Source organism: Parundibacterium terreum, from assembly GCF_014636315.1.
GTDB classification, from domain to species: domain Bacteria; phylum Pseudomonadota; class Gammaproteobacteria; order Burkholderiales; family Burkholderiaceae_D; genus Undibacterium; species Undibacterium terreum.
Map to the genome: position 1 here is coordinate 1 of NZ_BMED01000005.1, position 57671 is coordinate 57671.

The 57671-nt window shown below is 54.1% G+C and carries 48 protein-coding genes, 1 tRNA gene and 1 pseudogene (1 of these 50 running past the window's edge); 31 read left to right on the forward strand and 19 right to left on the reverse strand.

Annotated features, from left to right (window positions below; genetic code table 11):
• From IEW12_RS20835 to greA, 5 genes are all read left to right on the forward strand, one after another.
• Positions 1–608: DegT/DnrJ/EryC1/StrS family aminotransferase (locus IEW12_RS20835; protein ID WP_188568059.1), on the forward strand; the 608-nt coding region annotated here is incomplete at its 5' end.
• Positions 609–758: 150 nt separating this feature from the next.
• Positions 759–1166 carry a GlcG/HbpS family heme-binding protein gene (locus tag IEW12_RS20840; protein ID WP_188568060.1) on the forward strand — a complete coding sequence of 136 codons (408 nt, stop codon included), beginning with the start codon at positions 759–761 and terminating at the stop codon, positions 1164–1166.
• Positions 1167–1567: 401 nt separating this feature from the next.
• Positions 1568–2752, forward strand: a complete 1185-nt coding sequence (gene carA / locus IEW12_RS20845) for a glutamine-hydrolyzing carbamoyl-phosphate synthase small subunit (protein WP_229751294.1) — start codon at positions 1568–1570, stop codon at positions 2750–2752.
• A complete protein-coding gene (gene carB, locus IEW12_RS20850; RefSeq protein ID WP_188568061.1) occupies positions 2745–5963 on the forward strand; it encodes a carbamoyl-phosphate synthase large subunit in 3219 nt (1072 codons plus the stop codon). The genes carA and carB overlap by 8 nt, the downstream gene beginning before the upstream one ends.
• 161 nt (positions 5964–6124) lie before the next feature.
• The gene (gene greA, locus IEW12_RS20855) at positions 6125–6601 is read left to right on the forward strand and encodes a transcription elongation factor GreA (protein WP_188568062.1); all 477 of its coding nucleotides are present in this window, start codon (positions 6125–6127) and stop codon (positions 6599–6601) included.
• A 314-nt stretch (positions 6602–6915) separates the two neighbouring features.
• On the opposite strand, the gene IEW12_RS20860 is transcribed toward greA, so the two are convergent.
• Positions 6916–7395, reverse strand: coding sequence for a YhbY family RNA-binding protein (locus IEW12_RS20860; protein ID WP_188568063.1), 480 nt, complete (start codon positions 7393–7395; stop codon positions 6916–6918).
• Between the two features lie 32 nt (positions 7396–7427).
• Between IEW12_RS20860 and IEW12_RS20865 the strand changes: the two genes are divergently transcribed.
• The 6 genes from IEW12_RS20865 (at position 7428) to IEW12_RS20890 (ending at position 14750) form a co-directional block, all read left to right on the forward strand.
• A complete protein-coding gene (locus IEW12_RS20865; protein ID WP_188568064.1) occupies positions 7428–8072 on the forward strand; it encodes an RlmE family RNA methyltransferase in 645 nt (214 codons plus the stop codon).
• A gap of 120 nt (positions 8073–8192) precedes the next feature.
• On the forward strand, positions 8193–10085 hold the full coding sequence (ftsH, locus tag IEW12_RS20870; RefSeq protein ID WP_188568065.1) for an ATP-dependent zinc metalloprotease FtsH: 1893 nt from the start codon (positions 8193–8195) through the stop codon (positions 10083–10085).
• A 104-nt stretch (positions 10086–10189) separates the two neighbouring features.
• Positions 10190–11032 (forward strand): dihydropteroate synthase, encoded by an 843-nt coding sequence (folP, locus tag IEW12_RS20875; protein ID WP_188568066.1) that lies wholly within the window; start codon positions 10190–10192, stop codon positions 11030–11032.
• 64 nt (positions 11033–11096) lie between these two features.
• Positions 11097–12440 (forward strand): phosphoglucosamine mutase, encoded by a 1344-nt coding sequence (gene glmM / locus IEW12_RS20880; RefSeq protein WP_188568067.1) that lies wholly within the window; start codon positions 11097–11099, stop codon positions 12438–12440.
• A gap of 151 nt (positions 12441–12591) precedes the next feature.
• Positions 12592–12668, forward strand: a tRNA-Arg gene (locus IEW12_RS20885).
• Between the two features lie 225 nt (positions 12669–12893).
• Positions 12894–14750 carry a putative bifunctional diguanylate cyclase/phosphodiesterase gene (locus tag IEW12_RS20890; RefSeq protein ID WP_188568068.1) on the forward strand — a complete coding sequence of 619 codons (1857 nt, stop codon included), beginning with the start codon at positions 12894–12896 and terminating at the stop codon, positions 14748–14750.
• Positions 14751–14929: 179 nt separating this feature from the next.
• Here IEW12_RS20890 and egtD read toward each other — a convergent pair whose 3' ends face one another.
• From egtD to IEW12_RS20905, 4 genes and pseudogenes are all read right to left on the reverse strand, one after another.
• Entirely contained in the window at positions 14930–15862 is a 933-nt protein-coding gene (gene egtD, locus IEW12_RS28925; protein ID WP_229751295.1) for an L-histidine N(alpha)-methyltransferase, read from the reverse strand.
• Between the two features lie 24 nt (positions 15863–15886).
• Positions 15887–17107 (reverse strand): annotated as a pseudogene (egtB, locus tag IEW12_RS28930) (ergothioneine biosynthesis protein EgtB); the annotation flags it as partial.
• A 345-nt stretch (positions 17108–17452) separates the two neighbouring features.
• Positions 17453–18685 (reverse strand): MFS transporter, encoded by a 1233-nt coding sequence (locus IEW12_RS20900; protein WP_188568070.1) that lies wholly within the window; start codon positions 18683–18685, stop codon positions 17453–17455.
• Between the two features lie 257 nt (positions 18686–18942).
• Positions 18943–19533 (reverse strand): TetR/AcrR family transcriptional regulator, encoded by a 591-nt coding sequence (locus tag IEW12_RS20905; protein WP_188568071.1) that lies wholly within the window; start codon positions 19531–19533, stop codon positions 18943–18945.
• 386 nt (positions 19534–19919) lie between these two features.
• Here IEW12_RS20905 and IEW12_RS20910 point away from each other — a divergent pair, with 386 nt between their 5' ends.
• A complete protein-coding gene (locus tag IEW12_RS20910) occupies positions 19920–20303 on the forward strand; it encodes a DUF427 domain-containing protein (RefSeq protein ID WP_188568072.1) in 384 nt (127 codons plus the stop codon).
• A 174-nt stretch (positions 20304–20477) separates the two neighbouring features.
• On the opposite strand, the gene IEW12_RS20915 is transcribed toward IEW12_RS20910, so the two are convergent.
• Positions 20478–21050 (reverse strand): TetR/AcrR family transcriptional regulator, encoded by a 573-nt coding sequence (locus tag IEW12_RS20915; RefSeq protein WP_188568073.1) that lies wholly within the window; start codon positions 21048–21050, stop codon positions 20478–20480.
• A gap of 232 nt (positions 21051–21282) precedes the next feature.
• Here IEW12_RS20915 and IEW12_RS20920 point away from each other — a divergent pair, with 232 nt between their 5' ends.
• Complete coding sequence (locus tag IEW12_RS20920) at positions 21283–22743, forward strand: MATE family efflux transporter (RefSeq protein ID WP_188568074.1); 1461 nt, start codon at positions 21283–21285, stop codon at positions 22741–22743.
• A 189-nt stretch (positions 22744–22932) separates the two neighbouring features.
• On the opposite strand, the gene IEW12_RS20925 is transcribed toward IEW12_RS20920, so the two are convergent.
• The 4 genes from IEW12_RS20925 to IEW12_RS20940 all read right to left on the reverse strand — a co-directional run bounded on the left by IEW12_RS20925 (position 22933) and on the right by IEW12_RS20940 (position 27819).
• The gene (locus IEW12_RS20925) at positions 22933–24492 is read right to left on the reverse strand and encodes a DHA2 family efflux MFS transporter permease subunit (RefSeq protein ID WP_188568075.1); all 1560 of its coding nucleotides are present in this window, start codon (positions 24490–24492) and stop codon (positions 22933–22935) included.
• A gap of 80 nt (positions 24493–24572) precedes the next feature.
• Positions 24573–25763, reverse strand: coding sequence for an HlyD family secretion protein (locus IEW12_RS20930; RefSeq protein ID WP_188568076.1), 1191 nt, complete (start codon positions 25761–25763; stop codon positions 24573–24575).
• A 43-nt stretch (positions 25764–25806) separates the two neighbouring features.
• A complete protein-coding gene (locus IEW12_RS20935) occupies positions 25807–27339 on the reverse strand; it encodes an efflux transporter outer membrane subunit (RefSeq protein WP_188568077.1) in 1533 nt (510 codons plus the stop codon).
• A gap of 42 nt (positions 27340–27381) precedes the next feature.
• Entirely contained in the window at positions 27382–27819 is a 438-nt protein-coding gene (locus IEW12_RS20940; protein WP_188568078.1) for a MarR family winged helix-turn-helix transcriptional regulator, read from the reverse strand.
• Between the two features lie 287 nt (positions 27820–28106).
• On the opposite strand from IEW12_RS20940, the gene IEW12_RS20945 reads away from it, so the two are divergent.
• Entirely contained in the window at positions 28107–28556 is a 450-nt protein-coding gene (locus IEW12_RS20945) for a MarR family winged helix-turn-helix transcriptional regulator (RefSeq protein WP_188568079.1), read from the forward strand.
• Between the two features lie 108 nt (positions 28557–28664).
• On the opposite strand, the gene IEW12_RS20950 is transcribed toward IEW12_RS20945, so the two are convergent.
• The 3 genes from IEW12_RS20950 to IEW12_RS20960 are packed head-to-tail and all read right to left on the reverse strand — an operon-like array spanning position 28665 to position 30065.
• Positions 28665–29126 carry a hemerythrin domain-containing protein gene (locus IEW12_RS20950; protein ID WP_229751262.1) on the reverse strand — a complete coding sequence of 154 codons (462 nt, stop codon included), beginning with the start codon at positions 29124–29126 and terminating at the stop codon, positions 28665–28667.
• A gap of 53 nt (positions 29127–29179) precedes the next feature.
• Positions 29180–29617 carry a cupin domain-containing protein gene (locus IEW12_RS20955; RefSeq protein ID WP_229751263.1) on the reverse strand — a complete coding sequence of 146 codons (438 nt, stop codon included), beginning with the start codon at positions 29615–29617 and terminating at the stop codon, positions 29180–29182.
• 7 nt (positions 29618–29624) lie between these two features.
• A complete protein-coding gene (locus IEW12_RS20960) occupies positions 29625–30065 on the reverse strand; it encodes a carboxymuconolactone decarboxylase family protein (RefSeq protein ID WP_188568080.1) in 441 nt (146 codons plus the stop codon).
• 254 nt (positions 30066–30319) lie between these two features.
• On the opposite strand from IEW12_RS20960, the gene pdxR reads away from it, so the two are divergent.
• The 4 genes from pdxR to IEW12_RS20980 all read left to right on the forward strand — a co-directional run bounded on the left by pdxR (position 30320) and on the right by IEW12_RS20980 (position 35712).
• Positions 30320–31756 (forward strand): MocR-like pyridoxine biosynthesis transcription factor PdxR, encoded by a 1437-nt coding sequence (gene pdxR / locus IEW12_RS20965; RefSeq protein WP_188568081.1) that lies wholly within the window; start codon positions 30320–30322, stop codon positions 31754–31756.
• 301 nt (positions 31757–32057) lie between these two features.
• Positions 32058–33035 carry a right-handed parallel beta-helix repeat-containing protein gene (locus IEW12_RS20970; protein WP_188568082.1) on the forward strand — a complete coding sequence of 326 codons (978 nt, stop codon included), beginning with the start codon at positions 32058–32060 and terminating at the stop codon, positions 33033–33035.
• 405 nt (positions 33036–33440) lie between these two features.
• Positions 33441–33947, forward strand: coding sequence for a chemotaxis protein CheW (locus tag IEW12_RS20975; protein ID WP_188568083.1), 507 nt, complete (start codon positions 33441–33443; stop codon positions 33945–33947).
• A gap of 25 nt (positions 33948–33972) precedes the next feature.
• Positions 33973–35712, forward strand: coding sequence for a methyl-accepting chemotaxis protein (locus IEW12_RS20980; protein ID WP_188568084.1), 1740 nt, complete (start codon positions 33973–33975; stop codon positions 35710–35712).
• Between the two features lie 378 nt (positions 35713–36090).
• On the opposite strand, the gene mctP is transcribed toward IEW12_RS20980, so the two are convergent.
• From mctP to wrbA, 5 genes are all read right to left on the reverse strand, one after another.
• Positions 36091–37566, reverse strand: coding sequence for a monocarboxylate uptake permease MctP (gene mctP, locus IEW12_RS20985; RefSeq protein WP_188568085.1), 1476 nt, complete (start codon positions 37564–37566; stop codon positions 36091–36093).
• Positions 37566–37745: a DUF3311 domain-containing protein gene (locus IEW12_RS20990; protein ID WP_188568447.1), complete on the reverse strand. Its 180-nt coding sequence runs from the start codon at positions 37743–37745 to the stop codon at positions 37566–37568. The genes mctP and IEW12_RS20990 overlap by 1 nt, the downstream gene beginning before the upstream one ends.
• A 448-nt stretch (positions 37746–38193) precedes the next feature.
• On the reverse strand, positions 38194–39600 hold the full coding sequence (locus tag IEW12_RS20995) for an FAD-binding oxidoreductase (protein WP_188568086.1): 1407 nt from the start codon (positions 39598–39600) through the stop codon (positions 38194–38196).
• A gap of 59 nt (positions 39601–39659) precedes the next feature.
• A complete protein-coding gene (locus IEW12_RS21000) occupies positions 39660–40055 on the reverse strand; it encodes a DUF2069 domain-containing protein (protein WP_229751264.1) in 396 nt (131 codons plus the stop codon).
• Positions 40056–40063: 8 nt separating this feature from the next.
• Positions 40064–40675, reverse strand: coding sequence for an NAD(P)H:quinone oxidoreductase (wrbA, locus tag IEW12_RS21005; RefSeq protein ID WP_188568088.1), 612 nt, complete (start codon positions 40673–40675; stop codon positions 40064–40066).
• Positions 40676–40810: 135 nt separating this feature from the next.
• Between wrbA and IEW12_RS21010 the strand changes: the two genes are divergently transcribed.
• Entirely contained in the window at positions 40811–42088 is a 1278-nt protein-coding gene (locus IEW12_RS21010) for a YihY family inner membrane protein (RefSeq protein ID WP_188568089.1), read from the forward strand.
• Positions 42089–42212: 124 nt separating this feature from the next.
• On the opposite strand, the gene IEW12_RS21015 is transcribed toward IEW12_RS21010, so the two are convergent.
• Positions 42213–42680 (reverse strand): DUF4124 domain-containing protein, encoded by a 468-nt coding sequence (locus tag IEW12_RS21015; protein WP_188568090.1) that lies wholly within the window; start codon positions 42678–42680, stop codon positions 42213–42215.
• Positions 42681–43048: 368 nt separating this feature from the next.
• Here IEW12_RS21015 and aceA point away from each other — a divergent pair, with 368 nt between their 5' ends.
• The 12 genes from aceA to htpX all read left to right on the forward strand — a co-directional run.
• Positions 43049–44347: an isocitrate lyase gene (aceA, locus tag IEW12_RS21020; RefSeq protein ID WP_188568091.1), complete on the forward strand. Its 1299-nt coding sequence runs from the start codon at positions 43049–43051 to the stop codon at positions 44345–44347.
• Between the two features lie 212 nt (positions 44348–44559).
• On the forward strand, positions 44560–45225 hold the full coding sequence (locus IEW12_RS21025; protein ID WP_188568092.1) for a phosphoribosylanthranilate isomerase: 666 nt from the start codon (positions 44560–44562) through the stop codon (positions 45223–45225).
• Positions 45226–45282: 57 nt separating this feature from the next.
• On the forward strand, positions 45283–46554 hold the full coding sequence (gene trpB / locus IEW12_RS21030) for a tryptophan synthase subunit beta (RefSeq protein WP_188568093.1): 1272 nt from the start codon (positions 45283–45285) through the stop codon (positions 46552–46554).
• Positions 46555–46650: 96 nt separating this feature from the next.
• A complete protein-coding gene (gene trpA, locus IEW12_RS21035) occupies positions 46651–47448 on the forward strand; it encodes a tryptophan synthase subunit alpha (protein WP_188568094.1) in 798 nt (265 codons plus the stop codon).
• Between the two features lie 101 nt (positions 47449–47549).
• Complete coding sequence (gene accD, locus IEW12_RS21040; protein ID WP_188568095.1) at positions 47550–48422, forward strand: acetyl-CoA carboxylase, carboxyltransferase subunit beta; 873 nt, start codon at positions 47550–47552, stop codon at positions 48420–48422.
• 57 nt (positions 48423–48479) lie between these two features.
• Positions 48480–49769 (forward strand): bifunctional tetrahydrofolate synthase/dihydrofolate synthase, encoded by a 1290-nt coding sequence (folC, locus tag IEW12_RS21045; RefSeq protein WP_188568096.1) that lies wholly within the window; start codon positions 48480–48482, stop codon positions 49767–49769.
• Between the two features lie 56 nt (positions 49770–49825).
• Positions 49826–50881 (forward strand): SPOR domain-containing protein, encoded by a 1056-nt coding sequence (locus IEW12_RS21050; RefSeq protein ID WP_188568097.1) that lies wholly within the window; start codon positions 49826–49828, stop codon positions 50879–50881.
• An 80-nt stretch (positions 50882–50961) separates the two neighbouring features.
• Positions 50962–51450, forward strand: a complete 489-nt coding sequence (locus IEW12_RS21055; protein WP_188568098.1) for a CvpA family protein — start codon at positions 50962–50964, stop codon at positions 51448–51450.
• Positions 51451–51534: 84 nt separating this feature from the next.
• Positions 51535–53055, forward strand: coding sequence for an amidophosphoribosyltransferase (gene purF, locus IEW12_RS21060; protein ID WP_188568099.1), 1521 nt, complete (start codon positions 51535–51537; stop codon positions 53053–53055).
• Positions 53056–53450: 395 nt separating this feature from the next.
• The gene (locus IEW12_RS21065) at positions 53451–55727 is read left to right on the forward strand and encodes a TonB-dependent receptor plug domain-containing protein (protein ID WP_188568100.1); all 2277 of its coding nucleotides are present in this window, start codon (positions 53451–53453) and stop codon (positions 55725–55727) included.
• Between the two features lie 251 nt (positions 55728–55978).
• On the forward strand, positions 55979–56824 hold the full coding sequence (locus IEW12_RS21070) for a 3',5'-nucleoside bisphosphate phosphatase (RefSeq protein ID WP_188568101.1): 846 nt from the start codon (positions 55979–55981) through the stop codon (positions 56822–56824).
• A 157-nt stretch (positions 56825–56981) separates the two neighbouring features.
• Positions 56982–57671, forward strand: the 5' portion of a protein-coding gene (gene htpX / locus IEW12_RS21075; protein ID WP_188568102.1) for a protease HtpX. Its footprint extends 189 nt past the window's final position; the window shows 690 of its 879 coding nt (coding positions 1–690); the start codon lies at positions 56982–56984; its stop codon lies beyond the right edge, outside the window.

The window sequence follows — 57671 nt, forward strand, 5'->3', positions numbered from 1 at the left end:
GCCAGCGTATCGGCGGCCATGGCGATGCCGTGGCCTGGAGCTTCTACCCCGGCAAGAACCTCGGTGCCTTGGGCGACGCCGGTGCCGTCACCACCAATGATCCCGTCATTGCCGACCGCCTGCGGGTGCTGCGCAATTACGGTTCCCGGGTCAAATACGTGAATGAAGTACAAGGCTATAACAGCCGGCTGGACCCGATCCAGGCTGCCGCGCTATGCGTCAAGCTGAAACACCTGGATGCCTGGCAGGCAAGACGCGACAAGGTCGCTGCGCTGTACAACAAAGAACTAGCCGCCAACCCACGGCTGGTGGTGCCCATGGTGCCAGCAGGTATAGGCTCGGCCTGGCACCTGTATGTGGTGCGCAGCCAGGACCGGGAAGGCTTACAGGCAGCCTTGACCAGGGCCGGCATCGGCAGCCTGATCCATTACCCGATTCCACCGCACAAGCAGCAAGCCTATGCGCAAGCCGGCTCTGGTTCTGGCTATGTCGCAGGGCAATTCCCGCTGGCAGAAGTGATGGCCGATGAGGTGCTGAGCCTGCCGATGGGGCCGCATTTGCGCGAGGAACAGCAATGGCGGGTGATTGAGGCTATTGCGGCCTGGTGATGTGCATATACGGGGCCGTCGATAGTATCTGCTATTGATGGCCTTGATCCTTATTGACGTCCAAGCCCTCCCTTAATTGTCAAAACACTTGTGATATTTAAAATATCGCGCTTCACGTACAATTCACCCATATTTCATAACGAGGTCAAAATGCAAACAAAGCCTGTCTTAACCCTGGAAGATGTCAAGAAAATCGCAGCCGGTGCTGAAGCTGAAGCAAAAGCCAATGGCTGGGCAGTGGTCATTGCCGTGGTCGATGACGGCGGCCACCTGATGTGGTTGCAGCGCCTGGATGGCGTAGCACCGATTTCTGCGCACATCGCTCCAGCCAAGGCGACAACTGCTGCTCTGGGCCGCCGCGAATCCAAGATCTACGAAGACATCATCAATAATGGCCGTTATTCTTTCTTGAGCGCACCTTACCTGGAAGGCATGCTGGAGGGCGGTGTGCCTATCGTGGTGGATGGCCACTGCGTGGGCGCGGTTGGCGTTTCAGGCGTGAAATCTGCGGAAGATGCGCAGATTGCCAAGGCCGGTATTGCCGCGCTGAGCCTGTAATCTCCTGCAGCTTCTTAGTCACTAGTTGCTGTTAATAATAGTTGCTGTTAATCCGGGGCCGGTTTTACATTCGTTTGCGTGCTGCATGCGAAACATGGCTCCGGGTGTGAAAGAAGTAAAAATTAAGCGGGTGCAAGGCCCGCTTAATTGTTGCGGTATGGTTTCGGTATAAACCATAAAATTGCCATTTATCGGGCCTGAAAATTTGCCTGATGGGTCGTTTTGCGCTACAATCTGAAGGTTTAACTAATTTACCTCCCGCCGTAGCGCATACACTATCCACATTGCCCCATAAAATCGTTTCTTTCCGCGCGGAGCCTGTTTGTTAAGACGCCGTGCGCCTAGCACAACGATCATCTTGGTGCGACGCAGCGGCGGTAACAATACAGGAGTTACCCTTGCTGCCATTTCCGCAGTCTTTGCCCCATTCACTCCGTCTAGGGCAAGACACCCCAGCCATCCTCGCTCTCGCTGACGGGACAATATTTTCCGGTTTTTCCATTGGTGCTGCTGGACATACTATAGGCGAGGTTGTTTTCAATACCTCCATGACCGGCTATCAGGAAATCCTGACCGATCCCAGCTATAGTTCCCAGATCGTTACACTGACGTATCCCCATATAGGCAATACCGGCGTCAATTCAGAAGACGTTGAGTCCGACAAAATCCATGCAGCCGGTTTGATCATCAAAGACCTGCCTATGCTGGTATCGAATTTCCGTTCCGAACAATCCCTGTCTGAATATCTGACTTCGCAAAACATCGTTGCGATAGCAGGTATCGATACGCGCAAGCTGACACGCATCCTGCGTGAAAAAGGCGCGCAGGGCGGTGCCATCCTGGTCGGCGATGACGCCGATAAGGCATTGGCGCTGGCGAAGTCTTTTCCCGGCTTGTCCGGCATGGATCTGGCCAAGGTGGTATCCGTTGCCAAGTCTTATGAGTGGACTGAAACTGAGTGGGTGCTGGGCCAGGGCTACGGCCAACTGAGCGATCCAAAATTCCATGTTGTGGCTTTCGACTATGGCGTCAAGCGCAATATCCTGCGCATGCTGACCCAGCGCGGCTGCAAGGTGACTGTATTGCCTGCGCAGGCGACTGCAGCGGACGCACTGGCACTGAATCCGGACGGCGTGTTCCTGTCCAATGGTCCTGGCGATCCTGAGCCTTGCGACTATGCGATTGCGGCGACGAAAGAACTGATAGAAAAAGGCATACCTACATTTGGTATCTGCCTGGGTCACCAGATCATGGCGCTGGCTTCCGGCGCGAAGACATTGAAGATGAAGTTCGGCCACCACGGCGCCAACCATCCTGTGCAGGACCTGGATACTCGCCAGGTGCTGATCACTTCGCAGAATCACGGTTTTGCGGTAGATGCGGCAACCTTGCCGGACAACTGCCGTGTGACCCACGTTTCTTTGTTTGACGGTTCCCTGCAAGGCTTTGCCCGTACGGACAAGCCGGCGTTCTGCTTCCAGGGACACCCCGAAGCATCGCCTGGTCCGCACGATATCGGTTACCTGTTTGACCGTTTCACAGGTTTGATGAATCAGGCAAAGATGGAGAAGAATAAAAATGCCTAAGCGTATTGATATAAAAAGTATTTTGATTATTGGTGCAGGTCCTATCATTATCGGACAGGCATGTGAATTCGATTATTCCGGCGCCCAGGCTTGCAAGGCCCTGCGCGAAGAAGGCTACAAAGTCATCCTGGTCAACAGCAATCCGGCCACGATCATGACGGACCCTGAAATGGCGGATGTGACTTACATCGAGCCTATTACATGGCAAGTTGTCGAGCGCATCATCGCCAAGGAAAAACCGGACGCGATCCTGCCGACCATGGGTGGCCAGACCGCGCTGAACTGCGCGCTGGATCTGCACCGCAATGGCGTGCTGGATAAATACAAGGTGGAACTGATCGGCGCTTCTCCGGAAGCGATCGACAAGGCGGAAGACCGCTCCAAGTTCAAGGATGCTATGACCAAGATCGGCCTGGGTTCTGCACGTTCCGGCGTGTCGCATACCCTGGAAGAATCCTGGGCGGTGCAAAAGGAATTGGGCTTCCCGGTCATTATCCGTCCTTCGTTCACCATGGGTGGCACGGGCGGCGGTATCGCGTACAACGAGGAAGAATTCGAAACCATCTGCAAACGCGGCCTGGAGGCATCGCCAACCAGCGAATTGTTGATCGAAGAATCCTTGCTGGGCTGGAAAGAGTATGAGATGGAAGTGGTGCGCGACAAGGCGGACAACTGCATCATCGTGTGCTCGATCGAAAACCTGGATCCTATGGGCGTGCATACCGGCGACTCCATCACTGTCGCACCGGCACAGACGCTGACCGACAAGGAATATCAGATCATGCGCAATGCCTCGCTGGCAGTGCTGCGTGAAATCGGCGTGGATACCGGTGGCTCCAACGTGCAGTTCTCGGTCAATCCTGCGGATGGCCGCATGATCGTGATTGAAATGAATCCGCGTGTATCCCGTTCTTCGGCTCTGGCTTCCAAGGCGACAGGTTTTCCTATCGCCAAGATCGCAGCCAAGCTGGCAGTCGGCTTCACGCTGGACGAATTGCGCAACGAAATCACCGGCGGCGCAACACCTGCGTCGTTTGAGCCTTCCATCGACTACGTCGTGACGAAGATTCCTCGTTTCGCGTTTGAAAAATTCCCTCAGGCCGACAAGCACCTGACGACGCAGATGAAATCGGTCGGCGAAGTGATGGCGATAGGCCGTACCTTCCAGGAGTCCTTCCAGAAAGCCCTGCGCGGCCTGGAAGTCGGCGTGGACGGCATGAACCAGAAAACCACCGACCGTGAAACGATAGAAGCAGAACTGGGCGAGCCTGGTCCTGACCGTATCTGGTATGTGGGCGACGCTTTCGGCCAGGGCTTCTCGCTGGAAGAAGTGCATCAACTGACCAAGATCGATCCATGGTTCCTGGTGCAGATCAAGGATATCGTCGATATCGAATTGTGGCTGGATCATCAGAACCTGGATGCGCTGGACAAGAACCTGTTGCTGAAGCTGAAGCAAAAAGGTTTTTCCGATCGCCGTCTGGCTTATCTGCTGAAGACAACAGACAAGGCCGTGCGCGAACGTCGTCATATGCTGAACGTGCGTCCGGTCTACAAGCGGGTTGATACCTGCGCCGGTGAATTCGCGACCAACACCGCCTACATGTATTCCACTTACGAGGAAGAGTGCGAATCCGCGCCTACCGACAAGAAGAAGATCATGGTTCTCGGTGGTGGTCCTAACCGTATCGGCCAGGGTATCGAGTTTGACTACTGCTGCGTTCACGCTGCTTTCGCAATGCGCGAAGACGGCTATGAAACCATCATGGTCAACTGCAATCCTGAAACCGTATCCACCGACTATGACACATCGGACCGTCTGTACTTTGAGCCGCTGACGCTGGAAGACGTGCTGGAAATCGTCGCGCTGGAAAAACCGGTGGGCGTGATCGTGCAATACGGCGGCCAGACTCCGCTGAAGCTGGCGCTGGATCTGGAAGCCAATGGCGTGCCTATCATCGGTACATCGCCGGACATGATCGATGCTGCGGAAGACCGCGAACGCTTCCAGAAACTGCTGCAGGATCTGGGGCTGCGTCAGCCGCCTAACCGTACCGCGCGTACCGAACAGCAGGCACTGGAACTGGCACAGGAAATCGGCTATCCGCTGGTGGTGCGTCCATCCTACGTATTGGGCGGCCGCGCGATGGAAATCGTGCATGAGCAGCGTGATTTGGAGCGCTACATGCGTGAAGCGGTCAAGGTGTCGCATGATTCGCCGGTATTGCTGGACCGCTTCCTGAATGATGCGATCGAAGTGGACGTGGATTGCCTGTCCGATGGGCAGCGCACTTTCATCGGCGGCGTGATGGAACATATTGAACAGGCAGGCGTGCACTCCGGCGATTCTGCATGCTCGTTGCCGCCTTACTCCCTGTCGAAAGAGACGATTGATGAGCTGAAGCGCCAGACTTCACTGATGGCCAAGGGCTTAAACGTGGTCGGCTTGATGAACGTGCAGTTTGCGATTCAGCAGCAGGATGGCAAAGATGTCGTCTTCGTGCTGGAGGTGAATCCGCGCGCATCCCGTACCGTGCCTTATGTGTCCAAGGCGACCGGCCTGCAACTGGCCAAGATTGCAGCGCGCTGCATGGCTGGCCAATCGCTGGATTCGCAAGGCATCAAGGATGAAGTGGTTCCTGCTTACTACAGCGTCAAGGAAGCAGTATTCCCGTTCGTCAAGTTCCCTGGCGTGGATACCATCCTGGGACCTGAGATGAAATCCACCGGTGAAGTGATGGGCGTGGGCAAAACCTTTGGTGAAGCTTTCGTGAAATCGCAACTGGGTGCCAGTGTGAAATTGCCGCAATCGGGCAAGGTCTTCCTGAGCATCAAAGGTAGCGACAAGCCGCGTGCAGTCAAAGTGGCGAAAGACCTGGTCGATCTGGGCTTCTCCGTAGTGGCAACTCGCGGTACCGCTGCGGCGATTGCTGCCGAGGGCATTCCTGTTTCCGTCGTCAATAAAGTGGTTGAAGGCCGTCCGCATATTGTCGATATGATCAAGAACCATGAAATTGCCCTGGTGATCAATACCGTGGAAGAGAAGCGCAATGCCATCGTTGATTCCCGTGCAATCCGTGTTTCTTCACTGGCTGCTAGGGTGACTACCTACACGACGATTGCCGGCGCGGAAGCGGCAGTCGAAGGTATGCGTCACCTGGACGAGTTACACGTCTATGATTTACAAGGACTGCATAAAACCTTAAACTAACTGTTATAGTATGGCTTGAGTTGCAGTAAAGAACGGTCTGCATGATCTCTTGCCGTGGCTCAAGACCATTACAGTTTTAATTCATACAGAGGTCACTGACAGCATCAGCCTTGCTGGTGTCAAAGTGGCCTCTGTATTTTTACTTTATAAGTGTTAATAATATGAGTACAGTACCTCTCACCAAATTCGGCGCAGAATTGCTTAAACAGGAATTGCATCAACTGAAGACCAAGGAACGTCCATCGGTCATCAATGCGATTTCGGAAGCGCGCGCGCAGGGCGATTTGTCTGAAAATGCAGAGTACGATGCCGCCAAGGAGCGCCAGAGCTTTATCGAAGGCCGTATCGCGGAACTGGAAGGCAAGCTGAGCGCTGCGCAGATTATCGATCCGACCGAACTGGATGCAGAAGGCCGCGTTGTCTTCGGTTCTACCGTACACCTGGAAGACCTGGAAAATGCGCAGAAGGTAACCTATCAGATCGTCGGTGAAGACGAAGCTGATATCAAGGAAAAGAAAGTGTCCATCACTTCACCCATCGCGCGCGCGCTGATCGGTAAGTATGCTGGCGACGTGGTTGGCGTGCAGGCACCATCAGGCGTGCGCGAGTATGAAGTACTGGATGTACTGTATATCTGAACTGAGCTAAACCGAGCTAAGCAGAATCTGGCGGCGACCGGCTTGCTGGTTGCCTCAATGGCCGCTTGAGCGGCCACGCTTTCCATATAGTGCGCGGCGAGCTGACAAATTAAATTAATTGCCAGGCAATTGCGCGCATAATCCTGAGATGTCCTGAGATCAGGTAAAGGTGGATGTTGGCAGGCACATGCTCTGCCAGAAACATCCGGGCACTAACCAGTAGTCAGTTAATGCAAAATTGGCAAAGTCGGCCAGGTCGGCCAATTGACACCTATCTAATGCTTATAAGTGGCTTATAGTGGCCGACACAATGCTCAGGCATTTCCCAGTGCAGATTTTTTGGTGCTGGTTTGACGTGGCTTGGCACGTTTGATATTTCCACCCTGAGTGACGCGCTCATTACCCTTGACCATGACTTTGGACACGGTAGGTTTTTTGGTGCCGCTTGGGCTAGGCTTGACGATAGTGACTTCACGCAGACCGCCTGCTTTACCTTTTTTCAATACCTTGGTGGTGCCGGCTTCCTGTTTAGGACGATACAGTACCAGCAGTTTGCCGATATGCTGGATTGGTGCGGCATCCAGGGTGCTGCAGATATTGTCGTACATGGCGATACGCGCTTCGCGGTCGTCGCCGAATACACGTACCTTGATCAGTCCGTGAGAATTAAGGCCGGCGTCTATCTCTTTCATGACGGCAGGGGATAAGCCGGCTTCGCCTATCAATACAATTGGCTTCAGGGCGTGAGCTGCGGAACGCAATTCGCTACGTTCAGCGGGCGTTAGTTTTATCATGTAAATTCCTTTAAAAGCAGTATTTTACGCGAATGGCAAAGAATAAATTCAATCAAAATTGGGTTCACGATCATATTAATGATCCTTATGTGAAACTCGCACAAAAAGAAGGCTATCGCGCCAGGGCTGTTTACAAGCTCAAGGAGATTGATGAAAGTGAAAAACTGATCAAGCCTGGCCAGATTATTGTTGACTTGGGTGCAACTCCTGGTAGCTGGTCCCAATATGTCAGGAACAAGCTGGCAGGCAAGGATGGCGGCGGTATCCTGGGCGAAATCTTCGCGCTGGACCTGCTACCGATGGATCCTATCGCGGATGTGCAGTTCATCCAGGGGGATTTTCGGGAGGATGAAGTGCTGAATCAACTGGAAGCGCAGTTAAAAGGGCGCAAAGTTGATCTTGTGTTATCGGATATGGCCCCCAATCTGTCAGGTATCCCCACTGCAGATGCGGCGAGGGTGGAATATATTATTGAACTGGCCGTTGCTTTTGCCAATGCCCATCTGAAACCTTCGGGCGCTTTGCTGGTGAAATGTTTTCACGGACCCAGTTATAACAATATTGTTGATATGTTCAAAAGTGAGTTCAAAACGGTAGCGAACAAGAAACCAAAAGCCAGCAAAGACAAGTCTTCCGAGATATTTTTGCTAGGAAAAGGGCTTAAAAACCCGTCATAGGGCGATCTTCCCTTGATAAACCGGCTTTCCCCCCTATATGGCGTCTAGCAAGGCCAACTTATTGGGGGTAGAATTAATGTTTGAGTGTGTGATGGCGTATGGTGCGTCCAAGGAGTTCTCGTGAATAACATGTTTTCAAAAGCTGCCATCTGGGTTGTGATTGCCTTGGTGCTTTTTACTGTCTTTAAGCAATTCGACGGCAAAGGTATCGCTTCCGGCGCACAATCAATGCCTTATTCAGAGTTCCTGGATGAAGTAAGGGCCAAACACATCAAGGATGCAACGATCGATGAAGCCAGCCGCTCCATCGTCGCTACTACCGTCGACGGCAAGAAGATCAAGTCTCAGGTAACGGTGTTGGATCGCGGCCTGGTCGGCGATCTGGTCAATAACGGCATCAAATTTGATGTCAAACAGCCTGAAGAACAATCCTTCCTGTCCCAGGTATTCATTTCCTGGTTCCCTATGTTGTTGCTGATCGGCGTCTGGGTATTTTTCATGCGCCAGATGCAGGGCGGCGGCAAGGGCGGTGCGTTTTCCTTCGGCAAGTCCAAGGCGCGCATGCTGGATGATGCCAATAACACTGTCACTTTTGCCGACGTTGCAGGTTGCGACGAAGCGAAAGAAGAAGTGACCGAGATCGTTGATTTTCTGCGCGATCCTACCAAATTCCAGAAGCTCGGCGGCCGTATTCCCCGCGGCGTGCTGATGGTTGGTCCTCCAGGTACCGGTAAAACTTTGCTGGCCCGTGCGATTGCAGGCGAAGCCAAGGTGCCTTTCTTCACGATCTCCGGTTCCGATTTCGTTGAAATGTTTGTCGGTGTGGGTGCATCCCGCGTCCGCGATATGTTTGAAAACGCCAAGAAACACTCTCCTTGCATTATCTTCATCGATGAGATCGATGCGGTTGGTCGTCATCGCGGCGCCGGCATGGGCGGCGGTAATGATGAGCGCGAACAGACATTGAACCAGATGCTGGTCGAGATGGATGGTTTCGAAGCCAATTCCGGCGTGATCGTGATTGCTGCAACCAACCGTGCTGACGTTTTGGACAAAGCCTTGCTGCGTCCAGGCCGTTTCGACCGCCAGGTGACTGTAGGCTTGCCGGATATCCGCGGCCGTGAGCAGATCCTGAATGTGCATATGCGCAAGGTGCCTATCGCTCCTGACGTCCGGGCAGACATCCTGGCACGCGGTACTCCTGGTTTCTCCGGTGCCGACCTGGCTAATCTGGTCAATGAATCTGCGCTGTTTGCTGCACGCCGTAACAAGCGTCTGGTAGAGATGCAGGATTTTGAAGATGCTAAAGACAAGATCTACATGGGACCAGAGCGTAAATCGATGGTCATGCGTGAAGATGAGCGCAGGAACACCGCTTACCATGAGTCTGGCCATGCAGTCGTTGCAAAATTGTTGCCGAAGGCAGACCCGGTTCATAAAGTGACCATCATGCCGCGCGGTTTTGCACTGGGCCTGACCTGGCAGTTGCCTGAGCATGATCAGATCAGCGGTTACAAGGACAAGATGCTGGAAGAAATTTCCATCCTGTTCGGCGGTCGTATCGCAGAAGAGATTTTCGTCGGCCAGATGTCTACCGGCGCATCGAATGACTTTTCCCGCGCGACCAAACTGGCTCGCTCGATGGTGACGCGTTTCGGTATGTCCGACACGATGGGTGTGATGGTCTATGAAGACAGCCAGCAGGAAGGCTACTTCGGCATGGCTTCCAAGACTATCTCTGAAGCGACTCAGCAAAAGGTTGATGCTGAAATCCGCATCATCCTGGATCAGCAATATGCAATCTCCCGCAAATTGCTGGAAGAGAACCGCGACAAGGTAGAAGCCATGACCAAGGCGCTGATGGACTGGGAAACGATTGATGCAGACCAGATTGACGACATCATGAACGGCCTGGAACCACGTCCGCCAAAATTGGGCCAGACCATACGCAAGCACCCAAGTGACAGCGCGTCCGGTGGTGTATCGCCGAACGCACCAGCGCCAGCGGTGTAAGGTCCAGAAGCAGGTTTGATCCTGTAAATAAATTTATCCTGATGAGGGTGAGGAGTGATCCTCGCCCTTATTTTTTTGCCTTTCTGCTCTTACAACGTTTTACGATGAATACATATTTTCAATGCGGCCGGTTCCGTTTCGCAATGCAGGGCAAGCAATATCGTCCGCTTGTGATGGGTATCCTGAATGTCACGCCGGATTCCTTTTCCGACGGTGGCCAGCACGCCGCGCTGGATAGTGCGATCACGCATGCGGAGCAGATGATAGAAGAAGGTGTCGACATCATCGACATTGGCGGCGAATCCACCCGCCCAGGGGCACAGGTATTGCCGCTTGAAGAAGAGCTGCGGCGCGTGATGCCGGTGATCTATGCCCTGCGCGATTGCGGCAAACCGCTGTCTATTGATACCTACAAGCCGGAGGTAATGAAGGAGGCTATCCTGGCCGGCGTGGATCTGGTCAACGACATTAACGGCTTCCGGGATGAGCGCGCGGTGCAACTGGTATCACAGAGCGATGTTGCTTTGTGCGTCATGCACATGCAAAATACGCCATCCGACATGCAATTGAAACCGGAATACCGGGACGTGAATGAAGAGGTCATGGTGTTTCTGCAGGAGCGGGTAGACGCGCTGGTCAAGGCTGGCGTGGAGCGCGACCGGATCAGCATAGATCCCGGTTTTGGCTTCGGCAAAAGCTTGCAGCATAATGTGGACATGCTGAAACACATAGGTAATTTTCAGCAGCAGTTGCAATTGCCTGTGCTGGCCGGCCTGTCGCGCAAGAGCATGATAGGCGCGATTACCGGCAAGCCGGTGGAGCGCCGGATGGCAGGCAGCGTAGGCGCTGCTCTGGCAGCGGTAGCGCAAGGCGCGAAGATAGTCAGGGTGCATGACGTCGCTGAAACGGTCGATGCATTGAAGGTATGGCAGGCAATGTCCAGTTAAAAAGCCGAACGTGGAGCGGCGCTGGAAAATCAGTAAGAAAAATAACGAAGACGGGAAAATAATAATGACGAGAAAATATTTTGGCACCGATGGCATACGCGGCAAAGTAGGAGCCGCTCCTATCACTCCTGATTTCGTAATGCGCCTTGGTTACGCTGCCGGCAAAGTGCTGGCGCAAACCGATTCCGCCGGCGGCAACAAGCCTGCCGTGCTGATCGGCAAGGACACCCGTATTTCCGGCTACATGCTGGAAGCCGCCCTGGAAGCCGGCTTTGCCGCTGCCGGTGTAGATGTGATGCTGGCAGGACCTTTGCCGACGCCGGCGATCGCCTACCTGACCAGGGCCTTGCGCCTTTCTGCCGGCGTGGTCATTTCCGCTTCCCATAATCCTTATTACGATAATGGCATCAAGTTCTTTTCTGCTTTAGGCAACAAGCTGCCGGATGACGTGGAGCTGGCGATAGAAGCCGAGCTGGAAAAAGAAATGCATTGCGTCTCATCGGAGCATCTCGGCAAGGCCAGGCGCCTGGAAGATGCACGCGGCCGCTATATTGAATTTTGCAAGAGCACTTACCCGAATGAGCTGGACCTGCGCGGCCTGAAGATCGTCGTGGATAGCGCCCATGGCGCTGCCTACCAGATCGCACCGCATGTGTTCCATGAGCTGGGCGCGGAAGTGATCAGCATTGGTAACCAGCCGAACGGCTTGAATATCAATGACGGTTTTGGCGCTACGTCGCCGGATGCACTGTCATTGGCGGTGCGCGCCAATCATGCTGATATCGGTATTGCACTGGATGGCGATGCCGACCGTTTGCTGATGGTCGATGCCAATGGCCGCATCTACAACGGCGACGAATTGCTGTACCTGATGGTGATGGATCGCATGGCGATAGGTCCGGTGCAGGGCGTCGTGGGCACGCTGATGACCAATATGGCGGTGGAGCTGGCGCTGAAGAAGATGGGCGTAGGTTTTTCCCGCGCCAAGGTCGGCGACCGCTATGTACTGGAGCAAATGCAGGAAAAAGGCTGGCTGCTGGGCGGTGAAGGTTCAGGCCATCTGCTGTGCCTGGACAAGCATACGACCGGTGACGGCATCGTATCCGCCTTGCAGGTTCTGTCTGCGCTGCGCAGGAACGGCAAGACGCTGGAACAATGCTTTGACGGCCTGAACCTGTTCCCGCAGGTATTGATCAATGTGCGGGTCACTCCCGGTTTTGATTGGCAAAAGAATGCTGCTGCAGTGCAGGAAAAAGAAGCCGTGGAAAAAGAACTGGGTGACAAGGGCAGGGTATTGATCCGTGCCTCAGGCACCGAGCCCTTGATACGCGTGATGGTAGAGGCTGAAGATGCGGACCTGGCTAACAAAATGGCGCGTCGCCTGGCAGACCATATTACACCGGGCTAAGCGCTGAAAGACGAGGCGGTAATCGGCTGAATTTGCCTTGCGGCATGGATTCAAGGTTGAATCCATGGCCGATAAGAGGTACTATTCAGCCTTCTGTTTTTCTGCGCCGTCTCATAGTACGCATGCGGTCGGCGCCGGACACTTTTACGACCTGTCCATAGCTCAGTTGGATAGAGCACGAGCCTTCTAAGCTCGGGGTCGCAGGTTCGATTCCTGCTGGGCAGGCCAATGAATTCGTGCATAAAAGCCCAGTTAAAAAAACTGGGCTTTTTGCATTTTAATTAAGACCGCAGCATATTTTTCCGCAACAAGCGTAAAAACTGTTAGTCTCCGGCAAGTCTGCAATGCAGCCATCATGCGTTCAACTCGGAGTAAATGCGCTGGTTCTCTTGCTGAGGACGAGACGCAAATGAAGCAATGCACAAAGCTAAGGATGTAAATAATGCATCTACTTTGAGTAAGAAATTAATCGAAGTAGATCTGAAAATATCGACAGTGGCATTGCTACTGGCGAGCCTGTTTCTGTGCATTTACCAATATTTTGTCTTGCGTTCCGATCTGGACGAGCAGGTGCAGGCGCAAGCGGTTTCTGTTGCATCGCAGATGTCCACTCACTTGGCGGCTTCGAACGCCGAGCTGGGTAAAAGCCTGTCCAACCGGCTTCAGCCCTTTGATTTTATTGAGAGCGCTGAGATATTCACGCCGCAAGGCAAGCTTCTCGCCTCCTATGGCAAAACCAAAGCCCTCCCGGCAGGTTTCAAGGATGCTTCAAATCCTCGCTGGCATTTCAATGCCCTGGCTGCTGTACAACGCATAAATGGCGGTGGTGCGCAGGCGGGTTTGCTGGTCTTGCATGCAACACTGGACCAGCTACTGATTCGCCTTGCTGTGTATATGTGCGTCGCAGTGCTGGCGATTGCTGCTGCCTTGATGGTTGCGCGCCTGATTGTGGTTGGCTTGAAGGAGGAGCTCCTGCAGATGGAAACGCATCTGCAATTTCTTGCCCATACCGATGCGGTAACGGGATTGCCGAATCGCCATGCTTTCTCTTCCCGTCTTGATTCGGTCATCTCTGTCGTCTCCGAGCACGGCGGCAGCGCTGACTTGCTGCTGCTGGACCTGGATAATTTCAAGATAGTGAATGACACGCTGGGGCATCAGAGCGGAGACACCTTGCTCGGCCTGGTGGCTGAGCGCCTTAGCTCAATACTGCGGGAAGGAGATATCGTGTGCCGGATAGGTGGCGATGAGTTTGCCATCATATTAGAAACCAGGGCCAGCAAATCCGCAGGAGAGCGCATCGCTGAAAAAATTGTCGGCTCCTTCAAGGAACCGTTTATTGTCGATCAGCAGGAAATCTATATTACCGGCAGCATAGGCATTAGCAGTTTTCCAGGCGGCGGCATAGACCAGTCCACGCTTACCCGTAATGCCGACACGGCAATGTACAAGGCGAAGTCAAAAGGGAAAAACTCCTTTGAACAGTTTCATCCCGAGATGGACGTATCGGTGAAGAAGAGGGCCGCAATTGAGTTGAGCCTGCGCAAGGCATTGGAGCGCAATGAATTGGCCTTGTACTACCAGCCCAAAGTCAGCCTGAAAGATCAGAAAGTCATGGGCTTTGAGGCGCTGCTGCGCTGGAATCATCCTGAGATGGGATTGGTGTCGCCGGTGGATTTTATTCCGATCGCTGAAGAGAGCGGGCTGATCGTGCCGATAGGCAGCTGGGTCATAGAAACGGCTTGCAGGCAGATCCGCGCCTGGAGTGACGCCGGTTTCAACGAATTAAAGGTCGCCGTCAACCTGTCGGCGCGCCAGACCAAGAGCATTGCGCTGATTGACGACGTACTGAATGCGTTGAGGAAATCCGGTTTGCATCCCTGGCAGCTGGAACTTGAAATCACCGAGTCGATGCTGATGGATAATATTCATGACAATATGGACTTGCTTGAGAACTTGCAGGCAGCAGGCATCTTCTTGTCGATTGATGATTTTGGCACAGGCTATTCATCGATGGCCTACCTGAAGAGGCTGCCTATCGATCAGTTGAAAATCGACCGCGCATTTATCAAGGATATTCCCGGCGACGGCGATGATGAGGCGATCGTTTCGGCGATTGTCGATATGGCGCACAGGCTGGGCATTGCGGTGGTTGCTGAGGGGGCAGAAACCTGCGAGCAGATTGCGTTTCTGGAAGCGGCAGGCTGCGATGCCGTGCAGGGTTTCTACGTGTCCCATCCGCTTACTGCTGACGATGTGCCGCAGTTTCTTGAACGGCACAACAAAGCCTTGATAGCAGCGGCATCGTAACAGCTTCGATACGTATTGCTCAAATTGGCATCATCGAAAAGAGCATCCATTCTCTCATCAAATACGCCGGCCCCATTACCTCCCCATTAACGCCCCGCTAGCACATAACGCGTGGCCTTTGACCAGTATCCTTTCCCGCTTGGATGGCTTTTGATGATTTCAGCATCATGGCGGCAGGTTCAGCGCGTTTGCTCGGGCACCAGGCTGAATACGGCAAATTGCGGGACCTCGCTGATCCACTGTTTCCTGACAGACCATCCCGCCTGCGCCGCTAGCCGCGCAAACGACTCGGGGGTGAACTTGTGCGAATTCTCCGTATGAAAAGTCTCGCCGGCCATGAAAGCGAAAGTATGCCCGGCTGCGTTGACCAACTGATCCGCCTTGCTGACCAAATGCATTTCCATGCGCTGATGCTCGTTGTTCCAGATCGCCTTGTGATCAAACATATCCAGGTCGAAGTTCCCGCCCAGTTCGCGGTTGATGCGCACCAGCATATTCTTGTTGAAGCGAGCGGTGACTCCCGCTGCGTCATCATAGGCGGCGACCAGTGTTGCTTCATCCTTGACTACATCGGCGCCCACCAGCAGGCTGGCCTTGTCGCCCATCAGTTGTCGTGCAGCGCGCAGGAATTGCACGGCTTGTTCCGGTGTGAAGTTGCCTATGGTTGAACCCGGAAAGAATCCGACCTTGGCTTGTGTCTGGGTCGCGGCCGGTAGAGCCAAGGTAGCTGTGAAGTCGCCGAGCAAGGGAAGTACCTGCAGAGCTGGATATAGCTGCGCGAGTTTTGCAGCAGCTTTTTCCAGCGCGTCCTTGCTGATGTCGATTGGGACATAGGAGGCAATATGAGGTGCCGCATCGAGGATCAGCCTGGTCTTGTCGCTGGCACCGCTGCCGAATTCCACCAGCACTGCTCCCGCTGGCAAGTCCGCGGCAATCTCTGCCGCAATATGTTGCAGCAATGCAGTTTCAGTGCGGGTTGGATAGTATTCCGGCGTCAGGCAAATTTCCTCAAAAAGTTCGGAGCCCGTCGCGTCATAGAAATATTTGGGTGACAGATTTTTCTTTTTTGCGGAGAGACCTGCTACCACGTCGCCAGCGAATTCCGCATCCATTTCTATTGTTGCATTATGCGCGCGCGCATCGCGTGCCAGCCTTAGGCCAGCACGCATCCACCGTTGTCCCGGGCGGTAGAAATTACGGTAAGTCAACCGGGAGTGACCTGCCGGTGTGATATCGGCACCGCCGCGTAGTACCATCTGGTTCACCATGAATTTGCCGTTGTACTCACCGACGGCGCTGGCAGCAGGGCGGAAACCGGGGTAGGCGCCGTAGGCGCTTTGTGTCCATTGCCAGGCTGCGTCATCCACTTGTTCCAGGATGCCTGCGCTGGCTGCATATTCCCATTCCGCCTCGCTGGGCAGGCGTGCACCCGCCCAGGCAGCGAAGGCGGCGGCTTCGTAATAGCTGATATGGCTGACCGGGGCATCCGGCTGTATCGCTTGCAGACCCTTTAAGCTCATTTGACGCCATTCACCGGAGCTGCTGTCTTGTTCCCAATATAGCGGGGCTTGCCACGCCTCAGCCTGCACCAGGCTCCAGCCATCGGACAGCCATAGCTCATGCCGTGAGTAGCCGCCGTCTGCGATGAACTCCAGCCATTCAGCGTTTGTCACCAGGTGATCGCTGATTTCAAATGCATGCAGCCACACGGTGTGGCGTGGGCCTTCATTGTCGAATGCGAAGTCTTTTGCTGCTGTTCCGATGTCGACAGTACCGCCGTTGATGGCGATGAAGCGGCCACGGCGTCCTGGCTTGATATCAGGCCATGTGCGGTCATAGACAGGTTTCACCGGCGACAGGCTGAACAAATGCAGCAGGTCCATCAGCAGAAGCTCCTGATGCTGCTCTTCATGGGCAATCCCCAGTTCCACCAGATCTGCAATGTTTGCAGGCAATGCCGACTGCAGTAGCGCCACCATACGCTCGTCCACATGGTGCCGGTAAGCGATGATGGATTTCACTGCCGGACGGGTCATCATCCCTCGCTGCGCTCGTGGCTGCCGTTGTCCCAAAGCTTCATAGTAAGAGTTGAACAGATACGCAAACTCGGGATCATAAGGGCGATAGTTTTCAACATGCGGCAGCAATAGGAAGGTTTCAAAGAACCAGGCTGTATGGGCGAGATGCCATTTGGCAGGACTGGCGTCCGGCATGGACTGCACCACCATGTCCTCGGGGCTCAGTGGCGCCACCAGCGATTCGGTGCGGCTGCGCACGCGCCGGTAGCGCTCAAGCAGGGTGGGGTATTTAGCTGTTTCAGGCAGGAGGTCAGCGCTCAGGGCAGCGTTTGTATTCATGATGGAGGCGTGTATTGGCTAATTGTTATTTGGTGTAGCGGCTGACCGTGCTAAGTTTGATAGATTGAAAAAATACGGACGTACATATTGTTGTTGAATACGATTTTCGTGTCAAGGAACTTTGTCGTCAATATTGAAGCTTTGCTTACACTTTGTTTGAAACTAAATGCAAACAAGAGAAGCAGTGCCAGCTTGCTTGCGGAGATAGATGCGGGTAGGACGAGGGGGTGCGACTCAAAGACGCTGCGCTGCAAGCGTGAATGAATTTTTGCCTGAAGGCTGAAGAAGGAGGGAGTTAATATGCCGTGCTCCGGCGAGCACGGCATATTGGAGAAGCTAGTTCGCTTAAGCTGCCATTGCGAGCTTGTTGGCGGATGAGATGCGTTTGCTGATTGCAATCGTCAGCAGCAGGGCTGCAACTTCGCTGACGGCGCCGACGAAGCCAAGATCTGAGACTGAGCTATAAGTCAGCGTGATCGAACCCAGTCCAGCTCCCAGCGAAAATCCCAGATACATGAAAGATGCATTGAGGGACAGCACGATAGGCGCAGCCTTGACACCGGCGACGCTCACCAGGCTGGCTTGCTGGCCTGGGTAAAAAGCCCAGTGCGCGACACCCCAGGCAAGCACGGCAATGACGATGGGTACAAGTGCCAAAGATTTGGGTAGAAAATGCGCGCTGAGCGAAAGTGCAATAAACGCAGCCACCAATACCGATAAGGCGGGAATGATAACGGCACGAGGGCCAAACTTATCGACGGAGCGGCCGCTGATGCTGAGGCCGATGATTGCAGCTGCACCCCAGCTGAACAGGATGAAGCCGATCTGCGCGCCTTGCAAATGGGTAGCATGGGAAACAAACAATGCCAGGTAGGTATAGATGGTATAGCCGCCCATCGCCCACAGAGTCGTTACCAGCAAGGTCAGCAATACGATGGGTTGGCTGGCTGTCCTGATGCGTTCCCTGATCGTTGCAGTTGCCAGGCCGTTTCCTATGCTGCTGGGCAAACCGGCCAGCAAGCCTGCTGTCGCAATCATCGACAGGGCTGCGACACCGGCAAAGGTCATGCGCCAGCCTAGCCTGTCGCCAATCAGCGCACCCAGCGGAACACCGAAGGCAACTGCAACCGACAAGCCACCGTTCACGATTGCGATGGCGGTACCGCGGCGCTCAGGCGCAACGACAGCACTGGCCAGCGCGTTGGCCCCCGGCACATACAGGCCGGCAGCAAAAGCCAGCAAGATACGTGCTGCCATCAGGGACCAGTAGCCTTGTGCGGCCCAGGCGACAAAATTGGCTATTGCAAATGCACTCATTGCCAGGATCAGCAATCTGCGGCGATTGAAATTGCCTGTCAATGCCGTCAATATGGGGGAGCTTAGCGCATAGGCAAAGGCGAATACGGTGACCAGCTGGCCGGCGGTGGCGATGCTGACCGACAGATCGGCTGCCATGCCTGGCAGCAGTCCGGCGATCATGAAGCTTTCAGTTCCGACAGCAAAAGTGCCTAGTGCCAGCCAATACAATGGCGCATTGCTGGAAATAGCGGGGTTGGCAGTGGATGGGTTTGCGTTCATTTGATGCTCCAGATGAGTTGCGAGCGTTGCCGGAAACTTGTGGATGCGCAGGCTTTGTATATTGCCTATGTGCAGGAAGAACGCTCAGTAATTGCAATATACGGCGACTTCCGTTCTGGATAAATGCGCTGGATTTCCGAACATAACGGATGAAAATGTCCGCTATTGCTCTCGCTATTAGCAATTTACCGATGGGGGAGGGGATACATTACGGCGCCAAGCTTAGCTGGCAAATAGGCTTGGTTTGGCGACTGGCCTCAGGCGGGGTGTTTGAGTATGGTAGAAAACAGCACGTGCTTGAAACGATTCAAAGGCTCCACATCGCGGTAGCCCTTGGCGATCAGGTTTGCTCCCTGCAGTGAGGAAACAATAAAGCCGGCGATTTCATTGCAGTCAAAATCTGCCGGTAGTTCACCTGCTTTTACGGCCGCAGTCAGGCAGTAAGCGAGGGAGTGTTGAACCTCGGTAAAAATCTCTACCAGCCGGGTACGAATAGGCTCGCTGTGGTCGCTGGCCTCGGCGGTAAAATTGCCATACAGGCAGCCATTGCGCATTTCATCCTGCTGTAGATGCTCGCGATTCTTGTCCATGTAGTCGCTGAGACGTTTCAAGGGTGGGAGTTCATCGTTGAGCAGGGTGGCTGCCATGACTTCGCGGCTGTTGGAGAAGTAGAGCTCGATAATTTCCAGGCCAAAAGATTCTTTGGAGCCGAAATGATTCGTAAATGACCCCTGAGGCACGCCGGCCGCCTGGACAATATCACGCACGCTGGCACCGCCGAAACCGTGCTGATGCACGACACGGAGTCCTTCGGTCAGTATCTTTTCTCTGTGTGAGGGTTTGGCCATGGAGGCATAATATGATCATCCATATTGGCGTGTCAAGGTAGGAGCCCTCTACCCGAGAAGCGCCAAGGCCATGCATGAACATTAATAATATGGCATTCTTTGGCGCAAGTTCGCAGGCAAGGTGATTCGCTTGACTTGAAAATTGTGTCCGAATAATATGTACGTGCGTATTATTGACCGGGGCATGAAAACTATGCGTTGGATGATGTTTTCAAATACGTGCCATCCTGAACAAGATTCAGCGTCTTAGAGTTGACGCGTAGTGAGTGCGTAGCGCAAACACCGACAGGAATGTTTTTATCCTGATTTTTACAAAATTACCTGCTGCTGCAGGCCTTACAAATGGCTTTCAGCCTATTCCAGACTTCTGAGAAGAGTGCCAGATCATGCAAACCAAAACCGTCAAAATCCCGGGGCCTGAACATCCGATCACGATCACAAAAAATCCGGCGCGGATTACAGTTTCCATAGGCGGACATGTTATTGCCGATACGCGCGAGGCGCTGACGCTACAAGAAGCGTCTTATCCGGCGGTGCAATACATCCCGCGCAAAGACGTCGATATGTCTTTGCTGGAGCGCAGCAGTCACGCGACGTATTGTCCCTATAAAGGCGATTGCGCTTATTACAGTATCCCTGCAGGTGGTGAGCGTGCTGCAAATGCAGTATGGACTTATGAGGCGCCGTATGATGCGGTGGCTGTGATCAAGGATCACGTCGCTTTTTACCCTGACCGTGTGGATGCAATCACGGAACAGGCAGCAGGCTGACGTGAGACCTGCGCTGTAAGAAAAAGGCATTGACCTGAGGTGAATGCCTTTTTTCTTGCTGAAGTGCTGTTGATGTCGCTGATGATGCGCCTGATCTAAGCAGCATCGCACTGCCGAATTTTGGCAAGCAGGCTAGCGTGATTTGCCCGGCTTGGCTTGCTCGCCTGCCGGTTTTTACAGGTAGGGTGCCAGGGCAAATTTCATGAATATATCGAGAGGCGTGCGCGATTTGTCGATCTTTGCCCGCATCACTGCGCCCTCCCAGGAATTCAGCAGGAAGCTGGCGAGCTCCGCTGCACTCAGCTCGTCAGGCATCTCGCCTGCAGCCTGGGCTTCTGCGACTACCGATTCCAGTTCACTACTCCATTGCGCAAACGCAGCGGCTGTATGTTCGCGTATCAGTTCGCTCTGGTCGGACAACTCCATTCCAAAATTGCCGAGCAGGCATCCACGCGCAAATTGGCTTTTGCCATATCTCTGATTGAGTGCGGTGAAATATTCTTGCAGCCTGCGGCCGGGCGCAACGGACTGGTCGGCGAGAAGTACGGCTAATTTGCTGTTTTCGCGATAACGGTCAACGATCTCGGCACCGAGTGCTTCCTTGCTGTCGAAATGGTTGTAAAACGAACCCTTGGGGACGCCGGCAGCGCTGGTGATATCTTGCACCGAGCAGGCATTGAAGCCCATTCCATGGAAGGAATTCATTCCTGCTTCAAAAATGAGGTCGCGGACATTTTGCTTTTTCATCGGCAGATCATAGGGCTGGGTTTTTCATCGGTCAAGAGGGGTGACTTTGTTCGCATCACAGTAATATCGGGTGCAATGACAGGCGAACGAGGGCGCTGATTTTTGTCGGCATGCCTGGTGAATTGCACACATCGGTGATTTGCTATTGACCTGACGGGATAGTTTAACCGATACTAAGATGACCAGTCATCTTAATTTTAGATGCTTTTTTGTTTATTGCAAGGTAGGTAATATGAATGCCAGTTCTGAAGCCTTACGTGTTTCGTCAATTCCCGCCGAGGCTGGCTTTGCGGCCAAACCTGTTATTGAAACCCCTTCCGCCGAATCCATTGCAGATCAGCGCAAGAACGCTGCACGCGCCGCATTGCTGAATGGACCTATATTCCCTACCTTGTTGAAGCTGGCCATTCCGACCATGTCGGTGCTGATTGCGCAAACAGCAGTCAATGTAGCCGAAGCTGCTTACGTGGGACACCTGGGTTCGGCGCCGCTGGCCGGTGTGGCCCTGGTTTTTCCGGTCTTCATGCTGATGACGACGATGTCCAATGGAGGCATAGGCAGCGGTGTAGGGTCTGCCATTTCACGCGCCATCGGCGCCGGACGCAAGCAAGACGCGGACGTACTGGTATTTCATGCGCTGGTGCTTGCTGTCCTGTTCGGCTTGGCGTTTACCGCTGGTGCCTTGCTGCTGGGACCTTCGCTATACCATGCAATGGGCGGCGAGGGCGAGGCACTAGAGGCCGCAGTACATTATTCTGCGTGGCTGTTTTCTGGCGCCATCCCGGCCTGGATTGTCAACCTGATCGCGTCAGCTTTGCGCGGCTCGGGCAATGTCAGGGTGCCGGCGATCGTCACGCTGGCTGGTGCCGTCATATTGATCCCGGCATCACCGGCGCTGATCTTCGGTTTTGGTCCGATTCCCCGGCTGGGCATAGCAGGCGCGGGCATTGCTTTCACCGCCTACTATACGGTGGCGTGCCTGGTGCTATTGCATTACATGAGGTCCGGGAAAAGCGGCTTGCTGCTTAAGGCAGGCCCCTTGAAATCTGTCTATTTCAAAGACATCCTCAAGGTGGGCATACCTTCCGCAGTGGGGACTGTGCTGACCAATTTTACGGTTATCGCGGTGACTGCAGCGGTCGGCCTGTTCGGCATCCATGCGATTGCCGGTTATGGCACAGCCGCCAGGCTCGACTACATCATGATTCCTTTGCTGTTTGGACTGGCGACAGCAGTGTTGACGATGGTTGGCGTGAACATGGGTGCGGGCGATGTGATGCGGGCCAAGAAGGTGGCCTGGATAGGCGGCTTTACCGGGGCGGCAATGGTAGAAGCGATAGGCTTGCTGGTAGCCGTGTTTCCCGGCATCTGGCTGCACATGTTTACCACTGATCCACTGGTGCTTCCGGCGGCAGAAACTTATCTGCATATCGTCGCTCCGTTTTATGGTGTGTTCGGATTGGGGCTAGTATTGGGTTTTGCTGCACAAGGCGCGGGGCAGGGTATTTGGCCTTTGCTGGGCGCTGTCGCCCGCATGCTGGTCGCGGCCGGCATAGGCTGGATTGCGGTCGCCAAATTCGGTGCAGGCATGCCGGTACTGGCAGCGATAGTAGCGACATCGTTTATTGCTACTGCCTCTGTTTGTGTTGCTGCGATGTTTTATAAGCCGCTGTGGAAGCCGACCAGAAAATAGCTGCCTTTCAATAGATGCCCTTGTATCGCTTGAGGCAGTCGCTAAACAAAACAGCCCGGCTACGAACCGGGCTGTTTTGTTTCCATTCATGGCTTGGATACTAGCCTTCGTCTCCTCCTATTTGCGATCCTGTTGATGTATGCAAATTTCATTTTATCGACCGGCATCGCGAGGCAGGTGTGTCAAGCTCTAGTGCGCCGCTGCTGCTGCGTCGGCTGAGCCGCCCCGTGCCGGCTTGGTGATCCAGATCAAAGGGATGATGACGATAAAGATGATGCCGGAGATCCAGAAAATATCATTCAGCCCCAGCATTGCCGCCTGTGTATTCAGCGTGGATTCAAACTTGGCGTAGGCCTGTTGCAAGGGAAGGCCTACGGCCGATTGCAAATTGCCTATGCTATCCAAAAAAGTCGAATTATAGATGCTGGCTTGCTCTGTCAGGCGCGAGTGGTGCAATATCGTCCGATTGTTCCACATAGTGCTCACGATGGCGGTGCTGGCGGCGCCGCAAAATATGCGGATGAAATTGGATAAGCCGGCCGCCGCTGGAATTTTGTCAGGCGACAAGCCGGATAACACGATGGCCGTCAGCGGCACGAAGAACAAGGCCATGGGTATGCCTTGCAGCAAGGTGGGCAATACCAGGGTCCAAGTGTCTACGCCAGTGGTGTACACCGAACGCATGAAGAACACGCCCGCAAATCCGATAAAAGCCATGGTTGCCAATACGCGGGTATCCGATTTTGGCATCAACTTGCCCATCACCGGCGCCAGCAATACGGCGAAGATGCCCAGCGGCGCAGTCGCCAGGCCGGCATCTACCGAGCGGTAGCCGAGATATTGCTGCATCCATTGCGGAAGCAGCACCAGATTGGCAAAAAACACGCCGTAGGCCACCGAGATGGCGATGGTGCCGCCCATGAAATTGCGTCCTTTAAACAGGCGAAGATCAACGATGGGGTGTTCTTCGGTCAGTTCCCAGATCACAAAGAAGATGAAACTGAACAGGGCAAATACTGCCAGGCCAATAATGACCGGAGACTGGAACCAGTCCAGATCCTTGCCCTTGTCCAGCATGATCTGCAGCGATGCGACCCAGGCAATCAGGGAAGCCAGTCCGACCTTGTCGATAGGGATGATTCTGGTTGCGGTATCCCGCGTTTTGAAGATGGACCAGGTGACCGCGGCGGCAAAAATGCCGACCGGGATATTGATGTAAAAAATCCACGACCAGGAATAGCTGTCCGTCATCCATCCACCCAAGGCAGGGCCTGCAATTGGGCCGACAGTAGCCGTCATCGCCCACAGTGCCAGCGCCAGGCTGCTCTTTGCCTTGGGATAGGAACTCAATAAAATGGCTTGCGACAAGGGAATCAATGGGCCGGCGACCGCGCCTTGCAAAATGCGTGCGGCCAGCAGGACGGGCAGTGTAGGCGCAACGCCGCACAGCCATGAAGAGAAGGTAAATAACAGGATGGCAATGACAAACAGGCGTATCTGCCCGAGACGCTGAGTCAGCCAGCCGGTGAGCGGGATCGATATTGCGTTAGCTGCTGCGAACAGGGTAATCACCCAGGTGCCTTCATCGACGGACACCCCGAGATTACCTGAGATAGTGGGAATCGCCACGTTGGCGATGGAAGAGTCCAGCACGTTCATGAAGGTGGCGAGCGCGACGGCAATCGTTGCCATCACCAGCTTGCCACCTGTCAACGGCGGTAACTCGGCAGGTTTGTTTTTCGTATCCATGGCATTCTCAAAGGTGAATTAGGATGTGGATTGGATGGCCATTGCTATGTCAGCTCCCGGCCACCTTGCGGATTGAGCTATCAGTCGCTGATCTGGCTTTTGGCGATGATGCGATCGATCTCGGCGTCGGCTTCCTTGGCGTACTGGTCAAATACGTGGGTCTGGAATGATGCTTCCGGTGCCGCACCAAGCTGGGAGCCGCTTTGATCGTGAATATCCACTTCCACTTGCATCGACAGGCCGATACGCAGCGGATGCGCGCGCAATTCTGCAGGGTCCAGCTGGACACGAACCGGCAGGCGCTGTACGACCTTGATCCAGTTGCCGGTAGCGTTTTGAGCCGGCAATACCGAGAATGCGCTGCCGGTACCGGCGGAGAAGCCGATGACCTTGCCGTGATAGCTGGCGCTGGAACCATACAGGTCCGCCGTCAGTTTGACCGGCTGGCCTATGCGTACTGCTTTCAAGTCGCTTTCCTTGAAATTGGCATCTACCCAGACGCCATCCAGAGGCACGATCGCCATCAGTGGCGTGCCGGCCGCTACACGCTGGCCCAACTGCACAGAACGCTTGGCGACATAGCCAGTGACAGGCGCGGGCAAAGTATTGCGGGCATAGGCCAGATAGGATTCCCTGACCTTGGCTGCGGCCGTCAGGACATTCGGATGTTCTGCTATCGTGGTTTTACCTGTTTGCGCACGGTTGGATGCCAGTTGTTCCTCGGCGGTTTGCAGAGCGGCTTTCTGTGCCTTGACCGCATCGCGGGCATGGGCGATATCTTCTGTAGAGATGGCGCCGGTTTGTTCCACAGAAAGGCGGCGGCGCAGATCGTCTTCTGCACGAGACAGATCTACCTGGCGTTGCGCGATTTGGGCTTTCAATACCCGGTTGTTGACATAGAGCGTGCTGACTTGTTGCACCGTCTGGGCCAGTGCCGCTTCTGACCTGGCCAGTTCGATTTTTGTATCGGCCGGGTCGAGTTTAACGATGCTACTGCCTTCCTTTACAACTTGCGTGTCGTCGGCGTTAATAGCGATGACGGTACCGGGGATCTGTGCGTTAAGCTGCACCAGATTGCCGGTCACATAGGCGTCGTCTGTACCTTCGAAATAACGCGCATATGTGAAGTAGTAGGCTCCGTATGCGGCTGCAGCCAGCAAGGTGCCGCCGCCGAGCAGGGCCAGCATGGCCTTGCGCTTTCCGTTTGTCTGCCCGCTTGCTTGTGCGGGAACTTGCTTATTTGCGCCGTCTTTGCTTTGATTGTCGTTCATGATTTTTACCTGTATTTGAGTAATGATGCTTATGCGATGATGTTTATTTGGTGGCGGCAATTGCCGGGGTATTTGTAGTGATCTGATGCTTCGCTGCCTGGCTGGCGTTAGCATTGTTGGAAACTGAATCCGAGGTATCGACAAAACCGCCGCCGAGAGCTGCGGCCAATGCGATTTGCTGGTCGCGGCGATTCATACGCAGATTGGTGACGTTTTCTTCGCTGGTCAGGGCACTGATTTTCGACTGGACGACGGTCAGTTGCGTCCCCAGGCCCGCTTTAAACTGTATGCCTGCCAATTGATAGCTTCTGTTTGCGGCGTCGCTGGCGGCTTGCGCATCCAGCAATTGTGCATCGGTCGAACGTACATTCGCCAATTGCACGGCGACTTCAGACAGGGCCGAGACCAGGGTCTGGTTATAACTGGCAACAGCATAGTCAAAGTCTGCATAACGCCCTTTCAACTGGGCGCGCAATGCGCCACCGTCAAAAATAGGCAGGTGGACCGCAGGAGCCAGGGATGCGGTGCGGCTGCCCGCGTTCAGAAAACGTCCAAAGCCGAATGCGTCCAGGCCTATTGCTGCAGTCAGGTTGATATCCGGATAGAAGTCTGCCTTGGCGACTTTGATATCCTGGGTTGTGGCGTCGACATTCCAGCGTGCAACGACGATATCCGGGCGCCTGGCCACCAGGTCGGCTGGGAGATTGTCCGGCAGCGCAACCGCATCGCCCGTGCCCATGGCGGGGCGCGATATTTTCAGGCCACGGTCAGGGCCGGCGCCAAGCAGGGCCGCCAATTGATATTGGACATCCAGGATCTGGCCGTCCAGGGCTTTCACAGTGGACTGGCTGCCGGCAAGATTTTTCTTTGTTCCTTGCTGCTCCACTTCAGTATCCAGCCCGGAAGCAACCCGCTTATCCGTGAGTTGGCGCAACTGCTGCCTTTGTTCTACCTCAGCCTGCGCCAGATCCCTCAGCGCATACAGGCGTGCCAGCGAGTTGTAGCTGCGCGCAATGGCCGTACTCAGCGTCAGTTTGACTTTTTCCTGCTCCGCTTCGCTGGCACGCAGTTTCGATAGCGACGATTGCAGCGCGCTGCTGTTCTTGCCCCACACGTCCAGTTCATAGGAGGCACTGACCACTGCCTTGTTTTCTGTCTGCCAGGAGCCGGCATAGGGAGGCGGCACCAGCGCATTGGACGAATATTGCTGCCGGCTCATTGTGTAGTCGGCATTCACTTTGGGCTGGGTATTGGAACGCGCGGTCTCGGTAAATGCGGATGCCGCGGCGACCCTGGCGCGTGCCTGGGCGAGCGTTGGGCTTTGTTGCAAGGCCTCTGCAATCAATGCGGTAAGCTGGGTGTCGCCAAACTGGCTGGCCCAATCTGCTGCGGGCCAGTGTCCATGCTCGGAAGGAAGGCTCTTGGCATCCTGTCCGCTTTGAACAGCGGCAATATGCTGGTTGCTGCCCAGATCGGAAAAGCTGGCGCAGCCTGGCAATATCGCTGCAACAGCCAGCGACAACAGAATCTTGGTTCCTCGCAAATTATTGCGCTTATTGAGTATCTGATTATTCATAATCTGACTTGTCAGTTAATTGATTAAAAAAAAGCACGAAAATCATGCCCCTAAAAACTTTGCCAGCAGGCGGCGGAACTCAAGAAATTCCTCAGTGCTGAAACCTTCCAATCGTTTGTTTAATACCTCGGGTGCCCGCATACGGATTTCAGCCGCAACATGGTGCCCCTTGTCGGTTAATTCCAGATTGACCATGCGCCTGTCTTCAACACTGCGGACCCGGGCCAGGATGCCCAGTTTTTCCAGTTTGTCCAACATGCGCGTCATCAGTCCGGTGTCGATATCCAGCAACTTGCTTAACTCAAACGGATTGCTGGCGATATTACTAGACATGGATAGAATGACGCCCATCTGCTGTCCTGTAATATCAAGATCCTTTAGTACCGTATCCATCTCACCCAGTACCAGGTTTCTCGCACGGTAGAGTGCAAAGCCAACACTGTTTGCCGGATCGAAATTTTCTTTTGTATAGTATTTCATGAGAACCTCCATGGATTCAATATAATTGATATGTCAGATACTGTCAAGTCAAAATTTGACTGATGGCCTGCGACGCTGGCTAGTAGCGATAGCTTGGGATGCAGTCGAGCCGGAGGGCGTGCATTGCGTGCTTCACTTGCCACTGGGCCAGGTCTCGCTTCCCCCTTTTCCTGCACAGCTCGCAGCCAGCTTCCTGGCGGTATTTTGCTGACTAGGCAGATATTGTATCAGTCAGATATTTCGCTTAAAATTATCAGCATGTGCTTAAAGGCACCAGGAGAGATTTAATGGAATCAGTTTATAGTCTTCGCAATATTGTTTTTTTGACCAAGCGCCTCAGAAGGCATTTGTGGAGCAGGGTGGAAAAGCAGGCTGTGAGTGGCGGCGTGACTGCCTTACAATGGAGCGTGCTGTCAGGCATAGCCTCTGGCGAAGGGCAGGGCGTCAGCGATTTGTCGCAGGCTTTCGACCATGATCCGGGAGCATTGAGCCGCTCAGTGAATCAGATGGTGGAGAAGGGTTTGCTGAGCTATACGCAGGGACAGGACGACAGGCGCCGCGTCTACCTGCAATTGACGGCAGAGGGCCACCAGTTGTTTGAGACTTTGAAAGAAGGTGTTTATCGTGCCACCGCCGATATCCGGGCGGCACTTAGCGATGCGGAATTTTGCCAATTGGAAGCTTTATTGACCAAGGCAAACTCTGCAATCGCACGCGCGGAAGCGCCTGCAAGTTAAATTGGCCTGGTAAGGCCGCACACCGGTACAAGGTCGTCGTCAATACCTTGCTGCCGAGTGCGCCGGAAGCGGCCTTTCAAATGCCGCGCTCCGGATATTCTGGCACTCTTAAAGTGTGGCCAGTGCGGGATAGAGTTCTTCATTCTCCCTTTGCGTTCTCTCAAACAGTGCTTTGAAAATACGATTGGCCTGCTCCCTGAATTGCTCCGGCGCAGAGGCGATCTTGTCGGAGGTATTCCAAGCGCCGGCGAACGCCATGTAGTCGGCAGAAATTTCGCCCATCTCTGATTGAAACCTTGCACCTGTGGCTGCCATAGCCGGATCTTTGGAGGCGGCAAAGGCAGGATAGACGACTTTGTCCTCTACCGCCAGGTGAAGCTTGATGGTTGAACTGATCGTGATAATTTGTTTTGCGATTGCTGCGGCATTGCTGGCAATGCCGAGTTTAACCAGCATCCTTAGCGCATGGATATGCGCGAGAATATCGCTGTGGTCATGCCTGAATTTTTTGGTGTCCATTATGCTTGATGATAAGGTGGCGATCATCGTGCGGTGCACCAGATCGGCCATGGGTTTGCGGAAAGAGCGAACCGGCGTAAATACCATCCGGTTCGCTGGAAGACTTACTTGTTCAGCGGCTGCTTCAGTGGTTCACCGTCGCCGACCAGTAGCCAGACCAGCAGTTTTGCCGGTTTGGTCGCGCTGGCGTTACGGGAGACAATGTGTCCCACCTTGGGTGTTTCATACCAGTATTCACCAGCCTTGTAGGTGACGGGCGCCTGACCTTCCAACTGGGACGTTACTTCGCCTTCCAGCACGTAGGCAAACACTGAGCCAGGATGCACATGCGGCTCTGAGGCTTGGCCCGGTGCATAGCTCACGGTCGCCATGATGACGTTTTTTCCTGAAACGTCAGGCAATGCCTGCTTGGTCAGTGGAGTGACCGTTTCCTTGCCGGTTCCGCCTGCACCTGCACTGGTGTCGTGTGCATGGGCTTGCGTGAACGGTGCCAGCAGGGCGGCGCTTGCGAGCATGCTCGCCAATAGGGATTTTAGTATCATAGCTGCCTCACTTGGTAGGTGATTTACGGAAGCCGATCGCCAGGCGATTCCAGCTATTGATGGTAGCGATCGCCACGGTCAGGTTGACTTGTTCAGCTTCGCTAAACTGCGAGCGCAAGGCTTCGTAGTCAGCGTCAGGGGCGTGATCCTGGGAGATCAGGGTGACCGCTTCAGTCCAGGCCAAGGCAGCGCGTTCGCGTTCTGTGAAGAATGGTGCTTCGCGCCAGACTGCTACTGCATATACCTTTCGTTCGCTTTCGCCTGCCTTGCGCAGGTCGGTGCTATGCAAGTCTACGCAAAATGCGCAGCCATTGATTTGTGATGCGCGCAGCTTGATCAGGTCAAGCAGCGATGCTTCCAGGCCCAGCTTGTTGACAGCACCTTCCAGCGCGATCATTGCTTTCAGTGCATCGGGGGAGGCTTTGTAGAAATCGGTACGTTGTGTCATGGCATTCTCCTAAATGGATAGATAAATTAAAATGTTGCTTCAGTTGTCACTTGCAATACGCGCTATGCTTGCGTTTCTTTTGCAGCGGCTTGTCGCGCATCGGTGAAGAAATGATATAAGGAGAGCTGCTTTGCTTGGGAGACCAATCCGGACAAAAACGCTGAGACCAAGGTAGCCACCGCTGAGCACCGGGCGCCCCGCTGGCAGCGCAATGCAACGCAGACTTCATCACAAAATGTTTACAAGGGACAAGCATGGAAATGCATATCGTCATCAAAGGCGATAAAGATCTGGCGGGCCAGCTTTATCAGCAAATGAAGGATGCTATCCATTCGGGCCGGCTGGCTGCCGGCAGCCAGATACCACCATCCCGCCTGCTGGCCGAGCAGCTAGGCATATCGCGCAAGACCGTATCTACCGTATATGCAAAATTGACGGATGAACGTTTGCTCACGGGGCAGGTTGGCGTGGGCACCTTTGTCAGTAGCCAGGTAGCGCCGCGGTCTATAAGCAAGGGCGCCGGAGAGCTGGCCGGAGCAGCTGTCGTCAAGCGCTGGAACGAGATGTCGACGCCGTTACGCCATCCTGCACCGGCTGGGAGATCCCGTTATGAATATATAGGTGGCGGTTCCACCAAGAGCCAGTTTCCCATGGATGACTGGCGCCGGTGCGTGCTGTTTGCGCTGAGACAGGATACGGAATCGCGTGGCCTGTACCAGCAGCCGGAAGGCTCGCCCATGCTGCGTGAGGCAATCGCACACCATATAGGATTCGCGCGGGGCGTCAAATGTGTCGCCTCGGATATTGTCGTGACCAATGGCGCGCAACAGGCACTGGACCTGATCGCCAGGGTGCTGGTTGAGCCGGGTTGCATCGTTGCGATTGAGGAGCCCGGCTACCCGCCTGCGCGCTTGCTGTTTGCAAGCCAGGGGGCGCAGATTGTCGCTGTGCCGGTGGACCGCGAAGGCATCGTCGTTGAGCTGATACCGGAAGGTACGCGCCTGATCTACGTCACGCCGTCCCATCAGTTTCCACTCGGGATGTCGATGAGCATGCAGCGCCGTCAGGCATTGCTTGACAGGGCCAGGCAGATCGGCGCCATCATCATCGAAGACGACTACGATAGCGAGTTCAGGTATGAAGGGCGGCCAACGGATTCTTTGCAAGGCATGGACCAGGATAATATCGTCGCCTATGTCGGCACCTTTTCCAAGGTGCTGTTGCCGGAGTTGCGGCTGGGCTACGTCGTCGCCCCGGCAGAAATATTGAACGCACTCGCGGTAGCAAAGCATCTGACAGACTGGCATACAGCCAGCATGACACAATATGCGATTGCAAAATTCATCAATGACGGTTATCTGGCGCGGCATATCCGGCAATGCCACGCGATGTATTCAAGGCGACGCGAAAAGCTGCTGGCCCGTTTCAGCACGGACCTGGCTGAATGGTTTGAAGTGATACCGACGGTAGCGGGTTTTCATTTGACCGTGCTATGCAAAAAGAAAGTGGATGTGGCGCAGTTGATCAAGCTGGCCAGGCGGGTTGACGTCGGCCTGTATCCGCTGGACGGTTTTTATCATTCCAGCGAGCCTCAGCCCGGCCTGATACTCGGATTCGGCAGCATAGAGACGCTGGACATTGATTTCTCGTTGGATCTGGTGAGGGATATCCTGCAGCAGATGGATGCCTGAGTGCATTTGTGTGGCTCCCTCAAGTATTTCCCTTTATAGGCCGCACCTCATGCAAAGTTTTTTCCGTCTACAGGCGCCACGTTGTGGTTTGCTGTTTGCTGCGATGCTTCTCTTCAATACGCATCTTGCACTTGCCGCGCATACCTTAAGGGTAGGGCGTTTCGCGGCGATATCCAGCATATCGCAAGCCGCCAAACTGGCACAGGATGGCGACATCATAGAAATCGAGGCCGGCGAATATGCCGGTGATGTTGCGGTGTGGACGCAAAAGCAGTTGTCGATACGTGCGGTAGGTGGTCGCGTGAAATTGATCGCAGCAGGCCGCAGCGCAGAAGGCAAAGCCATTTGGGTTGTGCGTGGTGGCGACATCACCATTCAGGGAATCGATTTCCAGGGCACGCGGGTGCCGGACCGTAACGGAGCCGGAATCAGGCTGGAGGCGGGGAACTTGATTGTGCGTGACTGCAGCTTTACCGACAATGAGAATGGAATACTGACTGCCGGCGGCGAAGCGACGCTGGAAGTGGAAAACAGCGAGTTTGGCCACAATGGTGCGGGCGATGGGCGAAGCCATAATATCTACGTGGGCCCACTGCGAAAATTCAAGGTCAGCGGCAGTTATTTTCATCATGCCAGAAGCGGCCATTTACTAAAAAGCCGCGCTCGCGAAAATCTGATTTTTTATAATCGTCTGAGCGATGAAGCCGGCGGACATGCAAGCTATGAGTTGGAGTTTCCGAATGGCGGCATCTCTTACGTCATCGGCAATCTGATCGAGCAGTCTGCAAGCACGGAAAATACCGCAATGATCTCGGTAGGCGCAGAAGGATATAGCTGGCCGGAAAATGAGCTTTACCTTTCCAGCAATACGATCGTGGATGACTTGCCATCTGCAGGCACTTTTTTATTTGCCAAGCCAGGCGATATTAAACTCGTGGCCGTCAATAATCTGCTGGTTGGCAATGGCCTGGTTAAGGCCGGCAAGACCGTGACTGCCGGGATGGCTTATGCATGGAAAATTCCGGGCGTTTCAGGGGATTTTGAAAATAACTATCTGGTCGACAGAACGCAATTTGTTTTCCCGGCCGGATTCGACTATCGTTTAAAAACCACTGCACCATTTGCATCCGGCGCGAAATTTATTGTGCCGGCGATGGCGAACCGGCAAGACCTGAGTCCTCAATTTGAGTATTTATTTCCTGTGGGAAAAATAATTTTAACCGTCAAACCGGAGTTGCCGGGAGCGTTCCAAACGGGCAGGAAAGAGCAGATGAGATGAGCGCAGAAATAGGCGATGCGATGCGTATTAAAATGCTGGCAGATTTTACAGGTTTCATTGACGAAGTTCGGTAAATTTGGATATATCCGTATTTTGTTGTGGTAAAAGTGCCATGCACAATGCTCAATTGCAATTCTCTCTAGCCCTAAAGCCAATAGAGATAATAAAATCAGGCGGGAAATTCAAAATTGGCTGCTGAGGTGATACCATAAGGAAACTTTTTGAACTATAAAAACAGTTTCTATAAGAATCCAAGGCAAGAAGTTGTGGCGTACTGATACTGGTAGTATCTCTATTGCTCTCTGTATTGTTGACGCTGAATCGTTACGGGTCATAAGTCTTGCTCAGACCTGTATCATCTGCCGCAATTTCCAAGTTAATTATTGATGGGAAAGGAAGGACTGTATGTCCACATCCACACAAACCGAAACAACCGAAAACAAAATCGCCGATATGACAGGAAATGAATTCCTGGCGTTCACATTGGGCAAAGAAGAATACGGCATCGACATTTTGAAGGTGCAGGAAATCCGCGGTTACGAAGCGGTAACGCGCATCGCCAATGCGCCGGATTTCTTGAAGGGCGTGATCAATCTGCGCGGCATTATCGTGCCGGTAGTGGACATGCGCATCAAGTTCAATCTCGGTGAGCCTACTTACGATCAATTTACCGTAGTCATCATTTTGAACATCGGTGGCCGCATCGTCGGCATGGTAGTGGATAGCGTATCCGATGTGACTACGCTGTTGCCGGATCAGGTCAGGGCAGCACCGGAAATGGGTACGACCTTCAGCACGGATTTCCTGATCGGCCTGGGCACGCTGGAAGAGCGCATGCTGATCCTGGTTGATATCGACAAACTGATGTCCAGCCCAGAGATGGGATTAGTGGATCAGGCAGCAGCCGCCTGATTTTTTATTTTTTTACAGGAAGCCTATGAACCAGTTGTCTAATATCAAAATTGGTACCCGTCTTGCACTTGGATTTGGCTTGGTACTTTTGTTTGCTACCGGCTTACTGGTTTTAGGCTTGTTGAGGATGAGTCAGTTGCAAGGCTCAACCGACTACATCTTCAACAATAAAGTGGCTGCGTTGAATGCGGCTACAGACATGCGCGAGCAGGGCCGTGCACTGGCACTGGTATTGCGCAAGATGACAGCACCAACCGATGTGGCGGAAGCAGAGCGCGAGACCAAGCGCCTGGTGACCACGATGGATACCTACTCCAAATCGGAAACGCTGGCCAAGAGTTTGATTGAGGGTGACAACGGCAAGAAAACGCTTGCCAATGCCTTGTCGCAAAAAGATGCCGTGATGTCTATCGTTGGCAAGATCAAGAGTTTTGTCGGCGAAGGCAATTACTTTGATGCCGCTTCTTTGCTGCAGACAGAATTCAATGCGCCTCATGAAAAATGGATGGTTGCACTGACCGAGCTGGCACAGCAGCAGCATGAAGCGATGAAACAGACTTTTGACGAATCGCAGAGCAATTACAAAAGTGCGATGACGGGCATGGTCATTATCGGTCTCGTGATTCTGGTGCTGGGCAGCGCTGCAGCATGGATTATCACCCGCACTATTTCTCAGCCTATCAAGAGCGCCGGCCAGGCAGCGGACTATATTGCCAGTGGCGACTTGTCGCATGACATAGAAATCAATAGCTCGGATGAAGTGGGCGCCTTGCTGCAATCTCTGAAGCTGATGCAGACCAACCTGGTAAATACGGTGACCCAGATCAAGCAGGGCACGGAAACCATCACGGTCGCATCGCAAGAAATCGCCTCCGGCAATGCTGACCTGTCGTCGCGTACCGAATCGCAAGCCAGTTCGCTGGAAGAAACCGCCAGCTCGATGGAAGAGCTGACCAGCACCGTGAAACAGAATGCTGACAATGCACGCCAGGCGAATCAACTGGTGGTGTCCGCCAGCAGCGTCGCTGTCAAAGGCGGAGCAGTTGTAAGCCAAGTCGTCGACACCATGGGCTCCATCAAGGAAAGCTCGCGCAAGATTGTTGATATCATCGGCGTCATCGACGGTATCGCCTTCCAGACCAATATCCTGGCGCTGAATGCAGCGGTAGAAGCGGCGCGTGCCGGCGAGCAGGGCCGTGGTTTTGCTGTAGTTGCTTCCGAAGTACGCAACCTGGCGCAACGCAGTGCCGGTGCCGCCAAAGAAATCAAGATGCTGATCGGTGATTCGGTAGACAAGGTAGACCAGGGCAGCAAGCTGGTGGATGAAGCCGGCAAGACGATGGACGAGATTGTCACCAGCGTGCAGCATGTCGCCGACATCATGAGCGAGATCACGGCGGCCAGCCAGGAACAGAGTTCCGGCATCGAGCAGGTCAATCTGGCGATCACGCAGATGGATGAGATGACGCAGCAAAATGCGGCGCTGGTAGAGCAGGCTGCCGCAGCGGCAGAAAGCATGGAAGAGCAGGCCGTTGCGTTGGCGCAGACTGTAAGTGTCTTCAAGATAGCTGGTCACCAACAGACTGCAGGACTGGGCTTTGCCAGGGCTGCTCAGCCAGAGCGGACTGAGCGCGCAGAACCAAAAATTATTCCCCTGGCGGCGCGCAAGGCCGCACCTGCAAAATTGGCAGCCGCTCCCCAGCGCACAACTGCTGCACCAAGTGCTGCGGCCAATGCAAAGCAGGATGAATGGGAAGAGTTTTGATCGCCTGATAAATCAGGATATGAACGTAGGAATGGCCTCGGAAAACCGGGGCCATTTTTTTGAGCGAATAGATTTGCCTCTGCCAGCATCGCATGTACTGTGATGCCGGCTGTGAACGGCGCAAGTATGGCGCATTTGCTTTTTGTTGCGAGGGATGGCGCTGCCTTTTTTTGCTATGGAATCCTGGCAGAAAATTCCCCGTATGGCATGGCCAAATGCCAGGCCACTACCTCAATCGAGGATGGCGTGGCGCCGTGATGCCGGAAATATTCAATGAGCAAATCAAGGGATGAAAAAAAGCCCCGAAAAAATCCGGGGCTTTCTTGGTTTTGCAGGGGCAGGCTAAATTCAATCTTTACGCCTGAATCCCTCGGTGCCTTAATTTTGCTTCTTGCCCAGCACCAGTTGGAACACCACGGCGACAAAGATATTCATTGCCAGGGCCAGCAAGCCTGTGTACACGGTATAGCTGTCTCCACCTATCACCATTGTATGGACTGGTTTGATGCCATCGGCAAATGCCATCCAGCTACCGCCGACGATACCGGCGGCCCAGCCTGCCAATAACGCGCCAGAGCCGAACCAGCCGAAGAACAGGCCAAAGACCACGGCAGGGAAGGTTTGTAATATCCACACACCGCCCAGCAATTGCAGGTCCAGTGCAAACTTGGTCGGCAGGAACAGGATGAACACCAGCGCGCCGACTTTCACGACCAGGGAAACGATCTTGGCCACTTTGGCTTCACCAGCAGGGCTGACTTGAGGATTGACATAGGCCTTCCAGAAGTTGCGGGTGAACAGGTTGGCAGCACCGATCGACATGACGGCAGCCGGCACCAGCGCACCAATCGCGATTGCAGCAAACGCAAAGCCGCTGAACCATGACGGGAACAAGGCATTGAACAATGCCGGAACCACGTCGTTATTGGTGGCGACAGTGATCTTTGCAGCATAGGCCATGAAGCCCAGCAAGGCGATCAAGCCCAGCAGCACGGTATAGGCCGGCAGGAAAATCGCATTCTTGCGGATAGTGTCTGCGCTCTTTGCGGCAAAGATACCGGTCAGCGTATGCGGGTACATGAATGCGGCCAGAGCGGAACCCAGTGCGAGTGAAGCAAACGGCAGCATCTGTTGCGGTTTCAGCGTCAGACCGGTAGCACCGCCCTTGGCGGCAAATGCCTCGCTGGCGGAAGAGAACACGGCGCCATAGCCACCCAGTTTCATCGGCACCAGGACAACAGCAACGATCACCACGATATAGATCATCAGGTCTTTAACAAAGGCAATCAGTGCCGGCGCACGCAGGCCTGCAGAGTAAGTGTACAAGGCCAGGATGACGAAGGCTGCCGCCAGCGGTAATTCACCGGTCAGGCCGAGTGCCTTGATCACGACTTCCATGCCGATCAACTGCAGGGCGATGTAAGGCATGGTGGCCAATACGCCGGTCAGCGAGATCGCCAATTCCAGTGGACGGGATTTATAGCGGCCGAATACCACGTCGCCAGCGGTAACATGACCGGCCTTGGCGGCTGCATGCCACAGCTTAGGCATGATGACGAATACAATCGGATAGACCAGGATGGTATATGGCAGCGCGAAGAAACCGTAAGCGCCTACTGCATAGACCAGTGCAGGCACGGCGATGACTGTATAGGCGGTATAAAAGTCGCCGCCGACCAGGAACCAGGTAATCCATGTGCCGAAATTGCGGCCACCCAGGCCCCACTCGTCAAGATGCGCGCCCTTGTTGGATTTGCCGCTTTGCCAGCGCGATGCACCAAAACCCATGACCGTAACCAGCACGAAGAAAAAGATGAAGACGCCTAAGGCTGTCCAGTTGATTTGGCCATCCATTATTCGACTCCCTTCTTGAGTCCGTCACGATAGACGATCCAGATGATCAAGGCCGTGAGGGGTACCCACGCAAATTGATACCAGTAAAAGAAAGGGAAACCGAAGAGGGTTGGGAGTTCCTGGTTATAGAATGGAATCCACAACAGCCCTATGAAGGGCAGAGCTAGTAATAGCCACATGACAAAATCACCTAAATATTTAGAACTCATTTCATCAATAGGAGGGAGTGCGAACGAGTCCATTTGGGATGCAGTGCGAGGCGTGTCGCGACGCAAAGACTGGCCGTCTTTGCTAGCGGCGCAACGCTGCAATGCGCCCAAATGGGCCGTTCCCGAAGGGTTTGCCTTAAAAGTGGCGCTGGCTGCGTTGCACTCGTTGTCAATAGCCCCGCTATTGACGCCTCGCACGCCTTGCCAGCGCCGCTTTTAAGACAAACGCATCTCCCTCCTATTGATGAAATGAGTTCAGATTAAAATGAGACTAAAGTGTCTCTGCCCGAATTATAAGGGCAATGAATTTTTCATGTATTTTGTGCAACGCAGCAAATGCTGTTTGTCGGAGGGGAGATGCTAGCGGGTCGGATGAAGCCGCCAGAGGGATTTTGCTCTGAAGCAGATAGGCGATTATCTAGAGCAGCTTTCCGGGGTTCATCAGGTTTTGCGGATCCAGCGCAGTTTTGATGGCGCGCATCAAATTCATCTCGATGTCGGATTTGTAGCGCAGGATTTCTTCCTTCTTTAAGGCGCCCAGGCCATGCTCGGCGGAGATGGAGCCGCCGAAGCGATTTACGCTGTCATGCACGATCAGGTTGACTTCGGCCTGACGCTGGATAAACAGCGTATCCGGCATGTTTTCCGGCGGCGAGACGTTGTAATGCAGATTGCCGTCACCCAGATGGCCGAAGGTCACCATGCGGCAGGCAGGGAAGTGCTGCTGCAGCAGTGCATCCGTCTGTGAGATAAAGCGGCCGATATCGGAAATGGGGATGGAGATATCGTGTTTGATGTTTTTACCTTCGGCCGCCTGTGCCATCGATATATGTTCGCGCAAATTCCACAGTGCACGCGACTGCGCCAGCGAGGTGGCGACAACCGCATCTTCTATCAAGTCCTTGTCCAGCGCTTCCGCAACCAGGTTTTCCAGTAATTGACCTGCGTGCTGTTCCGACTCGCTATCGGATAACTCCAGCAACACGTAGTGGGCGTGCCTGCGCGCATACGGCTGTTGCATCTGCGGGAAATGCTTGCCCACCAGGTGCAGAGAAAAGTCCGACATCAGCTCAAATGCGGTCAAGCTTGCTCCGCAGTGCGCTTGCGCCATCGCCAGTAGCTGCAGGGCGTCGTCGGGAGTTTTTAATGCCACCAGAGCGGTCAGCCGGGCTTTGGGCTGTGGAAATAATTTGATGACCGCGGCAGTGATGATTCCTAGCGTGCCTTCGGCGCCTATGAACAGATCGCGCAAGTCATAACCGGTATTGTCCTTCCTCAGGCCGCGCAAACCTTCCCACACCTCTCCGCCGGCAGTCACTACTTCCAGGCCCAGGCAAAGCTCGCGTGTATTGCCATAGCGTAGTACGGCGGTGCCCCCGGCATTGGTAGACAGGTTGCCGCCTATGGTGCAACTGCCCTCGGAGGCCAGGGACAAGGGAAGCAGCCTGTGCGACTGCTCTGCGGCAGACTGGATGTCGGCCAGGATGCAGCCCGCTTCAACGGTCATCGTATTATTGATGGCATCAATCCGGCGGATCTTGTTCAGGCGTTTTAAAGATAGCACCACAGCCTTGCCGCTGTCGTCGGGCACGCTGCCCAGCACCAGGCCGGTATTGCCACCCTGCGGAACAATGGCGACCCTGAATTGATTGCATAGCGTTACCACGCCAGCCACTTCTGCGGTAGACGCAGGCCTCAGCACGGCGAGCGCCTTGCCCTGGAACCTTTGCCGCCAGTCGACCACAAAGGCCAGTGTGTCGGCGTCCTGCGTCAGTACATGGTCGCTGCCTATCAGCTTGCGGCACGAATCCAGAAATTCTTGCATGGTCTTATTTACTCTGATTTGTCGGCAGAAATTATCGCTGCAGGGCTATCGGCCATCGGCTACTGGCTATTGGTTTGCTGAGCCTGCTTCGCTGCGAGCTTGGCAGCTTTCTTCAATGGACGCAGGTAAAACAGGGTGCCGATAAAAAACAGCACCGAGAATGCGACTTCGCCCCAGCCTAGCATGGCGGACAACCATAGCCTGTCGCTGCTGGCGCGGATGATGCCCTCGGCGAAGTACAGCAATATCATCATGGACGACCATTGCATAGTAAAGTTATCGCGTTTCAGCACGCCGCGTAGTATCCACAGCAAAGGCAGTACCTTCAGTACCATCCACGATCCGCCCGGGCGCAGAGGGGCCAGCGTAGTTTCCCACAATATATCCAGTATGATCAGTGCAATGAGGCTGATGCAGGCAAGCAGGTGGTATTTGTTTTGCGTCGTTATAGTCATTATTGGATTCATTCACTGCGTTGCAATTTGACGGCAGTTTCTGCCAGCCGTTTTCCCAGCGCGATAGTCAGCTTGCGCGTATCGTCGCTGATAGGCTGTTTGCCATCGACGCCAGACCAGTGGGTGGCGCCGTAGGGGCTGCCGCCGCTTTTGGTTGTCATCAGTTCGGCATGCGTGTAGGGCAGGCCAAGGAACAACATGCCGTGATGGATCAGCGGCAGCATCATCGACAACAGTGTGGATTCCTGGCCGCCGTGCAGGCTGCCGGTGGAGGTAAATACGCAAGCCGGTTTATCGGTCAGCGTGCCGGACAGCCATTCAGTCGCGGTGCCATCCCAGAAATACTTCATTGCAGAAGACATATTGCCGAAGCGGGTAGGAGAGCCCAGTGCCAAGCCTGCGCATTCCTGCAAGTCGGCCAGTTCAACATAGGGCGCGCCTTCTGCTGGTATTTCCGATTCGGTTGCGTGTGTGACCGTGGAGACGGAGGGAACGGTGCGCATGCGTGCATCGCAACCCGGCACACTTTCTATGCCCTGGGCAATATATTCAGCCATCTTGCGGGTTGCGCCATGGCGTGAATAATATAAAACGAGAAGGGTGAGTGGTTTGGTGTTCATGCTTGCTATTATATGGGCCTTTTCCCTGCATCCGGGCATTCTGCCTCTGCAAGATGATAGAAGACTGGAATTTCCAGTCTTGATGTTGAATGATTTATGTAGAATAAGGTATTGATGTCATTAGAGAAATTCTTTATGCGCGGATTATCCTGGTCCCAGATCAGCGATCTTTTTGTTTTTGCTTACCGCCGTTTGCGTGAAGGTCGCTTGCCGCAGGTGGCCGGCAGCCTGACGTTTACGACGGTGCTGGCGCTGGTGCCGGTGTTGACAATTGCGCTGGCCATTTTTACCGCCTTCCCGCTGTTCAATACCTTCCGCACTTCGCTGGAGGCGTATTTTATACAAAGCCTGATGCCGCAGGCGATCGCCAATAACATACTTGGCTACTTGACCCAGTTTGCTACCAAGGCCACGCGCCTGTCGGCGGTCGGCGGTGTGGCATTGATGATTACTGCGGTGACCACGCTGGGCATGATAGATCGCGCCTTCAACCAGATATGGCAGGTAAAGCGCGTCAGGCCCTGGACCCAGAGCATTCTGGTGTACTGGGCCATCATCACGCTGGGGCCGCTGCTGATAGGCGTGTCGATTACCGCGACCTCTTATCTGTTCACTGCCACCAGTGGGGTGGTCGGCGCAGTGCCCTTCATCGGTGGCGTGTTTTATACGCTGGTATCCATTTTCTTTACTACTGGCGCGTTTACGCTGCTGTACCTCGCAGTGCCTAATCGCAGCATAGACTGGCGCGATGCGGCCTGGGGTGGTTTGTTTGCGGCGATCGCGTTCGAGATCGCAAAGCGCATTTTTGCTATTTTTGTGATGCGCTTCCCAACATACACCATCGTGTATGGCGCGCTGGCTGCCGTCCCCATCTTCCTGATCTGGATTTACCTGTCCTGGCTGATTACGCTGATAGGCGCCGTGATTGCGGCGGCCCTGCCTATCGTGAAGTTTGAGCGCTGGTGGCATGTGTCGGTGCCGGGCAGCGAGTTTGCCGATGCGCTGGCCTTGTTGAATGTATTGAATCGCGCCCGCGATGCGCATGACGGCGCCGCGGTGGATGTGAATGCCATGCGCATACAGACGCACTTCGGCCTCGATGAAATCGACGGCCTGCTGGAAAAAATGCTGGAGGCTGGCTGGGTGGCGCGCGTGAAGAATGAAGTGGCGCTGAAAAACAAGCAAGCCTGGTGGCGCAAGGTGGATGAAGGCGCCGAACGCTGGGTGCTGCTGGCCAATCCTGATCAACTGATGCTGGCCGAAATCTACCGTCTGTTTGTTTTTGATCCGCGCGCCGAACGGGGCCGCGGCATGAAGATAGGACCTATCATAGAGCAGGGCTTGCAGTACAGCCTCGCTTCCTATTGCGATGGAGGTCAAGCCTTGCAGGCCGAGGGATCGGAAGCGGGCTAAATTCGATGAGGGGCCTCAGGGGTGTCTGCAAGCGCAGGTTCTGGCTGGACGCCTGGGTTTGTCCCTGCGATAGGGTGCGATCGGGAGATCCTTATGCGGAGGGAGGCTACCGGCTAGTGACAAGCTAGTGACAATAGTTCTGCGCATCGCGGGCGGCGAGCTGCTTGTCGTAATTATCGACAGGCGCACTGTTGGAATGCCTGGCCTTGCCACCGAGAATATCGCGCGCCAGATTGCATCGCGTTGCATCGGTTTCCAGCTGGTTTCCGCCCCATCCCGGCTTGGCTGTTTTCTCCGTTGTGTGGCTGCTTGCTGATTCGGGTTGCTTTTGCGCCTGGCGCCGTTTGAAATCCTGCTCTTGCAATTGCCAGCTTGGTGTGGCGGGGGCGCCGGAGGGTGTTGAGAGAGCTTGGGATGTGATTTTCAGTTCTTGTGCCGCCTTGCCCGCATCCTCTTTATTTTCCGAGTAGTGAATCTGGCCTTTTGCGTCCTTCCACTTATATATTTCCGCATGACTGGGCAAGCACACTGCAGCGAGTGTGAGACAGGTGCTTAAGAGGCCTGGCATCAGCCATGAGGTTTTTTGGGTCATGTTGTTATTTTCTCATGGTTTTTCTATTTTTTCATCTATTGCTATGCCAGAGTGCACATTAGTAGTCCCGGATGAAATTTTATAAAACAAAATATTCTCTTTTTTGTGCCAATCTTTCCCAAATTTTGTGATGTGAAAACATCGTTTCATAATGTGAAAAATCAATCATGGTGCGCACAAATTATTTTTCTCATTCTGAGAAATTTAATTTCATATCGCAAAATTGAATATTTAAGTATTTGAATTTAAACGATTAAATATTTGTTATATGTCTTATATAAGACCTTGTTGCTTCGCAAAAAATGTCCTAATATTTCTCTCAACGGATGACGTTTTTCATTTAATTTTTAGCCCACTGGAGAGAAAGCATGGCAACTCGCGAACAACAGGTAGCAGCAATTCAAAAAGACTGGGATACCAATCCACGCTGGATAGGTATCAAGCGCAATTACACGGCTGAAGACGTAGTTCGCCTGCGTGGCTCCATCACTGTTGAGCACACACTGGCAAAAAACGGTGCTGAAAAATTGTGGAATCTGGTCAATAACGAACCTTTCGTCAATGCGCTGGGCGCACTGACAGGCAACCAGGCTATGCAACAAGTCAAAGCCGGCCTGAAAGCAATTTATTTGTCCGGCTGGCAAGTTGCCGGCGACGCCAACGTTGCCGGTGAAATGTATCCAGACCAATCCTTGTATCCAGCGAACTCTGTACCGCTGGTGGTCAAGCGCATCAACAACACCTTGACTCGCGCCGACCAGATCCAATGGTCCGAAGGCAAGGACGATATCGACTACTTCGCACCTATCGTAGCCGATGCGGAAGCCGGTTTTGGCGGCGTATTGAATGCATTTGAACTGATGAAGGCAATGATCGAAGCGGGCGCGTCCGGCGTTCACTTTGAAGATCAGCTGGCTTCGGTAAAAAAATGCGGCCACATGGGCGGCAAGGTTCTGGTGCCTACCCGTGAAGCAGTCGAGAAGCTGAATGCAGCTCGTCTGGCAGCCGACGTGATGGGCGTGCCTACCGTATTGCTGGCACGTACTGATGCCGAAGCAGCCGATTTGCTGACTTCCGACGTCGATGCCAATGACCAGCCTTTCTGCACCGGCGAACGCACGGTAGAAGGCTTCTACAAAACCCGCCCAGGCATTGAACAGTCTATCTCCCGCGGTCTGGCCTATGCGGAATACGCTGACATGATCTGGTGTGAAACCGGTAAACCTGATCTGGAATTCGCAAGGAAATTCGCCGAGGCGATCCACGCAAAATTCCCAGGCAAGCTGCTGTCCTATAACTGCTCGCCATCGTTCAACTGGAAGAAAAACCTGGACGACGCAACAATCGCCAAGTTCCAGAAAGAACTGGGCGCGATGGGTTACAAGTTCCAGTTCATCACATTGGCCGGTTTCCATGCATTGAACTACGGCATGTTCAACCTGGCGCATGGCTATGCACGTCGCCAGATGTCTGCCTTCGTCGAACTGCAAGAGGCAGAATTCGCTGCAGCCGAAAAAGGCTTCACAGCGGTCAAGCATCAACGCGAAGTCGGTACCGGTTACTTCGATGCAGTAACTCAGACCATCCAGCAAGGCAAGTCTTCGACAACAGCCCTGCATGGTTCGACAGAGGATGAGCAATTCTTCGACGCAAAGAAAGTTGCTTAAATCTTGAAAGTTTTGGTGGGGTGAGGAGATGGCGGGGCAGCATAGTCCCGTCTATTAAAAAAAAGAAAAACCGCATGGCGAGAGCCATGCGGTTTTTTAATTGTATGGGGCACAACAGAAATCCTGTGTGAAGAAATGGTATTCTTGTCAGCACGATTAAAGGGCATCAAGGAATTGGTTTTTATTTCTTGCCCGACCAGCCTGGATAAAAAATGTTGCACAGAACGAGAATCAAGATTTGCGGCCTGACACGGGCCGAAGATGTTAAAGCCGTCGTTGCCTTTGGTGCCGATGCGATAGGCTTTGTGTTTTACCCGCAAAGTCTCAGGTATGTGACGCCGCAGCAGGCGGCCAGCCTGCTGGCAAATGTGCCGCCTTTTGTGACGACCACAGGTTTGTTCGTCAATGCCGATATGGATTACGTCACATCGACGATAGCCGTTGCACCGGTATCTCTATTGCAATTTCATGGCGATGAAACGGCCGAGCAGTGCCATCAACTGGCCAGTGCGGTAAATCGGCCTTTTATCAGGGCATTTCGCGTAAAAGCGGACACATCTGCAGATGATTTGTTAGAATGTGAGAAAATATATCGTGCAGCAAGCCCTTTATTCTGCGGTTTGCTGCTGGATACCTTCGTCGAAGGTTTCGGTGGTAGCGGAAAGGTTTTTGATTGGTCTCTCATTCCAAAAGAACTCGCGCCTCGGGCCGTTTTAAGTGGTGGCTTGAGCGTACAAAACGCGACTGACGCAGTCAGCCGTGTGAGGCCCTTTGCCGTCGACATCAGTAGTGGTGTTGAGTTGAGCAAGGGCATAAAGGATGATGCCAAGCTGCGTGCTTTCATACAAGCCGTACGCCTGGCGGACAATCAAGGCTAGCTACCTCTGTGCAGGCTTCTGCAAATGGTGGCTGGCTCTACGCCATAAGGAAGCACCATGAAAGAATTCAATCCCCTGGACGAGCAGTTCGAACGCCAATCCATTCCCACACAAGCCCTGTATCAGTCTACGCAATATACCTTGCCCGACGCGCGCGGCCATTTCGGCCAGTACGGTGGCACTTTTGTCTCTGAAACGCTGACACATGCGTTGACAGAGCTGAAAGAGGCCTACGCCCGCTACCGCACCGATCCCGCTTTCCTGGCCGAGTTCCGGGATGAGTTGACCCATTTTGTCGGCCGTCCTTCACCTGTGTATCACGCCAAGCGCTGGTCCGAAATGATGGGCGGCGCGCAAATCTACTTCAAGCGCGAAGACCTGAACCATACCGGTGCGCACAAGATCAATAACGTGATCGGCCAGGCATTGCTGGCCAAGCGCATGGGCAAGCCGCGCGTAATCGCCGAAACCGGCGCAGGCCAGCATGGCGTGGCTACTGCCACGATCTGTGCCCGCTTTGGACTGGAGTGCGTGGTGTACATGGGTTCGGAGGACGTGAAGCGCCAGGCACAGAACGTGTACCGCATGAAATTGCTGGGTGCGACCGTCGTGCCGGTAGAGTCCGGCTCCAAGACATTGAAAGATGCGTTGAACGAAGCGATGCGCGACTGGGTCACCAATGTCGAAAACACTTTTTATATCATAGGCACCGTTGCTGGCCCGCATCCTTACCCTATGATGGTGCGCGACTTCCAGTCGGTGATAGGCGAGGAATGCCTGTGGCAGATGCCGGCGATGACAGGTCGCCAGCCGGATGCCGTGGTCGCCTGTGTGGGCGGCGGCTCCAATGCGATGGGGATTTTCTATCCATATATCGAACACAAGGATGTGGCCTTGCTCGGCGTGGAAGCGGCAGGCGAGGGCATGGAATCCGGCAAGCATTCGGCCTCACTGACGGCGGGTTCGCCGGGTGTGCTGCATGGCAATCGCACCTATCTGCTGCAGGATGCGAACGGGCAGGTTATAGAGACACATTCGGTATCCGCAGGCCTGGATTACCCTGGTGTCGGGCCGGAACATGCATGGTTGAAAGACAGTGGCCGCGCGCAGTATGTGACGATCACCGACGATGAGGCGCTACAGGCCTTCCATGACTGCTGCCGCATCGAGGGCATCATTCCTGCGCTGGAGTCCAGTCACGCATTGGCGTATGCGGCCAAACTGGCGGCGACCCTGCCCAAAGATAAAATTGTATTGGCAAACCTTTCCGGTCGCGGAGATAAGGATATGCACACGGTGGCGGAAAAGGCCGGCTTGAAGTTTTACTAAGCCGCCGCCGAGGATGGGGTTGACTCCCCATCTTTTCGTTTTCTTGCTGCATATTCACTGATTATTCACTCATTGCGATAATTGATCTAATACAAAATGTCAAAAATACAAACAACCATGGCTGCGCTGGCTGCTGCCAAGAAAAAAGGCCTGATTCCTTTCATCACGGCGGGCGATCCTGCCGCTGATCTGACGGTACCCCTGATGCACGCGTTGGTAGAGGGCGGCGCCGATATTATTGAGCTGGGCGTGCCATTTTCCGACCCCATGGCGGATGGTCCTGTTATTCAAAGAGCATCGGAAAGAGCGCTGCTGAATGGTATTGGACTGCGCGATGTATTACAATTCGTCCGCGAATTCCGTTCCAGCAACCAAAATACGCCAGTGGTGCTGATGGGCTATGCCAATCCCATAGAGCGTATGGGTGTAGACTTGTTCATAGCGCAAGCATCTGAGGCAGGCGTGGATGGTGTGCTGGTGGTGGATTATCCGCCGGAAGAGTGCGAGGAGTTCGCCGCCAAGCTGAAGCAGCACGGGATGGATATCATCTTCTTGCTGGCGCCGACTTCTACCGACGAGCGTATGGAGCTTGTTGGTAAAATTGCCAGTGGATACGTGTATTATGTATCTTTGAAGGGCGTCACCGGCTCCGGCAGCCTGGATCTGGATGCAGTCGCGGCGATGATGCCCAGGATTAAGAAACACGTCAAAGTACCGGTGGGCGTGGGTTTTGGTATACGGGACGGGGCTACGGCGAAGGCGATTTCCACGGTTTCCGATGCGGTGGTAATTGGCAGTCGTATCATCCAGGAACTGGAAAATACGCCGCGTGAAAATGCGGCCTCAGCAGTAAAAAGCTTTATTTCTGGTGTCAGGGAGGCTTTGGACGGGTAAAATACGCGCCAAAGCTTCGGACCTTGCATCCAGGGATCGGGCAACAAGGTAATGATGGTTGCCGGCATAAGCTGCCGGTTGCCCGAATTCAGGAGAATCAAATGAGTTGGCTAGAAAAATTACTTCCACCGCGCATACAGCGTGCGGATTCCGCAAATCGCAAATCCATTCCGGAAGGCCTGTGGGTCAAGTGCCCATCCTGCGAAGCGGTCCTGTACCGTTCCGATCTGGAAGCAAATATCCATGTATGCCCCAAGTGCAGCCACCATTTGCGCATAGGCGCTCGTGAGCGTCTGGATGCCTTGCTGGATGCCGGCGGCCGTTATGAAATAGGCCAGGAAGTATTGCCAGTTGATACCCTGAAGTTCAAAGATAGCAAAAAGTATCCAGACCGCCTGAAGGACGCGCTGGAAACTACAGGCGAGACTGACGCTCTGGTCGTGATGGGCGGCTCCATCATGACAGTGCCGGTTGTTGCTGCGGCTTTTGAGTTCCAGTTCATGGGTGGTTCCATGGGTTCCGTCGTTGGCGAGCGCTTCGTGCGCGGCGTGCAAAATGCACTGGAACAAAAAGTACCGTTCATCTGCTTTACTGCGACCGGCGGCGCCCGTATGCAGGAAGGCTTGCTGTCGCTGATGCAGATGGCTAAAACGACTTCGATGCTGACCAAGCTGGCTGAGAAAAAACTGCCTTTCATCTCCGTATTGACTGACCCTACCATGGGCGGCGTGTCGGCTTCCTTCGCCTTTATGGGCGACGTGGTGATTGCCGAACCTAAGGCGCTGATCGGTTTTGCCGGACAGCGCGTGATCGAGAATACCGTGCGTGAGAAATTGCCTGAAGGCTTCCAGCGCGCCGAGTTCCTGATGCAAAAAGGCGCGGTCGACATGATCGTGGATCGTCGCAAGATGCGTGACGAAATCGCCCGTTTGCTGGCCTTGTTGCAAAACCAGCCAGCCGAAGCGGTTTCCTGATTTTCTGATATTCAAAAAATAAGCCCGAACAGTCTTTGTTTCGGGCTTTTTTATCTTATGCAAAATTTACCTGGCAGTTTGAATGAATGGCTCGCTTTGCTCGAGACCAGGCATTCCAAAGAAATAGACATGGGTCTCGACCGTGTCGCCGCAGTCAAGGAACGTCTCGCGATTCAGTACGATTGTCCGCTGATCGTTGTCGGTGGCACCAACGGCAAGGGCTCCACCTGTGCCATGCTGGAATCCATCCTGCTGCAGGCCGGCTATAAAGTAGGGCTATATAGCAAACCGCACTTCCTGGATTTTAATGAGCGCGCACGCATCAATGGCGAAAACGTCAAGGACCAGGTGTTTGTTGATGTGTTTGCCGAGGTGGAAGCCAAGCGCGAAGATATCTCGCTGACCTATTTTGAATTTACTACGCTGGCCATTGCAAAGCTGCTGGCGGATGCCAAGCTTGATGTGGTGATCCTGGAAGTGGGGCTGGGCGGACGTCTGGACGCCGTCAATGTGTTTGATGCCGATGTCGCGATCGTGACCAGCGTTGACATAGATCATGTCGATTACCTCGGTGATACCCGCGAAGCGATAGGTTTTGAAAAAGCCGGTATTTTCCGCACCGGCCGTACTGCAATCTGCGGCGATCCTGTGCCGCCGAAATCGCTGCTTGAGCATGCAGAGAAGATAGGCGCCGACCTGTGGTTGTTTGGTAAGGATTTCAATTATTCCGGCGACAAACAGCAGTGGAATTTCGGCGGCCGTTCGCAGCGCCGCAATTCGCTGGGTTATCCCAGCCTGCGCGGCGCGAACCAGTTGCTGAATGCATCCGCCGTGCTGGCTGCGCTGGAAGCGCTGAAAGACCGCCTGCCGGTAGGTGCGCAGGAAGTGCGCAGCGGCCTGGTGATGGTGGATTTGCCGGGGCGTTTCCAGGTCATGCCGGGCCGTCCGACGGTGGTGCTGGATGTGGCGCATAACCCGCATGCAGCAGCCACGCTAGGGCAGAATCTGGACAATATGGGCTTTCATGCCTATACCTACGCGGTTTTCGGCTCCATGCTGGACAAGGATATCGAAGGCATTGTTGCGCAACTGAAGGACAAGATAGACCATTGGTGCGTGACGGATTTGCCGTTGCTGCGCGCAGCCACTGCGGAGCAGCTCCAGGATAAATTACTGGAGGCAGGCGTAGTGCGGGATGCGGATCACAGCATACAAAACTTCAAATCTCCTGAGCTTGCGTACACATACGCCTTAAGTCAGGCCGCTGAAAATGATAGAATTGTGGTCTTCGGATCATTTCTTACGGTTGCAGGGGTCATGCGAGCCCGAAAACCTCAAATTCATTGAAGGGCTTCCATGCGGCTGAAAGACGGAACTCTCACTAACCAATCAGATATTTGCACATGAGCTTGTTCTCGTTGTTCAAAAAGAAGCAGGAAGCATCTCCCGACGCCGACAGCGGTGAGTTTCGTTCACGTGCCGAGAGCGACACCAAGCCGGCGCGCAGCCGCAGCAAACGTGGCGAGGGCGCAAAGAAAAATCAGGCCGACGATCCTCTTTTGCCGGAGAAGAAGCGCGCACGCCGGCGCTTGATCGGGGCAGTAGCCCTGGTGCTGGCAGCGGTGATCGGTTTGCCCATGATCCTCGATTCCGAGCCCAAGCCGCTGGCCGATGATATCAATATCCAGATCCCTTCCAAGGACAAGCCTCTGAGCAGTGCTGCTGCCGGCAAGGAAAACGCCGAAGTGCTGGCTGCAGCCAGTGCCGAACAAGGCGCCCCCCGCACTGATAGCGCCAAGACATCTGCCAATGCGTCGAAGGCAAGGCCAGTCGAGCCGCAGGAAGAAATTATCGATCCGGCTACCCTGGTAGACAGTAAGAGCAAAACAGCGGTGCGCGAGACGGCTCCTGCAGTCGCTGCAGTGACCGCCGCCAAGCCGGCAGCGCACACCGAAAAAGAAAGCAAACCTGAGCGCAAGGTGGAAAGCAAGGCAGAAGCCAAGCCGGAATCTAAGCAGGAAGCCAAGCCCACAGCAGCCAAGAGCAGCGAAAAAAATAGTGCCGTTAATGCAGTTGCCGTAAATGATCAAAAAGCTACTGCAGCGAAACCTGCCGTCAAGGCAGCCGACTCTTCCGACGAAGCGGCACGTGCATTAGCGATCCTGGAAGGCAAGTCGCCGAAAGCTGCGGCCAAGGCGGCTGGTGACGCTGCCAAAACGGATAAGGCCTCTTCCAGCTTTACAGTGCAGGTTGCGGCATTGGCAACCCAGGAAAAGGTGGACGAGTTGCAAGGTAAGCTGAAATCCGAAGGCATCAAATCTTACGTTCAAAAAGTGACGACCACGAATGGCAAGATCACCCGTATCAAGGTAGGGCCTTTCGACTCCAAGGACGAGGCCGACAAGATGCGTGCAAAACTGGTCAAACTTGGCCTGAGTGGCACCGTGATACCGAATTGATGCGAAAGTGATGCAAATTGTGCGAATAAAACCGGGTAGGTCTGTAGAAATGAGGCTACTCCCTTGAATGAGCGCAATCCGTGACCATATTTGACTACCTGGTGGTATTCATTTTGCTCTGCTCGGTGGTCATTAGCACCATGCGCGGGCTGGTCAAGGAAATTTTGTCACTGGCAAGTTGGGTGGTCGCGTTTGTCGTTGCCAATGCCTTTAGCGCAACGCTGGCGGAATGGATGCCGGATGTACTGCCTGGTCAGATGGCGCGCCTGATAGTTGCTTTTATCGCCTTGTTTATTGGCGTGCGCTTGCTAATGTCTTTATTGACGATGGCTGTCGATGCCGTAATCAAGGCAGCGGGCCTGAGCCTTGCGGATCGTGGGCTGGGTGGTTTGTTTGGTTTGGCCAGAGGATGTGTGATTGTCATGGCGGCGGTGCTGTTATGTGGCATGACCTCCATCCCCAGGCAGGATTTTTGGAAGCAGGCATTGCTGAGTCCGGTCGCCGAGAGCGCGGCCACTACCATAATGCCGTTTTTGCCGGATTCGGTTTCCCGGCATGTACAGTTTTAAGAAGTACGCTGCGCCGGGCTGGCTTAGTGCTCATAGGGTTGCGTATTTCCAAGCAGGTTTTTATTTGTTTTTTAGGAGTCCACCATGTGTGGCATCGTAGGCGTAGTCTCAAATAGTCCCGTCAACCAGCTTTTGTATGATGCCTTATTGTTGTTGCAGCATCGCGGCCAGGACGCCGCCGGTATTGCAACCGGGCATGGCAACAAGTTTGCAATGCATAAGGCAAATGGTTTGGTACGAGATGTGTTCCGCACTCGCAATATGCGTTCGCTCCCCGGCAATATCGGTATAGGCCAGGTCCGTTATCCTACTGCGGGCTCCACCAGCGAAGAAGAAGCTCAACCTTTCTACGTCAATGCACCATTTGGTATCGTGCTGGCACACAACGGCAATCTGACTAATGCCGATGAGCTGAAGACAGAGCTGTTCAAGAATGACCGCCGCCACCTGAACACCGATTCCGATTCCGAAGTGCTGCTGAACATCCTGGCGCACCAGATCCAGGAAGTCACATCCGGTTATTCGCTGGATCCTGCCGCCTTGTTCCGTTCCGTATCGATGTTGCACAGAAGGGTGCGCGGTTCCTACGCGGTAGTGGCGCAAATCGCAGGCTACGGCTTGCTCGCTTTCCGTGATCCTTTTGGTATCCGTCCATTGTGCATAGGCGTATCGCGCACGGAAAACGGCGTTGAATACATGATCGCCAGCGAATCTGTTGCACTGGAAGGCCTGGGCTTCAAGTTCCTGCGCGATGTTGAACCTGGCGAGGCGATTTTCATTGATCTCGACGGCCAGATGTACAACGAGCAGTGTGCTGAAAATCCTACGCTGAATCCTTGCGCGTTTGAGTTCGTGTATCTGGCCCGTCCTGATTCCATTCTTGATGGTGCATCGGTCTACCTGACTCGCCTGAAAATGGGTGAGTACCTGGCCGACAAGGTACGCAGCCAGTTCCGCGCCGGCGATATCGACGTTGTCATGCCTATTCCCGACTCCTCCCGTCCATCGGCGATGGAACTGGCGATGAAGCTGAATCTGGATTATCGCGAAGGCTTTATCAAGAACCGCTATATAGGCCGTACTTTCATGATGCCGGGACAGGCGATACGCCGCAAATCGGTACGCCAGAAACTGAATGCGATCGGTTCCGAGTTCAAGGGCAAGAGCGTGCTGCTAGTGGATGACTCCATCGTGCGCGGCACGACCAGCCGCGAGATCGTGCAGATGGCGCGCGAATCCGGTGCCAAGCGCGTGATCTTCGCATCTGCTGCGCCTCCGGTTAAATTCCCTAACGTGTACGGCATCGATATGCCTACCCGCAGCGAACTGATTGCCTATGGCCGTTCCGATGAAGAAGTTTGCCGTGAAATCACGGCGGATGCGCTGGTGTATCAGGATGTGGACGCGATGAAGCGTTCGATCTTTGATGTGAATCCGGCCCTCAGAAGCATAGAGGCGTCCTGCTTTGATGGGAACTATATTACCGGCGACGTCAGCCGTGAATATCTGGATAGGCTGGAATTTGCCCGCAACAGCCCACGCCCTGACACTGAAGATATTCTGCGTTCGCAATTGAATCTGAATCTGGCAGCGCGCGCCGACTAAGCGACCGCCTGCTGCAAAAGCCCGCCCACACATCCTGTGGGCGGGCTTTTTTTATGTCTGGGCGATTCATCGGGCGAACAGCGTCCTGCTGAAAAACAACAAATGTAAAGACGCTCTTTACATTCGCTTTGTGCTGGCAATGCAGGGAGCATATAGCCTCGATAAAAGGCCTTCGCTTGGAGGCATCGAGCCAGGCTCTGCCTCTTGCCTCAAAAGCAAGAGAGTGGAGTGTGGCGGCATTGCCTGATTGTTTCAATAAAATACAAAAACACGCCGTTTGTACTGGCTAGTCCTGCTGTTTAAAAATAGAATAGCACCCGGTCCAAATGCTTTTGATTCTCAATTGCATTGGGTTTGCTTAATTATTACTATTTCATAAAAATCGGCACTACATAATGAGTAAGTTTCTTCCTGTTGCAACACTCGCATTTGTCGGCGCAACTTCCTTGCAGGCTCACGCAGATGAGCCCATCGCAGCGCCCAGCGATCCAGCCAGCCAGAAAGCCAGCAAACCCGCAGATAAACCAGCGCCAGCAAAAAATCTGGCACCAGCAACCAGCAAGGATGGCGAAAAGCCTGCTGTAGCTCCGCATGAGAAGCCGCAAAACGTCGTGATTGACGGCAGCCGCCAGTCGGATATGGATCAGCGCCGCATGTCCACCGCAGCCAAGATGATCTATGGCCGTGAAGAGCTGGACCGCAATGGCGATAGCACGATAGGCGAGATCTTGAAGCGCCTGCCCGGCGTGACCGTCGGCGGCCGTCCAGGCCGCGGCGGCGACATCCGCATGCGCGGCATGGGCAACGGTTATACGCAAATCCTGTTGAATGGAGAACGCGCGCCGCGCGGCTTTTCTATGGATTCGCTGTCTCCCGATCAGGTGGAGCGCATAGAGATTATCCGTGGACCGGTTGCCGAATACAGCACGCAGGCCATTGCCGGTACGATCAACATCGTGCTGCGCGAAGACTACAAGCAAAAGACCACGGATATCCGTATCTCGGAAAGCCTGGAGCAGGGGCGCAGCGCACCCAATTTATCGGTCACCTATCCCGGTGAAGTGGGCAACCTGTCATACGCGTTGACTGCCTCGGTATCGAAAAATCGGCAGCATGATGACGTAACCACTGATACCAATGAAACCAATGCCCAGGGCAATATGCTGCAGCACCAGCATGACCTGACCAGCCGTGAATCGCGAGGCTTGCAGTTGACCCCGCGCTTTAACTACCGCTTCGAAAATGGCGATACCTTGAGCTTCCAGCCGCTGGTGACGAACTCGCGCAGCGACTCCAGGGTTAGCAGCAAGCTGGATCAGATCGGCGAAATACAGGAGTATGCGCAGGCCAATTCAGTCGGGCACTCCGAGACGACTTTCCTGCGCGGTTTTGGCAATTGGCAGCACAAGTTTGACGATAACGGCAAGCTGAATGTGAAGTTTGGCGGCGGTGTCGGCAAGATAGAGGGCAACTCCCTGCGCAGCGAGTACGGCACTGACGGCGCTTTCCTGAAAAGTATCAGCGATGATGCGACAACCCGGGATACCACTGTGAATACCGGTGCGAAATACACCAAGCCCCTCGGCGACGGCCATACGCTGGCAGCAGGCCTGGATGTGGAAACGGGCAGGCGCAACGAAACCAAGGTCACGGTTGATGACAAGGGCGTTCCGCAATTTGCCGACTCTGGCGACAACCTGACCGCCAGCACGCGCCGCCTGGCGGCCTTTGTGCAGGATGAGTTTGACATTAATGAGCAGCTGTCCGCCTATGCGGGCCTGCGCTGGGAAGGCATACGTACCAGGAGCTCCATTTCTACCGGACCTATCGATAATAGCAGCAGCGTATGGAGTCCGGTGCTGCATGGCGTGTGGCGCATACCCGGTGAAAAGAAAGATCAGATACGGCTCAGCCTGACCCATGCTTATCGCGCACCATCGTTGAACGACCTGATTGCCGTTCCTTCGATATCGCTGCTGAATGGACCTACCAAACCGGACCGCACCGGTAACCCTTTCCTGAAGCCTGAGTTGTCGAAAGGCGTTGATCTCGCGTATGAGCATTACCTGACCAACGCCGGCATTATGAGTGCGAACTTCTTCGTGCGCGACATCAGCGACCTGATACGCCGCACGACCGTGTTGACGGATACCGTGACCGGCCCGCGCTGGGTTTCATCGCCAATCAATATTGGCCATGCGATCACCAAGGGCATAGAGCTGGAAGCTAAATTCCAGTTGCAGGAATTTTTGCCGGAAGGTCCTGCGATTGATGTGCGGAGCAACTACAGCCGCTTCTGGTCCAGCGTGGACGGCATCCAGGGACCGAATAACCGCCTGGATCAGCAGCCCAAGGAAACCGCCAACTTCGGCCTCGATTATCGCCTGGCGAAAATGCCGCTGACGCTGGGCGGCAATTTCAACTGGACGCCGGCCTATGCGATCCAGAGCACGGAAACACAATTGAACAGCACCGGTGTCAAACGCCAGGTTGACCTGTACGCCCTGTGGAAATTTACCCCGACGACACAGTTGCGCATCGCGGCCAATAATCTGCAGGCAAATGATTATCTGACTGGCTCTTACGTAACGACAGGCGGCATCAATCATGTGGACAATACCGTTGCAAAAACGTATACCACCTGGACCATCAGGCTGGAAATGAAAATCTAAGCTTTACGGCCGGCGCGATTCATCTCGCGCCGGCGTCTTACAGTCTTCCCATCTTCTCGCTGCGACACCGCTGCTTATTGATAGCCTAGTGATGGCTTGTTGGTGCCTTGTTAATTCTTGTGTCATTTTTTCTTGCCCTTGCTGCAAAAAAGCCTAATTTGGATGCATTAAACTTGCCCAACATCATGTGCAACGCAACACAAGGGCGACAGGCGGAGTACAATAGTTTTTTCAGTACTTAAGCTTGCTCCATGTTAGCCCGACCTTTGAACGTAGACCTCCATTGCCACTCCACCATCTCTGACGGCGTGCTTGCGCCTGCCGAAGTTGCGGCCAGGGCCAAGAAGAACGGCGTCGATGTCTGGGCTTTGACGGACCATGATGAGATACGTGGCATACCCGAAGCGCGGGCTGCGGCCACTGCGCTGGGCATGCGTTATATCACTGGCGTTGAAATTTCAGTGACCTGGGCCGGCAGGACTGTCCACATTGTCGGCCTGAACTTCGATGAAACTTATCCTGAACTGGTGCGCGGGCTGGAAGCGACCCGCTCCGGCCGTGAACGCCGCGCGCGCGACATGGCTGCTGAACTGGCAAAGGCCGGCATTGAAGGCGCGTATGAAGGTGCGCTGAAATATGTCGGTAATCCCGACTTGATTTCCCGCTCCCATTTTGCCCGCTATCTGGTGGAGATAGGTGAGTGTGCCGATATCAACGAAGTATTCAAACGCTTTTTAGCCGATGGCAGGCCGGGCTTTGTGCCGCACCGCTGGGCAACGCTGGCCGAGGCTGTAGGCTGGATCACCAGGGCGGGTGGGGTCGCTGTTATTGCGCATCCTGGCCGCTATGAATTCAGCTCGGTTGCGTTTGATGCTTTGTTCCGCGAGTTCAAGGCATTGGGCGGGCTGGGCATAGAAGTGGTGACCGGCAGCCATACTGTTGACCAGTATTCGGAATATTCCAAGATTGCCAACCGCTACGGCTTCCTGTCTTCGCGTGGTTCCGATTTCCATGGTCCGCATGATTCCGTAGTCGACCTGGGGCAATTGCCTGCGCTGGCGCCATCGCTGAAGCCTGTCTGGGATACCTGGGCCTGAGCATAGGCTTCAGCCCGGCACTAAACCTGACTATGGCGGCTCGACAGGCCGCCATTTTGTTGATTGGCGTCAATTTCTGATGCGCGATATCTTGTTTTTTTCTACAATATCCCCAACTTAAGTAAGGTTTTACTTTTATCACTTCGGGGATATCTCTATGAAGCGCATTTTTCTCTTTATTGCAACCAACCTGGCTGTCATGCTGGTCATGTCGGTGGTGCTGTCATTGCTGGGCGTTAATCGCTACCTGACGGCAAATGGCCTGCAATTGGGCACTTTGATGGTGTTTTCTCTCGTCGTGGGCTTTACCGGCGCGATTTTTTCCTTGCTGATCAGCAAGCCGATGGCGAAATGGTCCACCGGTGCGCGAGTGATTGATGCCCCGGCATCCTCCACCGAGCTGTGGCTGGTCAATACCGTCAAGATGCTGGCGGAGCGCGCTGGAATCGGCATGCCCGAAGTGGCAGTCTATAACGGCGAACCAAATGCTTTTGCTACCGGCGCGTTCAAGAATTCTGCAATGGTCGCTGTCTCTACCGGCTTGCTGGAAAGCATGACCAAGGAAGAGGTTGAGGCTGTGCTGGGCCATGAGGTAGCGCATATTGCCAATGGCGATATGGTGACCATGACTTTGATACAAGGCGTGGTAAATACCTTTGTCGTGTTTCTGGCGCGTGTGGTAGGGTATGCGATAGACAAGGCTGTTTTTCGCAACAATAATGATGATGACAGGCCGGGTATTGGCTACATGGTTACGGTGTTTGTCTGTGAGATGGTATTCGGTGTGCTGGCCTCATTGATCGTTGCATGGTTCTCGCGCCAGCGCGAATTCCGCGCAGACGCCGGT

Coding starts and splice junctions, on each gene's coding strand:
- aceA (WP_188568091.1), top strand. CDS start 43,049: ATGGCAACTCGCGAACAACAGGTAGCAGCAATTCAAAAAGACTGGGAT.
- IEW12_RS21050 (WP_188568097.1), top strand. CDS start 49,826: ATGAGCTTGTTCTCGTTGTTCAAAAAGAAGCAGGAAGCATCTCCCGAC.
- IEW12_RS20840 (WP_188568060.1), top strand. CDS start 759: ATGCAAACAAAGCCTGTCTTAACCCTGGAAGATGTCAAGAAAATCGCA.
- pdxR (WP_188568081.1), top strand. CDS start 30,320: ATGGAAATGCATATCGTCATCAAAGGCGATAAAGATCTGGCGGGCCAG.
- accD (WP_188568095.1), top strand. CDS start 47,550: ATGAGTTGGCTAGAAAAATTACTTCCACCGCGCATACAGCGTGCGGAT.
- IEW12_RS20960 (WP_188568080.1), bottom strand. CDS start 30,065: ATGACACAACGTACCGATTTCTACAAAGCCTCCCCCGATGCACTGAAA.
- trpA (WP_188568094.1), top strand. CDS start 46,651: ATGTCAAAAATACAAACAACCATGGCTGCGCTGGCTGCTGCCAAGAAA.
- IEW12_RS20975 (WP_188568083.1), top strand. CDS start 33,441: ATGTCCACATCCACACAAACCGAAACAACCGAAAACAAAATCGCCGAT.
- IEW12_RS21000 (WP_229751264.1), bottom strand. CDS start 40,055: ATGACTATAACGACGCAAAACAAATACCACCTGCTTGCCTGCATCAGC.
- IEW12_RS21010 (WP_188568089.1), top strand. CDS start 40,811: ATGCGCGGATTATCCTGGTCCCAGATCAGCGATCTTTTTGTTTTTGCT.
- IEW12_RS20920 (WP_188568074.1), top strand. CDS start 21,283: ATGAATGCCAGTTCTGAAGCCTTACGTGTTTCGTCAATTCCCGCCGAG.
- IEW12_RS20945 (WP_188568079.1), top strand. CDS start 28,107: ATGGAATCAGTTTATAGTCTTCGCAATATTGTTTTTTTGACCAAGCGC.
- IEW12_RS20860 (WP_188568063.1), bottom strand. CDS start 7,395: ATGATAAAACTAACGCCCGCTGAACGTAGCGAATTGCGTTCCGCAGCT.
- IEW12_RS20900 (WP_188568070.1), bottom strand. CDS start 18,685: ATGAACGCAAACCCATCCACTGCCAACCCCGCTATTTCCAGCAATGCG.
- IEW12_RS20935 (WP_188568077.1), bottom strand. CDS start 27,339: ATGAATAATCAGATACTCAATAAGCGCAATAATTTGCGAGGAACCAAG.
- IEW12_RS20925 (WP_188568075.1), bottom strand. CDS start 24,492: ATGGATACGAAAAACAAACCTGCCGAGTTACCGCCGTTGACAGGTGGC.
- purF (WP_188568099.1), top strand. CDS start 51,535: ATGTGTGGCATCGTAGGCGTAGTCTCAAATAGTCCCGTCAACCAGCTT.
- IEW12_RS20930 (WP_188568076.1), bottom strand. CDS start 25,763: ATGAACGACAATCAAAGCAAAGACGGCGCAAATAAGCAAGTTCCCGCA.
- glmM (WP_188568067.1), top strand. CDS start 11,097: ATGACGAGAAAATATTTTGGCACCGATGGCATACGCGGCAAAGTAGGA.
- IEW12_RS20950 (WP_229751262.1), bottom strand. CDS start 29,126: ATGGCCGATCTGGTGCACCGCACGATGATCGCCACCTTATCATCAAGC.
- carB (WP_188568061.1), top strand. CDS start 2,745: ATGCCTAAGCGTATTGATATAAAAAGTATTTTGATTATTGGTGCAGGT.
- IEW12_RS20915 (WP_188568073.1), bottom strand. CDS start 21,050: ATGAAAAAGCAAAATGTCCGCGACCTCATTTTTGAAGCAGGAATGAAT.
- IEW12_RS20905 (WP_188568071.1), bottom strand. CDS start 19,533: ATGGCCAAACCCTCACACAGAGAAAAGATACTGACCGAAGGACTCCGT.
- IEW12_RS20910 (WP_188568072.1), top strand. CDS start 19,920: ATGCAAACCAAAACCGTCAAAATCCCGGGGCCTGAACATCCGATCACG.
- wrbA (WP_188568088.1), bottom strand. CDS start 40,675: ATGAACACCAAACCACTCACCCTTCTCGTTTTATATTATTCACGCCAT.
- IEW12_RS21025 (WP_188568092.1), top strand. CDS start 44,560: ATGTTGCACAGAACGAGAATCAAGATTTGCGGCCTGACACGGGCCGAA.
- folP (WP_188568066.1), top strand. CDS start 10,190: ATGAATACATATTTTCAATGCGGCCGGTTCCGTTTCGCAATGCAGGGC.
- folC (WP_188568096.1), top strand. CDS start 48,480: ATGCAAAATTTACCTGGCAGTTTGAATGAATGGCTCGCTTTGCTCGAG.
- IEW12_RS20980 (WP_188568084.1), top strand. CDS start 33,973: ATGAACCAGTTGTCTAATATCAAAATTGGTACCCGTCTTGCACTTGGA.
- egtD (WP_229751295.1), bottom strand. CDS start 15,862: ATGGATGCGGAATTCGCTGGCGACGTGGTAGCAGGTCTCTCCGCAAAA.
- IEW12_RS20955 (WP_229751263.1), bottom strand. CDS start 29,617: ATGATACTAAAATCCCTATTGGCGAGCATGCTCGCAAGCGCCGCCCTG.
- IEW12_RS21015 (WP_188568090.1), bottom strand. CDS start 42,680: ATGACCCAAAAAACCTCATGGCTGATGCCAGGCCTCTTAAGCACCTGT.
- IEW12_RS20995 (WP_188568086.1), bottom strand. CDS start 39,600: ATGCAAGAATTTCTGGATTCGTGCCGCAAGCTGATAGGCAGCGACCAT.
- IEW12_RS20940 (WP_188568078.1), bottom strand. CDS start 27,819: ATGAAATACTATACAAAAGAAAATTTCGATCCGGCAAACAGTGTTGGC.
- IEW12_RS21070 (WP_188568101.1), top strand. CDS start 55,979: ATGTTAGCCCGACCTTTGAACGTAGACCTCCATTGCCACTCCACCATC.
- greA (WP_188568062.1), top strand. CDS start 6,125: ATGAGTACAGTACCTCTCACCAAATTCGGCGCAGAATTGCTTAAACAG.
- IEW12_RS20990 (WP_188568447.1), bottom strand. CDS start 37,745: ATGTGGCTATTACTAGCTCTGCCCTTCATAGGGCTGTTGTGGATTCCA.
- IEW12_RS20865 (WP_188568064.1), top strand. CDS start 7,428: ATGGCAAAGAATAAATTCAATCAAAATTGGGTTCACGATCATATTAAT.
- mctP (WP_188568085.1), bottom strand. CDS start 37,566: ATGGATGGCCAAATCAACTGGACAGCCTTAGGCGTCTTCATCTTTTTC.
- IEW12_RS21065 (WP_188568100.1), top strand. CDS start 53,451: ATGAGTAAGTTTCTTCCTGTTGCAACACTCGCATTTGTCGGCGCAACT.
- trpB (WP_188568093.1), top strand. CDS start 45,283: ATGAAAGAATTCAATCCCCTGGACGAGCAGTTCGAACGCCAATCCATT.